The sequence below is a fragment of the Actinomadura sp. NPDC000600 genome, from assembly GCF_040492135.1.
Classification (GTDB): domain Bacteria; phylum Actinomycetota; class Actinomycetes; order Streptosporangiales; family Streptosporangiaceae; genus Spirillospora.
Window position 1 is genome coordinate 1 of record NZ_JBEUPD010000032.1, and the last position, 55,356, is coordinate 55,356.

The 55,356-nt window shown below is 73.2% G+C and carries 54 protein-coding genes and 1 pseudogene; 25 read left to right on the top strand and 30 right to left on the bottom strand.

What is annotated here, in order from left to right:
* Positions 1–1,103: glycerol kinase GlpK (glpK, locus tag ABWI07_RS33670; protein ID WP_353821033.1), on the bottom strand; the 1,103-nt coding region annotated here is incomplete at its 3' end.
* A 42-nt stretch (positions 1,104–1,145) separates the two neighbouring features.
* Positions 1,146–1,973, bottom strand: a complete 828-nt coding sequence (locus ABWI07_RS33675) for an MIP/aquaporin family protein (RefSeq protein ID WP_353821034.1) — start codon at positions 1,971–1,973, stop codon at positions 1,146–1,148.
* A gap of 246 nt (positions 1,974–2,219) precedes the next feature.
* On the opposite strand from ABWI07_RS33675, the gene ABWI07_RS33680 reads away from it, so the two are divergent.
* Entirely contained in the window at positions 2,220–2,987 is a 768-nt protein-coding gene (locus ABWI07_RS33680) for an IclR family transcriptional regulator (protein WP_149264447.1), read from the top strand.
* Positions 2,988–3,044: 57 nt separating this feature from the next.
* Complete coding sequence (gene glpK, locus ABWI07_RS33685) at positions 3,045–4,571, top strand: glycerol kinase GlpK (protein ID WP_149264448.1); 1,527 nt, start codon at positions 3,045–3,047, stop codon at positions 4,569–4,571.
* Here glpK (ABWI07_RS33685) and ABWI07_RS33690 read toward each other — a convergent pair.
* Positions 4,568–5,719 carry an acyl-CoA dehydrogenase family protein gene (locus ABWI07_RS33690; RefSeq protein WP_353821035.1) on the bottom strand — a complete coding sequence of 384 codons (1,152 nt, stop codon included), beginning with the start codon at positions 5,717–5,719 and terminating at the stop codon, positions 4,568–4,570. The genes glpK (ABWI07_RS33685) and ABWI07_RS33690 overlap by 4 nt on opposite strands.
* Before the next feature lie 118 nt (positions 5,720–5,837).
* On the opposite strand from ABWI07_RS33690, the gene ABWI07_RS33695 reads away from it, so the two are divergent.
* From ABWI07_RS33695 to ABWI07_RS33730, 8 genes are all read left to right on the top strand, one after another.
* The gene (locus tag ABWI07_RS33695; RefSeq protein ID WP_149264450.1) at positions 5,838–6,533 is read left to right on the top strand and encodes a GntR family transcriptional regulator; all 696 of its coding nucleotides are present in this window, start codon (positions 5,838–5,840) and stop codon (positions 6,531–6,533) included.
* 66 nt (positions 6,534–6,599) lie between these two features.
* Positions 6,600–7,400: an enoyl-CoA hydratase/isomerase family protein gene (locus ABWI07_RS33700; RefSeq protein WP_149264451.1), complete on the top strand. Its 801-nt coding sequence runs from the start codon at positions 6,600–6,602 to the stop codon at positions 7,398–7,400.
* 14 nt (positions 7,401–7,414) lie between these two features.
* Complete coding sequence (locus ABWI07_RS33705) at positions 7,415–8,593, top strand: acyl-CoA dehydrogenase family protein (RefSeq protein WP_353821036.1); 1,179 nt, start codon at positions 7,415–7,417, stop codon at positions 8,591–8,593.
* The gene (locus ABWI07_RS33710) at positions 8,590–9,792 is read left to right on the top strand and encodes a CaiB/BaiF CoA transferase family protein (protein WP_353821037.1); all 1,203 of its coding nucleotides are present in this window, start codon (positions 8,590–8,592) and stop codon (positions 9,790–9,792) included. The genes ABWI07_RS33705 and ABWI07_RS33710 overlap by 4 nt, the downstream gene beginning before the upstream one ends.
* 61 nt (positions 9,793–9,853) lie before the next feature.
* Positions 9,854–10,708, top strand: coding sequence for a helix-turn-helix transcriptional regulator (locus ABWI07_RS33715; protein WP_149264454.1), 855 nt, complete (start codon positions 9,854–9,856; stop codon positions 10,706–10,708).
* Between the two features lie 106 nt (positions 10,709–10,814).
* The gene (locus ABWI07_RS33720) at positions 10,815–11,825 is read left to right on the top strand and encodes an aldo/keto reductase (RefSeq protein ID WP_353821038.1); all 1,011 of its coding nucleotides are present in this window, start codon (positions 10,815–10,817) and stop codon (positions 11,823–11,825) included.
* Positions 11,825–12,805: a quinone oxidoreductase family protein gene (locus ABWI07_RS33725; RefSeq protein WP_353821039.1), complete on the top strand. Its 981-nt coding sequence runs from the start codon at positions 11,825–11,827 to the stop codon at positions 12,803–12,805. The genes ABWI07_RS33720 and ABWI07_RS33725 overlap by 1 nt, the downstream gene beginning before the upstream one ends.
* A 110-nt stretch (positions 12,806–12,915) precedes the next feature.
* Complete coding sequence (locus ABWI07_RS33730) at positions 12,916–13,350, top strand: TetR/AcrR family transcriptional regulator C-terminal domain-containing protein (RefSeq protein WP_353821040.1); 435 nt, start codon at positions 12,916–12,918, stop codon at positions 13,348–13,350.
* Between the two features lie 6 nt (positions 13,351–13,356).
* On the opposite strand, the gene ABWI07_RS33735 is transcribed toward ABWI07_RS33730, so the two are convergent.
* Genes ABWI07_RS33735 through ABWI07_RS33750 form a run of 4 tightly spaced genes read right to left on the bottom strand, consistent with a single transcriptional unit; the run spans position 13,357 to position 16,827 of the window.
* The gene (locus ABWI07_RS33735) at positions 13,357–14,496 is read right to left on the bottom strand and encodes an NAD(P)H-dependent flavin oxidoreductase (protein WP_353821041.1); all 1,140 of its coding nucleotides are present in this window, start codon (positions 14,494–14,496) and stop codon (positions 13,357–13,359) included.
* Entirely contained in the window at positions 14,493–15,224 is a 732-nt protein-coding gene (locus ABWI07_RS33740) for a CoA-transferase subunit beta (protein ID WP_353821042.1), read from the bottom strand. The genes ABWI07_RS33735 and ABWI07_RS33740 overlap by 4 nt, the downstream gene beginning before the upstream one ends.
* Positions 15,221–16,084, bottom strand: coding sequence for a CoA transferase subunit A (locus ABWI07_RS33745; RefSeq protein ID WP_353821043.1), 864 nt, complete (start codon positions 16,082–16,084; stop codon positions 15,221–15,223). The genes ABWI07_RS33740 and ABWI07_RS33745 overlap by 4 nt, the downstream gene beginning before the upstream one ends.
* Complete coding sequence (locus ABWI07_RS33750) at positions 16,084–16,827, bottom strand: enoyl-CoA hydratase family protein (protein WP_149264460.1); 744 nt, start codon at positions 16,825–16,827, stop codon at positions 16,084–16,086. Before ABWI07_RS33750 ends, ABWI07_RS33745 begins: the two co-directional genes overlap by 1 nt.
* Before the next feature lie 111 nt (positions 16,828–16,938).
* Here ABWI07_RS33750 and ABWI07_RS33755 point away from each other — a divergent pair, with 111 nt between their 5' ends.
* Both ABWI07_RS33755 and ABWI07_RS33760 read left to right on the top strand, forming a co-directional pair.
* A complete protein-coding gene (locus tag ABWI07_RS33755) occupies positions 16,939–17,712 on the top strand; it encodes an SDR family oxidoreductase (RefSeq protein WP_149264461.1) in 774 nt (257 codons plus the stop codon).
* Positions 17,709–18,617, top strand: a complete 909-nt coding sequence (locus tag ABWI07_RS33760) for an SDR family oxidoreductase (protein WP_149264462.1) — start codon at positions 17,709–17,711, stop codon at positions 18,615–18,617. Before ABWI07_RS33755 ends, ABWI07_RS33760 begins: the two co-directional genes overlap by 4 nt.
* 8 nt (positions 18,618–18,625) lie before the next feature.
* Here ABWI07_RS33760 and ABWI07_RS33765 read toward each other — a convergent pair whose 3' ends face one another.
* Positions 18,626–20,038, bottom strand: a complete 1,413-nt coding sequence (locus tag ABWI07_RS33765; RefSeq protein ID WP_353821044.1) for a protein kinase domain-containing protein — start codon at positions 20,036–20,038, stop codon at positions 18,626–18,628.
* A gap of 221 nt (positions 20,039–20,259) precedes the next feature.
* Between ABWI07_RS33765 and hrpA the strand changes: the two genes are divergently transcribed.
* Genes hrpA through ABWI07_RS33780 form a run of 3 tightly spaced genes read left to right on the top strand, consistent with a single transcriptional unit; the run spans position 20,260 to position 26,802 of the window.
* Positions 20,260–24,192: an ATP-dependent RNA helicase HrpA gene (gene hrpA, locus ABWI07_RS33770; protein WP_353821045.1), complete on the top strand. Its 3,933-nt coding sequence runs from the start codon at positions 20,260–20,262 to the stop codon at positions 24,190–24,192.
* A 48-nt stretch (positions 24,193–24,240) separates the two neighbouring features.
* The gene (pip, locus tag ABWI07_RS33775; RefSeq protein ID WP_149264532.1) at positions 24,241–25,242 is read left to right on the top strand and encodes a prolyl aminopeptidase; all 1,002 of its coding nucleotides are present in this window, start codon (positions 24,241–24,243) and stop codon (positions 25,240–25,242) included.
* Positions 25,243–25,269: 27 nt separating this feature from the next.
* Complete coding sequence (locus ABWI07_RS33780) at positions 25,270–26,802, top strand: coiled-coil domain-containing protein (protein ID WP_353821046.1); 1,533 nt, start codon at positions 25,270–25,272, stop codon at positions 26,800–26,802.
* A 33-nt stretch (positions 26,803–26,835) separates the two neighbouring features.
* Here the strand turns inward: ABWI07_RS33780 and ABWI07_RS33785 are convergent, their stop codons facing one another.
* The 3 genes from ABWI07_RS33785 to ABWI07_RS33795 form a co-directional block, all read right to left on the bottom strand.
* Entirely contained in the window at positions 26,836–27,057 is a 222-nt protein-coding gene (locus tag ABWI07_RS33785; protein ID WP_353821047.1) for a hypothetical protein, read from the bottom strand.
* A 132-nt stretch (positions 27,058–27,189) separates the two neighbouring features.
* Entirely contained in the window at positions 27,190–27,879 is a 690-nt protein-coding gene (locus ABWI07_RS33790; RefSeq protein ID WP_353821049.1) for a hypothetical protein, read from the bottom strand.
* A gap of 99 nt (positions 27,880–27,978) precedes the next feature.
* Entirely contained in the window at positions 27,979–28,494 is a 516-nt protein-coding gene (locus ABWI07_RS33795; RefSeq protein WP_149264467.1) for a hypothetical protein, read from the bottom strand.
* Between the two features lie 203 nt (positions 28,495–28,697).
* Here ABWI07_RS33795 and ABWI07_RS33800 point away from each other — a divergent pair, with 203 nt between their 5' ends.
* Complete coding sequence (locus tag ABWI07_RS33800; RefSeq protein WP_353821050.1) at positions 28,698–29,486, top strand: ABC transporter ATP-binding protein; 789 nt, start codon at positions 28,698–28,700, stop codon at positions 29,484–29,486.
* 29 nt (positions 29,487–29,515) lie between these two features.
* Here ABWI07_RS33800 and ABWI07_RS33805 read toward each other — a convergent pair whose 3' ends face one another.
* The 9 genes from ABWI07_RS33805 to ABWI07_RS33845 form a co-directional block, all read right to left on the bottom strand.
* A complete protein-coding gene (locus tag ABWI07_RS33805) occupies positions 29,516–30,880 on the bottom strand; it encodes an AAA family ATPase (RefSeq protein ID WP_353821051.1) in 1,365 nt (454 codons plus the stop codon).
* On the bottom strand, positions 30,877–32,349 hold the full coding sequence (locus ABWI07_RS33810; RefSeq protein ID WP_149264470.1) for a hypothetical protein: 1,473 nt from the start codon (positions 32,347–32,349) through the stop codon (positions 30,877–30,879). Before ABWI07_RS33810 ends, ABWI07_RS33805 begins: the two co-directional genes overlap by 4 nt.
* Before the next feature lie 7 nt (positions 32,350–32,356).
* Positions 32,357–33,451, bottom strand: coding sequence for a hypothetical protein (locus ABWI07_RS33815; RefSeq protein ID WP_353821052.1), 1,095 nt, complete (start codon positions 33,449–33,451; stop codon positions 32,357–32,359).
* Positions 33,448–34,284, bottom strand: a complete 837-nt coding sequence (locus ABWI07_RS33820) for a hypothetical protein (RefSeq protein ID WP_149264472.1) — start codon at positions 34,282–34,284, stop codon at positions 33,448–33,450. Before ABWI07_RS33820 ends, ABWI07_RS33815 begins: the two co-directional genes overlap by 4 nt.
* 66 nt (positions 34,285–34,350) lie before the next feature.
* The gene (locus ABWI07_RS33825) at positions 34,351–34,953 is read right to left on the bottom strand and encodes a class I SAM-dependent methyltransferase (RefSeq protein WP_353821093.1); all 603 of its coding nucleotides are present in this window, start codon (positions 34,951–34,953) and stop codon (positions 34,351–34,353) included.
* 30 nt (positions 34,954–34,983) lie between these two features.
* Positions 34,984–35,373 (bottom strand): VOC family protein, encoded by a 390-nt coding sequence (locus ABWI07_RS33830; RefSeq protein WP_149264473.1) that lies wholly within the window; start codon positions 35,371–35,373, stop codon positions 34,984–34,986.
* Between the two features lie 52 nt (positions 35,374–35,425).
* The gene (locus ABWI07_RS33835) at positions 35,426–36,292 is read right to left on the bottom strand and encodes an NAD(P)-dependent oxidoreductase (protein ID WP_149264474.1); all 867 of its coding nucleotides are present in this window, start codon (positions 36,290–36,292) and stop codon (positions 35,426–35,428) included.
* Positions 36,293–36,439: 147 nt separating this feature from the next.
* Positions 36,440–37,645 carry a phosphotransferase enzyme family protein gene (locus tag ABWI07_RS33840; RefSeq protein ID WP_353821053.1) on the bottom strand — a complete coding sequence of 402 codons (1,206 nt, stop codon included), beginning with the start codon at positions 37,643–37,645 and terminating at the stop codon, positions 36,440–36,442.
* A gap of 105 nt (positions 37,646–37,750) precedes the next feature.
* The gene (locus ABWI07_RS33845) at positions 37,751–38,152 is read right to left on the bottom strand and encodes a nitroreductase family deazaflavin-dependent oxidoreductase (RefSeq protein WP_149264475.1); all 402 of its coding nucleotides are present in this window, start codon (positions 38,150–38,152) and stop codon (positions 37,751–37,753) included.
* A gap of 92 nt (positions 38,153–38,244) precedes the next feature.
* Here ABWI07_RS33845 and paaI point away from each other — a divergent pair, with 92 nt between their 5' ends.
* On the top strand, positions 38,245–38,685 hold the full coding sequence (gene paaI, locus ABWI07_RS33850; protein ID WP_308800999.1) for a hydroxyphenylacetyl-CoA thioesterase PaaI: 441 nt from the start codon (positions 38,245–38,247) through the stop codon (positions 38,683–38,685).
* A gap of 9 nt (positions 38,686–38,694) precedes the next feature.
* Here the strand turns inward: paaI and ABWI07_RS33855 are convergent, their stop codons facing one another.
* Positions 38,695–39,561 carry a Sco1979 family transcriptional regulator gene (locus ABWI07_RS33855; protein ID WP_353821094.1) on the bottom strand — a complete coding sequence of 289 codons (867 nt, stop codon included), beginning with the start codon at positions 39,559–39,561 and terminating at the stop codon, positions 38,695–38,697.
* A gap of 597 nt (positions 39,562–40,158) precedes the next feature.
* Between ABWI07_RS33855 and ABWI07_RS33860 the strand changes: the two genes are divergently transcribed.
* Positions 40,159–40,467, top strand: a complete 309-nt coding sequence (locus tag ABWI07_RS33860) for a hypothetical protein (RefSeq protein ID WP_149264476.1) — start codon at positions 40,159–40,161, stop codon at positions 40,465–40,467.
* 65 nt (positions 40,468–40,532) lie between these two features.
* Here ABWI07_RS33860 and ABWI07_RS33865 read toward each other — a convergent pair whose 3' ends face one another.
* The 3 genes from ABWI07_RS33865 to ABWI07_RS33875 are packed head-to-tail and all read right to left on the bottom strand — an operon-like array spanning position 40,533 to position 42,990.
* Entirely contained in the window at positions 40,533–41,315 is a 783-nt protein-coding gene (locus ABWI07_RS33865) for an ABC transporter permease (RefSeq protein WP_149264477.1), read from the bottom strand.
* Positions 41,312–42,088, bottom strand: coding sequence for an ABC transporter permease (locus ABWI07_RS33870; protein ID WP_353821054.1), 777 nt, complete (start codon positions 42,086–42,088; stop codon positions 41,312–41,314). Before ABWI07_RS33870 ends, ABWI07_RS33865 begins: the two co-directional genes overlap by 4 nt.
* Entirely contained in the window at positions 42,085–42,990 is a 906-nt protein-coding gene (locus tag ABWI07_RS33875; protein WP_353821055.1) for an ABC transporter ATP-binding protein, read from the bottom strand. Before ABWI07_RS33875 ends, ABWI07_RS33870 begins: the two co-directional genes overlap by 4 nt.
* A gap of 158 nt (positions 42,991–43,148) precedes the next feature.
* Between ABWI07_RS33875 and ABWI07_RS33880 the strand changes: the two genes are divergently transcribed.
* Positions 43,149–44,285 carry a sensor histidine kinase gene (locus ABWI07_RS33880; protein ID WP_353821056.1) on the top strand — a complete coding sequence of 379 codons (1,137 nt, stop codon included), beginning with the start codon at positions 43,149–43,151 and terminating at the stop codon, positions 44,283–44,285.
* Between the two features lie 8 nt (positions 44,286–44,293).
* Positions 44,294–44,950 carry a response regulator transcription factor gene (locus ABWI07_RS33885; protein WP_353821057.1) on the top strand — a complete coding sequence of 219 codons (657 nt, stop codon included), beginning with the start codon at positions 44,294–44,296 and terminating at the stop codon, positions 44,948–44,950.
* A gap of 316 nt (positions 44,951–45,266) precedes the next feature.
* Here ABWI07_RS33885 and ABWI07_RS33890 read toward each other — a convergent pair whose 3' ends face one another.
* Positions 45,267–46,163: a TIGR03620 family F420-dependent LLM class oxidoreductase gene (locus ABWI07_RS33890; RefSeq protein WP_353821058.1), complete on the bottom strand. Its 897-nt coding sequence runs from the start codon at positions 46,161–46,163 to the stop codon at positions 45,267–45,269.
* 89 nt (positions 46,164–46,252) lie between these two features.
* Here ABWI07_RS33890 and ABWI07_RS33895 point away from each other — a divergent pair, with 89 nt between their 5' ends.
* The 3 genes and pseudogenes from ABWI07_RS33895 (at position 46,253) to ABWI07_RS33905 (ending at position 47,349) form a co-directional block, all read left to right on the top strand.
* Positions 46,253–46,957, top strand: a complete 705-nt coding sequence (locus ABWI07_RS33895; protein ID WP_353821059.1) for a TetR/AcrR family transcriptional regulator — start codon at positions 46,253–46,255, stop codon at positions 46,955–46,957.
* A 34-nt stretch (positions 46,958–46,991) separates the two neighbouring features.
* Positions 46,992–47,118, top strand: a pseudogene (locus ABWI07_RS33900) (DUF4291 family protein); the annotation flags it as partial.
* Between the two features lie 120 nt (positions 47,119–47,238).
* A complete protein-coding gene (locus ABWI07_RS33905; RefSeq protein ID WP_353821095.1) occupies positions 47,239–47,349 on the top strand; it encodes a hypothetical protein in 111 nt (36 codons plus the stop codon).
* Positions 47,350–47,525: 176 nt separating this feature from the next.
* Here the strand turns inward: ABWI07_RS33905 and ABWI07_RS33910 are convergent, their stop codons facing one another.
* The gene (locus tag ABWI07_RS33910; protein ID WP_353821060.1) at positions 47,526–48,209 is read right to left on the bottom strand and encodes an alpha/beta fold hydrolase; all 684 of its coding nucleotides are present in this window, start codon (positions 48,207–48,209) and stop codon (positions 47,526–47,528) included.
* 149 nt (positions 48,210–48,358) lie between these two features.
* On the opposite strand from ABWI07_RS33910, the gene ABWI07_RS33915 reads away from it, so the two are divergent.
* Together ABWI07_RS33915 and bioB are read left to right on the top strand one after the other, a co-directional pair.
* Positions 48,359–48,589: a hypothetical protein gene (locus ABWI07_RS33915; protein ID WP_149264484.1), complete on the top strand. Its 231-nt coding sequence runs from the start codon at positions 48,359–48,361 to the stop codon at positions 48,587–48,589.
* Between the two features lie 305 nt (positions 48,590–48,894).
* Entirely contained in the window at positions 48,895–50,055 is a 1,161-nt protein-coding gene (bioB, locus tag ABWI07_RS33920) for a biotin synthase BioB (protein ID WP_353821061.1), read from the top strand.
* A 564-nt stretch (positions 50,056–50,619) separates the two neighbouring features.
* Here the strand turns inward: bioB and ABWI07_RS33925 are convergent.
* The 4 genes from ABWI07_RS33925 to ABWI07_RS33940 all read right to left on the bottom strand — a co-directional run bounded on the left by ABWI07_RS33925 (position 50,620) and on the right by ABWI07_RS33940 (position 54,984).
* Positions 50,620–51,270 carry a nucleoside triphosphate pyrophosphohydrolase gene (locus tag ABWI07_RS33925; protein WP_353821062.1) on the bottom strand — a complete coding sequence of 217 codons (651 nt, stop codon included), beginning with the start codon at positions 51,268–51,270 and terminating at the stop codon, positions 50,620–50,622.
* A 10-nt stretch (positions 51,271–51,280) separates the two neighbouring features.
* Complete coding sequence (locus tag ABWI07_RS33930; RefSeq protein WP_353821063.1) at positions 51,281–52,195, bottom strand: hypothetical protein; 915 nt, start codon at positions 52,193–52,195, stop codon at positions 51,281–51,283.
* A 139-nt stretch (positions 52,196–52,334) separates the two neighbouring features.
* Complete coding sequence (locus ABWI07_RS33935) at positions 52,335–53,558, bottom strand: cytochrome P450 (protein ID WP_149264487.1); 1,224 nt, start codon at positions 53,556–53,558, stop codon at positions 52,335–52,337.
* Between the two features lie 142 nt (positions 53,559–53,700).
* Positions 53,701–54,984 carry a citrate synthase gene (locus ABWI07_RS33940; protein ID WP_149264488.1) on the bottom strand — a complete coding sequence of 428 codons (1,284 nt, stop codon included), beginning with the start codon at positions 54,982–54,984 and terminating at the stop codon, positions 53,701–53,703.
* Between the last annotated feature and the right edge of the window lie 372 nt (positions 54,985–55,356).

Below are 55,356 nucleotides of genomic sequence, written 5' to 3' on the forward strand. Positions count from 1 at the left end.
GCGCCGCGGGCGTCCGATCGCCAGTAGGGGGCGAACAGGCCGGAGAAGGCCGGGACGAAGTAGACGCCGCCGTTGTCGTCGACCTGCCGGGCCAGCGCCTCGCTTTGGGCGGCGCCGGAGATGATGCCGAGCTGGTCGCGCAGCCATTGCACCGCCGACCCCGTCACCGCGATCGACCCCTCCAGCGCGTACACCGGCTTCTCGGATCCGAACTGGTAGCAGACGGTCGTCAGCAGCCCGTTCTTCGAGCGGACGAGTTCCTCGCCGGTGTTGAGCAGGAGGAAGTTGCCGGTGCCGTAGGTGTTCTTGGCCTCGCCGGGCGAGAAGCACACCTGCCCCACCGTCGCCGCCTGCTGGTCGCCGAGCGAGGCGGTCAGGGGGACCTCGCCGCCGAGCGGACCGTTCGCGCGGGTCGTCCCGTAGCCGCCGGGCGCAGACGACGGTTTGATCTCCGGGAGCATGGAGCGCGGGATCCCGAAGAACGACAGGAGTTCGTCGTCCCAGGAGAGGGTCTCCAGGTCCATCAGCATGGTGCGGCTGGCGTTGGTGGGGTCGGTGACGTGCACGCCGCCGTCGGTCCCGCCGGTGAGGTTCCACAGCACCCACGAGTCGGTCGTGCCGAAGACGGCGTCGCCGTTCTCGGCGGCCTCGCGGACCCCGTCGACGTTCTCCAGGATCCACTGGATCTTGCCGCCGGAGAAGTACGTGGCCGGGGGGAGGCCCGCCTTGCGCCGGATGACGTCGCCCTTGCCGTCCCGCTCCAGGGCCGCGGCGATGCGGTCGGTGCGGGTGTCCTGCCAGACGATCGCGTTGTAGTAGGGGCGCCCGGTGCGCCGGTTCCACACCACGGTCGTCTCGCGCTGGTTGGTGATCCCGCACGCGGCCAGGTCGCCATGGGAGAGGTTCGCCTTGTTCAGCGTGCTCTCGATGACGGCGCGGGTGCGCTCCCAGATCTCGGTCGGGTTGTGCTCGACCCAGCCGGCCTGGGGCAGGATCTGCTCGTGTTCGAGCTGGTGGCGGGCGATCTCGTTGCCGCCGTGGTCGAAGATCATGAATCGGGTGCTGGTCGTGCCCTGGTCGAGGGCCCCGACGAAGTCAGCCATGCGTGCGGTCTCCTGGAGTCGTGGGGGACGGGACGGGACGGCTCACGCCGCCTCGTACTCGGGCTCGGGCTTCGTGAGGCCCTGCGGGTCCTCCTCGGCGGGGGGCAGGAACCGCCCGATCAGCGCCTTGTAGAGCCCGACGCCGAGCACGCCGCCGATGAGCGGGCCGATGATCGGCACCCAGAAGTAGAGATCGCCGTTCTGGTCCCGCCAGGCGCTGCCGTAGCCGGTGAGGAACGAGGCGAGCCGGGGCCCGAAGTCGCGGGCCGGGTTGATCGCGTAGCCGGCGTCGGTGCCCCACGCCATGCCGATCGCGACGACCAGGAGGCCGATCATGAACGGGGCCAGGTTGGCGAGCGGCGGGGAGTTGCGCACGTCGGTGAGCGCCTTGATCACGAAGAGCAGGATGGCGGTGCCGATCACCTGGTCGCGGAACGCGCCCCAGGTGCCGACCGGGAGCGTGCCGTTGCCCGGCAGGGTGGAGAACACGCCCTGGGTCTTGATGGTGTGGCCGGGGTCGACCTTCGCCAGCACCTCGCTGTAGTTCCAGCGGACGATCAGCGCCGCGACGAACGCCCCCGCGGTCTGCGCGGCGATGTAGGGGGCCGTCTTGCGCCAGGCGAACTCCTTGAACGTCGCCAGCGCGATGGTGACGGCGGGGTTGAGGTGGGCGCCGCTGATCCGGGCCGCGACGTACACGCCGAGCGTGACGCCTAGGCCCCAGGCCCAGGCGATGCTGTCGTGGTCGCCGATCTCGGCCCCGGCGACCTGCGCGACGACGCCGACGCCGAACAGGATGAGGATCAGGGTGCCGGCGAACTCGGCGGCGAGCTCACCGGCCAGGGTGGGGATTCTGGGGCGTTCCGCCATGGGTACTCCTCGGCAGATGGGGTGGACGCGAGCCCCGTGAGGCTGGCTGGACGGTAAGCCGGGACGAACCGTCTTACAACGGGAGCCTGCCGACAATGTCGAACACTTTCGTCGCCGCCCGGCGGCGGTTACCCTCCACCCTGTGCACCAGATCACAGAATCCGGGCAGTTCAGGGCGCATCGGACGATGATTACGGCGGCTGCCGACATTGTCGGCACCCCGCCGGGAGACCTACCATCGCTCCCATGCCCGGACCTGTGCAGTCGATCGAGCGGGCCGCCGCGATCCTGCGCCTGCTGGCGGCGAGCTCGGGCCGGCTCGGGGTCGGGGAGATCGCCAGTTCGCTGGGCCTCGCCCGGGGCACCGCGCACGGCATCCTGCGCACCCTGGAGCGCGTCGGCTTCGTCGAGCAGGACGGCGCCACGGGGAAGTACCAGCTCGGCGCCGCCCTGCTGCACCTCGGCACGAGCTACCTCGACGTCAACGAGCTTCGGTCGCGCGCGATCAACTGGGCCGACGCGCTCGCCTCGCGCAGCGGCGAGGCCGTCCGGATCGGCACGCTGCTGGAAGGCAAGGTCCTCGTCGTCCACCACGTGTTCCGCCCTGACGACACGCTCCAGGCCATGGACGTCGGCTCGCTGCTGCCGCTGCACGCCACCGCGCTCGGCAAGGCGCTGCTCGCGCACGACGCCAACGCGGCGGCGTCCATCCGCGACACCGTCCTGGAGTCCTACTGCCGGCGCACCATCACCGACCCCAGGGAACTCGCACGGGCCGCCACGCGCGTCCGGGAGAACGGCTGGGCCGCCGAGACCGAGGAGCTGTCCATCGGCGAGGCCGGCATCGCCGCGCCGATCCGCGGGCACGGAGGCCTGGTCGTCGGGGCCATCGGCATCTCCGGAGCGGTCGAGCGGATCTGCGACTCCCGCCGCGTCCCCGACCCGAGGCTCGTCGCCTACGTGCGCGACGCGGCCCGCGCCGTCTCCCGGGACCTCGGCGGATCGCGCTGGTGACGCGCCGCCCCCGGCACGGCGGGGCGGAGGGGCGCGCCTGGAAGGAGGGCGCCGGACGTGACCGAACGGTACGTGATGTCGATCGACCAGGGCACCACCTCGACCCGGTGCATCCTGTTCGACCACGGCGGCCGCCTGGTGTCGGTGGCGCAGCGCGAGCACCGGCAGCACTTCCCCAAGCCCGGCTGGGTCGAGCACGACCCGATGGAGATCTGGCGCAACCTGGAGCGCATCGCGCCGGAGGCGCTCGCCCAGGCGGGCGCGACGCCCGGCCAGGTCGCGGCGGTCGGGATCGCCAACCAGCGGGAGACGACCGTCCTGTGGGACCGGCTGACCGGCGTCCCGATCGGCCGCGCCATCGTCTGGCAGGACATGCGGACCGGCCCGCTCGTGGACGAGCTGGCCCGCGCGCCCGGCGCCGCGATGGTCACCGAGCGCAGCGGCCTGCCGCTGGCCACCTACTTCTCGGCCCCGCGCATCCGCTGGATGCTGGACCACACGCCGGGCCTGCGGGAGCGCGCCGAGCGCGGCGAGGTCCTGTTCGGCACGATGGAGAGCTGGCTGATCTGGAACCTCAGCGGCGGCGTGGACGGCGGCGTCCACGTCACCGACGTGACCAACGCCAGCCGCACGCTGCTGATGGACCTGTACACGCTGAGCTGGGACGACGGCCTGCTCGACTTCTTCGGCGTGCCGAGGGCGATGCTGCCGGAGATCCGCTCGTCCACCGAGACCTACGGGACGGCCCGCCGCGTGTTCCCCGGCGTGCGCGTCGGCGCGGCCCTCGGCGACCAGCAGGCCGCGCTGTTCGGGCAGACGTGCTTCTCCCCGGGCGATACCAAGTGCACGTACGGGACGGGCGCGTTCCTGCTGATGAACACCGGAACGAAGCCGGTGAAGTCGGACAACGGGCTGCTCACCACCGTCGGCTACAAGATCGGTGACGAGCCCGCCGTGTACGCGCTGGAGGGCTCGATCGCGATCACCGGGGCGCTCGTCCAGTGGTTCCGGGACGGCCTCGGGCTGATCTCCACGGCGCCGGAGATCGAGACCCTCGCCCGGACCGTCGACGACAACGGCGGCTGCTACATCGTCCCGGCGTTCTCCGGGCTGTTCGCCCCGCACTGGCGCAGCGAGGCCCGGGGCATCATCGTCGGCCTGACCTCCTACATCACCAAGGGGCACCTGGCGCGGGCGGTGCTGGAGGCGACGGGCTGGCAGACGCGCGAGGTCGTGGACGCGATGAACGCCGACTCCGGCCTCTCGCTGAAGGAGCTGAAGGCCGACGGCGGCATGACGTCCGACAACCTGGTCATGCAGATGGTCGCCGACGTGCTGAACGTGCCGGTGGCGCGCCCGATGGTGGTGGAGACGGTGTCGCTCGGCGCCGCCTACGCCGCCGGGCTCGCGGTCGGCTACTGGGCGGGGCTCGAAGGGCTGCGGCGCAACTGGCACCGCGCCGCCCGCTGGGTCCCGGCGATGGAGCCCGCGCGGCGGGCCGCCGAGTACGACAACTGGAAGCGCGCCGTGGAGCGCACGTTCGACTGGATCCGGGCGGGGGAGGACCCGGCCGCCGCGCCCTAGATCCGGTCGCGCTCGACGAGCTGCCGGACGATCACGTTGCGCTGGATCTCGTTGGTCCCCTCGCCGACGATCATCAGCGGGGCGTCCCGGAAGTAGCGCTCGACGTCGAACTCGGTGGAGTAGCCGGCCGCGCCGTGGATGCGGACCGCGTTCAGCGCGATCTGCATCGCCGCCTCCGAGGCGTAGAGCTTGGCCATGCCCGCCTCCATGTCGCAGCGCTCGCCCGCGTCCAGGCGCTCGGCGGCGTCGAGGGTGAGCAGCCGGGCCGCGCGGAGCTGGGTGGCCATGTCGGCGAGGTAGTTGCCGATGGACTGGTGCTGCCAGATCGGCTTGCCGAAGGCCTCGCGCTGCTGGGCGTAGCGCAGGGAGTCCTCCAGGGCGGCGCGCCCGACGCCGAGCGCGCGGGCCGCGACCTGGATCCGGCCGACCTCGAGGCCGCGCATCATCTGGGCGAAGCCGCGCCCCTCCGCGCCGCCGAGCACGGCGTCGAGCGGCGCCTCGTAGCCGTCGAAGGACAGCTCGCAGCTCTCCACGCCCTTGTAGCCGAGCTTCGGCAGGTCGCGGGAGACGGTCAGGCCCGGCCCCTTCTCCACGAGCAGGATGCTGATGCCCTTGTGCCGCGGGGACGCGGACGGGTCGGTCTTGCACATCAGCGCGATCAGGCCGGACGTGCGCGCGTTGGTGATCCACATCTTGGCGCCGTCGACGCGGTACCGGTCCCCGTCGCGGCGCGCGGTCGTGCTCATGGCCTGCAGGTCGGAGCCGCCGGACGGCTCGGTGAGCGCCATCGTGGCGCGCAGCTCGCCGGTCGCCATCCGGGGCAGGTAGCGGGCCTTCTGCTCCTCGGTGCCGTACACGGCGAGCAGGTGGGAGACGACCGTGTGGCCGCCGAACGCGCCCGCGAGCGTCATCCAGCCGCGCGCCAGCTCCTCGGTGACGAGCGCGTAGCAGGCCTTCGAGACGCTGACGTCGCCGTAGGGCTCGGGCACGGCGAGCCCGAAGACCCCGAGCTCCTTCATGCGGTCGATGAGGCGGGCGGGATAGGCGCCCGCGTGCTCGAGGTCCCGGGCGACCGGGCGGACCTCCTTGTCGACGAAGTCGGCGACGACCTCGACGATGGCGCGCTCCTCGTCGCTGAGCGTGAACACGGCCCCGCCCCCTCCGGTTCGAGTCTCATATATTTGATAGGAAAATACCGGCTGTCAACGGGCGGCGGGCCCCCGCCCGTCCATAATGTGAGCCCACCACCAGGCGCACGGGGAGACGATGAGAGTGGCCCTTTCCGGTGACCAGGCCCTCGGCAGGCGCCGCCAGCTGAGCGACGAGGTGGCCGCCTACGTCCGCGAGCTCATCATGTCCGGCCAGGTCAGGCACGGGGAGTTCCTCCGCCTGGAGCGCATCGCCGAGGATCTCGGGATCAGCGTCACCCCCGTCCGGGAGGCCCTGCTCTCGCTGCGCGGCGAGGGCTTCGTCACGCTGGAGCCGCGGCGGGGGTTCATGCCGGCGCCGCTCGCCCGGCAGGACGTCCAGGACCTGTTCGAGGCGCAGGCGTACTTCGCCGGCGAGCTGGCCGCCCGCGCCGCCGCGAAGATCACCGGGGCCGAGCTCGAGTCGCTCGACCGGACGCAGGCGCTGCTGGAGGAGGCGTCCAAGGCCCGCGACTCCGCGGCGATCGAGCGCGCCAACCACCAGTTCCACCGGACCGTCAACCTGTGCGCGGGCTCGCCCAAGACGGCCTGGCTGCTGCAACTCGTGGTGCGGTACGCCCCGCGCCGCTTCTACTCCAGTATCGACGGCTGGACGCAGGCGTCGGTCGACGACCACCATCTCGTCCTCGCCGCGCTGCGGGCGGGGGACGGAGACGCCGCGCGGCAGGCGATGCGCGCGCACATCCGGCACGCGGGGGCCCTGCTGGTGGTGCACCTGGAAGCGCAGGGCTTCTGGGACGAGCAGTCCGGCTGACGCCGGGGTCCCCTTTCGGTGGCTCGCGGGCTTCCCATATCGTATAAAAAATTTCCAGGAGGGTTGATGGACGACCGGGACCCCGAACCGGCGCGCGGCTCCGTGGTCACCACCGCCGACCACGGCGCGGCGCGGGTGGTCACGCTGAACCGGCCCGAGGCTCGCAACGCGATCGACATCCCGATGCGCGAGCGGCTCCTGGCGGAGGTGCGTCGCGCCGCGGACGACGCAGGCGTCCGCGCCGTCGTGCTGACCGGCGCGGCGGGGACCTTCTCGGCGGGCGGCGACGTCCGCTCGATGGAGGGCGCCGGCCCGGACGCCGTCCGGGCGCGGCTCGACCCGGTGCACGAGGCCGTCCGGATCATCACCACCTGCGGGACTCCGTTCATCGCGGCGGTCGAGGGCGCCGCGGCCGGGCTCGGCGTGTCCCTCGCCGCCGTGTGCGACCACGTGGTCGCCGCCGAGGACGCGCGGTTCGTCGCGGCGTTCGGCAGGGTCGGCCTCGTCGCCGACGGCGGGCTGCTCTGGACGCTCCCGCATCGCGTCGGCACGGGCCGCGCCAAGGAGATGCTGGTGTTCGGGCGGACCGTGCCCGCCCAGCGCGCCTACGAGATCGGCCTGGCCGACTCCCTCGCCCCGTCCGGCAAGGCCCTGGACGCCGCCCTGGAGCTCGCCGCCGAGGCCGCCGCCCTCGCCCCGCTGTCGGTCGCCGCGGCCAAGCGCCTCCTCGCCCGCACCGACCACGCCCTGGACCGCCTGCTGGACGCCGAGCGGGAGGAGCAGACCGCCCTGTTCGGCAGCGCCGACTTCGCCGAGGGACGGGCCGCGTTCGCCGAGCGGCGCACGCCGCGCTTCGAGGGCCGCTAGGGAGGATCCAGGACGTGAGCAGGCTGCAGCAGACCCACGGGCTGACCGACGAGCAGCGGGAGATCATCGCGACCGTCCGGACGTTCGTCGACAAGGAGATCCTGCCGGTCGCGACCGAGCTGGAGCACGCCGACGCCTACCCGCAGGCGATCGTGGACGGGATGCGGGATCTCGGCCTCTTCGGCCTGACGATCGGCGAGGAGCACGGCGGGCTGGGCCAGTCGCTGCTGACCTACGCGCTCGTGGTGGAGGAGCTCTCGCGCGGCTGGATGAGCGTGTCGGGCATCGTCAACACCCACTTCATCGTCGCGTGGATGATCGCGCAGCACGGCACGGCCGAGCAGCGGGCGCACTACCTGCCGCGGATGGCGTCCGGCGAGATCCGCGGCGCGTTCTCGATGTCGGAGCCGGGCTGCGGCTCGGACGTCTCCGCCATCACGACCCGCGCCGTCCCGGACGGAGACGACTACGTGGTCGACGGCCAGAAGATGTGGCTGACCAACGGCGGCTCGGCGAACCTGGTGGCGGTGCTGGTCAAGACCGACCCGGGCGCGGGCCACCGCGGCATGACCACGTTCCTGGTCGACAAGACCCCGGGCTTCGGCGAGGTCGCGCCGGGCCTCACCGTCCCCGGCAAGATCGACAAGATGGGGTACAAGGGCGTCGACACCACCGAGCTCGTCTTCGACTCCTACCGGATCCCGGCCGCGCAGGTCCTCGGCGGGGCGCCCGGGCGCGGCTTCTACCAGATGATGGACGGCGTCGAGGTCGGCCGCGTCAACGTGGCGGCGCGCGGCTGCGGCGTGGCCCGGCGCGCCTACGAGCTGGCCCTGGCCTACGCGCGGCAGCGCGAGACGTTCGGCAGGCCGATCGCCGAGCACCAGGCGGTCCTGTTCCGCCTGGCCGAGATGGCGACCAAGGTCGAGGCCGCGCACCAGATGATGGTGATGGCGGCGCGCCGCAAGGACTCCGGCGAGCGCAACGACCTGGAGGCCGGGATGGCGAAGTACCTGGCCAGCGAGTACTGCAAGGAGGTCGTGGAGGACGCGTTCCGCATCCACGGCGGCTATGCCTACTCCAAGGAGTACGAGATCGAGCGCCTGTACCGGGAGGCCCCGATGCTGCTGATCGGCGAGGGCACCGCCGACATCCAGAAAATGATCATCGGCCGCAGGCTCCTGGAGGACCGGTGACGGCGGCGGGCGCTCCGCTGCCGCTGGAAGGGATCACCGTCGTCGCGCTGGAGCAGGCGGTCGCGGCGCCGTTCGCCACGCGGCAGCTCGCCGACCTGGGCGCCCGCGTCGTCAAGGTGGAGCGCGTGGACGGCGGCGACTTCGCCCGCGCGTACGACACGGGCGTGCGCGGCGGCCTCGGCACGCACTTCGCCTGGCTCAACCGGTCGAAGGAGTCGGTCGCGCTCGACCTCAAGCAGGCCGAGGGCCGGGCGGTCCTCACCGAACTGGTCGCGCGCGCGGACGTCTTCCTGCAGAACCTCGCCCCCGGTGCCGCCGCCCGGCTCGGGTTCGGCGCGGAGGAGCTGCGGGCCCGCGACCCGCGCCTGATCGTGGTCGAGATGTCGGGGTACGGGTCGCGCGGGCCGTACCGGGACAAGCGCGCCTACGACATGCTCGTCCAGGCCGAGGCGGGGCTGATCTCGGTCACCGGCACGCCCGAGACGCCCGTGAAGGCGGGCTCGCCGCTGGCCGACATCGCGGCCGGCATGTACGCCTTCTCCGGGACGCTCGCCGCGCTCGTGCGGCGCGGCACCACCGGCGAGGGCGCCTCGATCGAGGTCACGATGTTCGACGCGGTCGCCGAGTGGATGGGCCAGGCGATGTACACGACGCTCTACACCGGCTCCCCGCCGCCGCGCACGCGGCTGAGCCACCCGGTGATCGCCCCGTACGACGCCTATCCGACGGCCGACGGCGTCGACGTGGTGATCGGCGTCCAGAACGACCGCGGCTGGGCCGCCCTGGCCGCCGGCGTGCTGGAGCGGCCCGACCTCGTGACCGACCCCGAGTTCGCGACGAACCGGGCGCGGGTCGGCAACCGGGAGAAGGTGGACGCGCTCGTCGCCGCCGTCACGTCCCGCATGGGACGGGACGAGCTGCTCAGGCGGCTCGACGAGGCGGGCGTGCCGAACGCGACCCTCAACGACGGGCACGGCCTGGTCGCCCACCCGCAGCTCGCCGAGCGGGACCGGTGGCGGGAGGTGGGCTCCCCGGTCGGCGGCATCCGGGCGCTGCTCCCGCCGATCACGTTCGCCGGCGCCGAGCCCCGCATGGACCCGATCCCGGTGCTCGGGGGGCACACCGACGCCGTCCTGCGCGAGCTGGGCCGCGACGACGCGGCCATCGCGGCCCTCCGCTCCGCCGGCGCCATCGCCTGACCTGAGGTCCAACGCGATCTCCGACCGCGCCGCCCCGGGGAGCGGCGGCTATCGTGGCGGCATGGCCAGCCGGACCCCCGCCCCCGACCGCCGCCGCGAAGAACTGCGCGACTTCCTGCGCACCCGCCGCGCCCGGCTCACCCCCGCCGACGTCGGCATGCCCGACGGCGGACGGCGCCGGACGCCGGGCCTGCGCCGCGAGGAGGTCGCGGTGCTCGCGGGGGTCGGGGTCTCCTGGTACACGTGGCTGGAGCAGGGCCGCGACATCAAGGTCTCCGGGGACGTCCTCGACGCGATCGCCCGCGCCCTGCGGCTGGACCGGGCCGAGCGCGAGCACCTGTACCTGCTCGCCGGGCTGAACCCGCCGCGCGCGGAGGCGGGACCGGCCGCCCCGATCACGCCCGAGCTGCGGCGGGTGCTGGACGCCTGGTCGCCGCGCCCCGCCTACGTCCGCGACCGGCACTGGAACTTCGTCGCGATCAACGACGCGGCCCGCGAGGTGTTCGGGTACGGCGACACCGACCACAACTGCCTGGTCACCTACTTCACGAACGTTCGGTACCGGTCGATGCACACCCACTGGGCCGCCGCCGCACCCGGCGTCGTGGCGCGGTTCCGCGCCGACGCCGCCCGCTACCCGGGCGACCCCGAGTTCGACCGGATCATCGCGGACCTGCTGGCGGTCAGTCCCGAGTTCGCGGAGCTGTGGCCCCGCCACGAGGTGAGCGCGGACGCGCAGGCGGTCAAGGGCATCAGGCATCCGGACGCGGGCGAACTCGTCTTCGAGGGCACGCTGCTGCCGCTCGCCGACCGCCCGGGCCACTCCCTGGTGCTGCACAACCCGCGTCCCGGAACCGGCACGCAGGAGCGCCTCGAACGGCTGATGGCGCGCCGCGGCCTCGCCGCCGCCGGCTGACCCGGCCCCCGTCCAGGGTGGTGGTGCCACACCCAGGATGAGCGGAGTCTGTCTACGTTCCGGCCCGTCCAGCACGATCGTCCTCATGAGGAACGAAGGAGACATCATGAGGACGCGCGAGTTCGCCGGGACGCGGGTGGGCGCCGTGGGGCTCGGCTGCATGGGGATGAGCTGGGCCTACACCGAGTCGGAACGCGACGACGACGCCTCGGTGGCGCTGATCCGGGAGGCGCTCGACCTCGGCGTGACGTTCCTGGACACCGCGCAGCCCTACGGCGACGGCCACAACGAGACGCTTGTCGGGCGGGCGCTGGCGGGACGCCGGGACGAGGCGGTCGTCGCCACCAAGACGGGCCTCGTCGTGGAGTCACTGGCCACCCGCGACATCGTGCGGAACGGGACGCCGGAGCACGTCAAGGCGTCCGCCGAGGACAGCCTGCGCCGTCTCGGCACGGACGTGATCGACCTGTACTACCTGCACCGGGTCGACCCGGAGGTGCCCCTCGCCGACACCTGGGGCGCCATGGCCGAACTGGTCGCCGAGGGCAAGGCGCGCAGCCTGGGCCTGTCGGAGGTCAGCGTCGCGCAGGCCGCCGAGGCGCACGCGATCCACCCGGTCGCGGCCGTCCAGTCGGAGCTGTCGCTGTGGACCCGGGACGCCATGGGCGCGCCCGGCGGGATCGCGGGCACCTTGCCGGGCGACACCGCGGGAGCGGGGGAGGGACCGGGCGACGTGGTCGGCTGGTGCGCCGCCCACGGCGCGGCCTTCGTGCCGTTCTCGCCGCTCGGCCGCGGCTTCCTCACCGGGACGGTCACCGCCGCCGACTTCGAGGACACCGACTTCCGCGGCGGCAACCCGCGCTTCCAGGAGGAGGCGCTGAAGGCCAACCTTCGCATCGTCGACGTGGTCAAGGCGGTCGCCGCGCGGCACGGCGCCACCCCGGCGCAGGTCGCCATCGCCTGGACGCTGGCGCAGGGCGAGCACGTCATCCCGATCCCCGGCACCAAGAAGCGGAAGTACCTGCGCGACAACGCCGGAGCCGCCGCCCTGGACCTCACCGAGGCCGACCTCGCCGAGCTGGACGGCGTCCCCGCGGCCGTCGGGGGGCGGTACTGATGCGGGCCGTCACGATCCCCGAGTTCGGCGGCGCGGACGTGCTGCGCCAGGCCGAGGTGGACGTCCCCGAACCGGGGCCTGGGCAGGTGTCCATCGACGTCGCGTACGCGGGCGCCAACTTCGCCGAAGTCCTGTACAGGCGGGGCGTCGTGGACGTGCCGCTGCCGTTCGTGCCCGGCATCGAGGTCTCCGGGCACATCCGTGCGGTCGGACCCGACGTGGAAGGGCTGCGCAGGGGCCAGCCCGTCGCCGCGCTGACGATCGTTGACAGCGGCGGCTACGCCGAGGTCGCGGTCACCTCCGCCGACCTCGTCGCGCCGCTCGACGGTCTCGACCTCGGCCTGGACGTCGCGGCGGGCGTCCCGTCCAACGGGGCCACCGCGTTCCTCGTCCTGGACCGCGTCGCGCGCATCGAGCCGGGCGAGACCGTGCTGGTGCACGCGGCCGCCGGGGGCGTCGGCAGCCAGCTCGGCCAGGCCGCCCGGCTGCTCGGCGCGGGCCGGGTGGCCGGCACGGTCGGCGGTCCCGCCAAGATCGAGGCGGCCCGCGGGTTCGGCTACGACGACGTCGTGCTGCGCGACGCGCTGCCGGGCGAGGTCGCCGGCCTCACCGGCGGGCGCGGGTTCGACATCGTGGTGGACATGGTGGGCGGCCCGGCCCGCCGCGCCAGCCTGGACGCCCTGGCCCCGATGGGCCGGATGGTCGTGATGGGCAACGCGTCCGGCGCGGAGGACGTGGGCGTCCCGGCGAACGAGCTGTGGTTCTCCAACAAGACCGTGTCCGGGTTCAACCTCGCGGCGTTCGCGGGCGTGGCACCGGCCGAGGCGGGGCGCGCCCTGCGCCGCGCGGTCGCCGCGGCCGCTTCGGGCGACCTGCGGGTCCAGGTGGAGGAACTGCCCCTGGAGCAGGCCGCCGAGGCGCACGAGCGCATCGAGTCCGGCTCCACGACCGGCAAGCTCGTGCTGGCGGTCAAGGGCTGACGCTCAGCCGCGGCCCGGCCGGAGGGCGGTCACCTCGCCGCCTTCCGGCCGGGGGACGGAGCCTGGGCGGCCAGGGCCAGCAGCTCGTCGACCGTCCACTGGTCGTAGGCGTGCTCGCCGTACTTGACCGCGACGATCCTGCCGTCGGCTGGGAGGAGCGGATCGAGACCATGGCGCTGCGGATGCGGGCGGCCTTCGGCGCCCACGCGTCGGTCGTCCCGCTGACCCTCACGCGCCGGCACGATTCGGCGGGGTCGCTGCGCTGGGGCGAGACGGTCGCGGGCATCCTCGCCGACGCGGGCTTCACGGGGCCGCGCGCGGCGATCGCGATGCGCGCGCTGCTCGCCCACATCGTCGGCGCGATCCAGCTGGAGCATCTGAGCGCGCTGTCGGGGGAGGGGACCGCCGCCCTCGCCGGGCTGCCCGCCGACGAGTTCCCCCTTCTGGCGCGGACCGCGCGGCACGCCCGCCTGCTCGGCCCCGACGAGGAGTTCCGCGGGGGGCTGGCGGCCGTGCTGCGCGGTCTGCGCGACGACGCGTCCTAGCCGGGGTTAGGTGGCCTGACGCACCAGGTAGGACTGCTGCGCGGCGATGGCCTCGGCCGCCTGCCGCACGATCGCGGCGATCAGGTCGGCGCAGTTCGGCAGGTCGTCGATCACGCCGACGACCTGGCCGGACGCCATCACGCCGAGGTCGGGCCTGCCGTCCACCATGGCGGCCTTCAGCAGCATGGGGGTGTTGGCGGCCATCAGGACCTGCGACCACGACAGGTCCTTGCCGTGCTTCATCGCCCTGCCGTCGGCGATCATCTCGCGCCACGACATGCCGGACAGCTTCTTGAACCGCGCGCCGTTGCGCAGCGCCCGGACCAGCCCGCCGATCCGGCCGGAGCCCTCCAGCGTGTCGACCAGCTCGCTGCGCAGCACCCGGTGCGGCATCCCGTCCACCTGCCGCGTCACCACGGTCTCGCCCGTCCTGAGGTAGACCTGCTTGACCGCGTCGGGCACCGAGCTGTCGGACGTCAGCAGGAACCGGGTGCCCATCGCGACGCCCGCCGCGCCGTAGGCGAGCGCGGCGGCGAGGCCGCGCCCGTCGAAGAAGCCTCCGGCCGCGATGACCGGGATGTCGACGGCGTCCACGACCTGGGGGAGCAGCAGCGTGGTGGCGACGGGGCCGGTGTGCCCGCCGCCCTCGCCGCCCTGCACCAGGACGGCGTCGGCGCCCCACCCCGCGACCTTCTCCGCGTGCCGCCGCGCGCCGACCGAGGGGATCACCACGAGCCCGGCGTCCTTCAGCTTGGCGATCAGCTCGCGCTTCGGCGCGAGCGCGAACGAGGCGACCTTCACGCCCTCCTTGATGAGCAGGTCGATGCGGTCGCCCGCGTCCCCGGCGTCGGCCCGCAGGTTGACGCCGAACGGGGCGTCCGTGCGGTCCTTGACCTCGTGGATCGCTTCCGCGAGCTGGTCGAGCGTCATGGTCGCCGACGCCAGGACGCCGAGCCCTCCCGCGTTCGCCACCGCCGTGACGAGCCGCGGACCGGCCACCCACCCCATGCCGGTCTGCACGACGGGGTGCCGCACTCCGGTCAGCCGGGTCAGCGGCGTGTCCAGCACCTGCCCGGTGTCCGCCCCGCTAATACCTGCTCCCTGCGGGGGGACGACCCCCCGCACCCCCCGGTTCGCTTCGCTCATGCTGGGACCTCGCGCTCCCGCAGCCCCTTCGGGTCCAGGACCTCGCGCATGATCCGCAGTTCCTCGCCGTCCGGCAGCCGCGTCTCGGGCACCTCGCCCGGGACGGCCAGCTCGAATCCGGTCGCCGCGAGCACGTCGTCGACGCGCACGCCGGGGTGCACCGAGCGCAGCCGCATCCGCTTGTCAGGGGTGTCGAAGTCGAGGACGGCCAGGTTGGTGACCACGGCGCGGATCTCGTGCGCGCCGCGGTCCCAGCCGACGCCGCTCACCATGTCGACCTTCTCGGTGAACACGCGCGCCGAGTGCTTCGGCACCCAGTAGCTCGTCGTGTTCAGCAGCGTGTTGCCCGGCCCGCCCCGCACTCCGAGGAGCTGCCGGGTGGGCTGCTTCCAGTCGCCGATGCAGGAGATGTTGGTGTTGCCGTGCGCGTCGATCTGGCTCGGCCCCATCACCACGTGCCGCCGCCCGTTCAGGACGAGCCACAGGTGGTCTCGGAAGGGCAGCCAGCCCTCGACGGTCCCGGCCGACCCGCCGAGCGGGACGGGCTCGGCGCTCAGCGACGGCCCGCCGTCGGTCGTCAGCAGGTCGGGCTCGAACGTCGCCCGCGCCAGCCGGGACCCCAGCATCGGCACGAACCCCGCCACCGCCGCGGCGACGATCTCGCCGTCGCCCCGGAACAGGTCCGCGCACGCGGCCGCGCACACCTCGGCCCTGGTCACCTCGCTCATCGCGCCTCCTCCCGCCAGACCCGGACCGCGTCCTGGTAGGCGGCCTCGTCGCCGGACAGGAACCGCTCGCCGAACGCCGCCCACTTGTCCGGATCGGCCGCCGACTGCGCGTACAGCTTCTGGAACGCCTCGTCCCGCCCGAAGTCGGGAAGGCAGTCGGTGAAGTGCGCGCCGTTCGGCGTCTCCACCACGCCCGCCACCTGGGAGCGGCTGATCAGCAGCGACTGCACCGGCCCCTCCTTGGCGAAGTCGGCCGTGTCGACGAGCCGCTCGCACGAGACGTACGTCCGGTCCGCCGCCTTGGCGAACAGGTCGTCCATGTACGGGTCGGGGCCGAGGTACTGGGCGTTGCCGCGCGCGTCGGCGCGGTTCATGTGCACCAGCGCCGCGTCCATCCGCAGGGCGGGGACGGCGACGAGCTCCTGCCCGTCCTCGTAGGGCGACCGGACCGTCCGCAGCTCCGGGTTGACCCTCATCACGTCCGAGCCGAGGCCGACCGGGGTGGGCAGGAACGGCAGCCGGTGCGCCGCCGCGTACAGCCCGAACATGAACATGCCCTCGTCGTACTCGGTCAGCTCGACGGCCCCGGACTGGCGCGCCTGCCGGAAGTGCGGCTCCAGCGGGATCGAGTCCATGGTCACGAACGCGGTGACCAGCCGGCGGACCTTGCCCGCCGCGCACAGCAGCCCCACGTCCGGCCCCCCGTAGGAGACCACGGTGAGGTCGGTGACGGGCGAGCGCAGGATCGCCCGCACCAGCGCCATCGGCTTGCGCCGCGAGCCCCAGCCGCCGATCCCGAGCGTCATGCCGCTCTCCAGCGACCCCGCGATCTCCTCGACGGACATCACCTTGGAACTCATCAAGCCCCCTTGGAGACGAAGGCGTCGCGGTGCTCGTCGCCAGCGCCGACGAGGTTCAGCTCGAACGTGAAGCCCTGCTCGTAGCGGTAGCTGCGCTTGACGTCGACCGGGTCGATGCCGTTCAGCGACTCCTTGGCGCGCCGGATCACGTACCGGTCCTTGGCGGCGATGCCCGCGGCGACCTCCATCGCCTTGGCGCGCAGCTCCTCCGCCGGGACGACCTCCAGGACCGAGCCGTGGTGGTGCAGCTCCTCGGCCGTGACGTTGCGGCACGTGTAGACCATCGCGCGCATCAGGTGCTGCGGGACGAGCCGGGCCAGGTGGGTGGCCGCGCCGAGCGCGCCCCGGTCCACCTCGGGCAGCCCGAAGTAGGCGTCCCGCGAGGCGATCACGATGTCGGCGTTGCCGGCGAGGCCGACCCCGCCGCCGAGGCAGAAGCCGTGCACCGCGGCCACGACCGGGACCTCGCAGTCGTAGACGGCGGCGAACGCCGCGAAGCAGCCCCGGTTGGCGCCGACCAGCGCGGCGTGGCCCTCGGTGCTCTGCATCTCCTTGATGTCGACGCCCGCGTTGAAGCCCCGGCCCTCGGCGCGGAGCACGACGGCGCCGACCCCGGGGTCGCGGCCCGCCGCGAGCACCGCGTCGGCCAGCTCGTACCAGCCCGCGACGGTCAGGGCGTTGACCGGCGGCGCGTCCACGACGATCTCGGCGACCCCGTCCAGGGTCGTGGTGGAGACTCCCATGCGCTACCTTTCCACCAAACATTTGTTAGAACAGAAGGTAGCAGAGGCGCACGGAGGAGGCGGAATGTCACCGGAGCCGGAGGCGGCATGTCATACGCGGCCGGAGGCGGCATGTCACTGACGCTCGACCTGGCGGGCCGGACCGTCGTGGTGACCGGGGGCGTGCGCGGGGTGGGCGCCGGCATCAGCCGCGCCTTCCTGGAGGCGGGCGCGGACGTGGTCGCGGTCGCCCGCCGCGAGCCGGAGGCGGTGCCCGAGGCGGGCGGGCGGGCCGCGCGGTTCGTCTCGCTGGACGTGCGCGACCCCGACGCCGTGCAGGCGTTCGCGGACGGCCTCGACAGCGTGGACGTGCTCGTCAACAACGCGGGCGGCGCCCCCTACCTGCCGGTGGCGGACGGCTCGCTGCGCACCCACGTCAAGATCATGGAGCTGAACCTGACGGCGCCGCTGATCATGGCCAGGGCGCTGCGGCCGCGGATCATGGAGCGGGGTGGCGGCTCGGTCATCAACATCGGCAGCGTGAGCGGGGTGCGGCCGTCGCCCGGCACCGCCGCCTACGGCGCCGCGAAGGCCGGCCTGCACAACCTCACCCAGTCGCTGGCGGTCGAGTGGGCGCCGCACATCCGGGTCAACACGCTGATCCTCGGCATGGTCCGCACCGAGTTGTCGCACCTGCACTACGGGGACGAGGACGGCGTCGCGGCGGTGGCGAGGACCGTCCCGCTCGGCCGCCTCGCCGACCCCTACGACATCGGCGCCGCGTGCGTGTTCCTGGCGTCCGACCTGGCGTCCTACGTGACCGGCTCGTCGATGCAGGTGCACGGCGGGGGAGAGCGCCCCGCGTTCCTGGACGCCGCCACCGTCAACAAGGAGGAATCGCGATGATCTGCAAGGACCGGGTGGTCGCCGTCACCGGCGCCGGACGCGGCCTCGGCCGGGCGCACGCGCTGGAGTTCGCGCGCCAGGGCGCCCTCGTCGTGGTCAACGACCTCGGCGTCGCCCGCGACGGCACCGGCGCCGCCTCCGAGGGCCCCGCCCACGACGTGGTCCGGGAGATCGAGGCCCTCGGCGGGCGGGCCGTCGCCAACACCGACGACATCGCCACCGACGAGGGCGCCGCCGCGCTGGTCGCCGCGGCGACCGGCACGTTCGGGCGGCTGGACACCCTCGTCAACAACGCCGGGTTCCTGCGCGACCGGATGCTGGTCAACCTCGGCGAGGACGAGTGGGACGCCGTCATGCGCGTCCACCTCAAGGGCCACTTCCTGCCGCTCAAGCACGCCGGGCGGTACTGGCGGGCCGAGAGCAAGGCCGGCCGCGCCGTGGACGCGCGCGTCGTCAACACCTCCTCCGGCGCCGGGCTGCTCGGCAGCGTCGGCCAGGGCAACTACTCCGCCGCGAAGGCGGGCATCGTCGGGCTCACCCTCGTGGCGTCCGCCGAGCTCGGCCGGTACGGCGTGACGGTCAACGCGATCGCCCCCGCCGCCCGCACCCGGATGACCGAGGAGGTCTTCGCGCAGACGATGGCCGCCCCGGCCGAGGGCGAGTTCGACGCCATGGCGCCCGAGAACGTCTCGCCGCTCGTCGTCTGGCTCGGCTCCGCGCAGTCGCGGGACGTCACCGGGCGGGTCTTCGAGGCGGAGGGAGGCAGGATCTGCGTGATGGACGCCTTCCGCCACGGCCCCGCGGCGGACAAGGGCGCGCGGTGGGACCCGGCCGAGGTCGGCGACGTGGTCAAGGACCTCCTGGCGAAGGCCCCCGCGCCCGAACCGGTGTACGGGGCGGGCTGACCGGCGCCTCAGCGCGGACGGTAGTCGTCCATGTACCGGCGGACCTTCTCGGTGTACGGCCGGAACCTCGCCGGGACGCCGCCCGCCTTCACGACCGTCTTCGACGAACTCCGGTAGGCGGCGGCGAGGTTCAGCGCCGGGTCGCCCGGGACGTTCTTCAGGTCCTTGCCCCAGTAGCACAGGAACCGGCCCATCGCGGGGATCGACAGCTCCGGCGTGATCTGGGCGGGCTTCGGCTCGGGGTTGTCGAGCCCGCCGGGCTGCCAGAACACCAGCACGCGCGGCGTCCACCGGGCGATGCCGTACTCGTCGTGCGCCGGGTCGGACAGGTGCGGGTCGAAGCCGCTCTCCGCCTTCAGCATCGCCGCGATCAGCGCCGGGCTCAGCCCGCGCATCTCGCACCACGTCCCGGCCTGCACGATCAGGTCCCGGTAGCGCGCGGGGATGTCGGATCCCGCGCGCAGCCACTGCCCGGTCCGGTCCTGCGGCTTCGCGCCGCCGTCTCCCCCGTGGGGGAGCCAGAACGCGACGGCGGCCGCGGCCAGCGCCGCGGCCGCCCCGGCGCCCGCGAACGCCCGCCGGCCGCGCGGGCGCCTTCGCGGCGTGCGACTTCCCGGTGCGAGGGCATCGGTGCGCGTGGTCCCGGCGGCCCGCGCCAGCGCCTCCCCGAACTCCGCCGCGGACGCCCAGCGCCTCTCCCGGTCGGGCTCCAGCGCGCGCAGCACGGCCGCGTCCACGCTGGACGGGATCGAGGCCCGGGTCTCGGCGGGCGGGCGCGGCGGCACGGCGGGCGGCTCCCCGGTCAGCAGGTGGTGGGTCAGCGCGCCGAGGCCGTAGACGTCCGCGCGGCGGTCGGGCGCCCCGTCCACCTGCGTCTGCTCGGGCGCCATGTAGCCGGGAGAGCCGGCCGGCAGCGTCAGTCTCGACAGGTGCTCCCCGGTCCGCGCGATGCCGAGGTCGGCGATCATGATGCGCTCGCCGCCGCCGGGCGTCGAGCGCAGCAGCACGTTGGACGGCTTCAGATCGCGGTGCACGATGCCGAGGTCGTGCAGCTCCTGCACGCCGCGGATGATCTCCTGGGCGGTGCGCAGCGCCTCGGCCGCGGGGAGCGGCCCGCCGGCGAGCCGCTCGGCCAGCGTGCCGCGGTCGGCGTAGGTCATGACGAAGTAGGGCCGCCCGTCGGGCAGCTCGCCGATGTCGAAGACCTGCACCAGCCGGTGCGAGTCGGCGCGGCGCAGCAGCCGCGCCTCCTGGACGAACCGTTCGCGAACGTCGGTGCGCAGCGTCCAGTGCCCGGCCAGGATCTTGATCGCGACCGGGGAGTCGAGGTCGGGATCGTGCCCCAGCCAGACCGAGGCGAAGCCGCCCGAGCCGAGGTGGCTGTCGATCCGGTAGCGGCCGGCGGCGGTCGGGGTCTCCACGCCTCCCCATCATGAACGAGGGCGGGGCCCGGTGCAGTGGCTTTGGGTGAAGGGTCAGGTGCGGGGCGTGGCCCGGGGGAGAGCGGAATGCGCGTTCCCGGCGCGGCGTTGTAACCCCCGGATAATGGATCGCCTCGTGCCGGGCGTTCCGGCTACGGTGCGAAGGTTGTGTGGGGTGAGCGGGGCCCGCGAGGCCTGGAACCCTATCCTTGTCGATGGTTATGGGGACGAGTGTGGAATCGCCGCTCGCCGGCCTGCGCGCGCGCCTGCCGCAGTTGATGCTGCGCGACCAGCACCGGTTGCGCCGCAGGATCGACGGCGTGCAGAAGATGCGCGACGCCGGGCGCCGGGCCAGGGTCGCCGAGGAGATCGCCGCCGACGTCGAGGCCGCCGAACGGCGGGTCGAGCGGCGGCGCCTCGCCATGCCCGCGATCACCTATCCGGCGCAGCTGCCGGTGTCGCAGAAGAAGGACGACATCCTCGCCGCGGTCCGCGACCACCAGGTGGTGATCGTCGCGGGCGAGACCGGCTCCGGCAAGACCACCCAGATCCCTAAGATCTGCCTCGAACTGGGCCGGGGCGTGCAGGGCTCCATCGGCCACACCCAGCCGCGCCGGCTCGCCGCGCGGACGGTCGCCGACCGCATCGCCGAGGAGCTCGGCACCGAGCTCGGCGACGCCGTCGGCTACAAGGTCCGCTTCACCGACCGGTCGAGCGACGACACCCTCGTGAAGCTGATGACCGACGGCATCCTGCTCGCCGAGATCCAGACCGACCGGCTGCTGCGCCAGTACGACACGCTCATCATCGACGAGGCGCACGAGCGCAGCCTGAACATCGACTTCCTCCTCGGCTACGTCAAGGAGATCCTGCCCCGCCGCCCCGACCTCAAGGTGATCATCACCTCGGCGACGATCGACCCGGAGCGGTTCTCCGCGCACTTCGGCGACGCGCCGATCGTGGAGGTGTCCGGGCGCACCTATCCGGTCGAGGTCAGGTACCGCCCCGTCACCGACCCCGACGACCCGTCGGCCGACCCCGACCGCGACCAGGTCCAGGCGATCGTCGACGCGGTGGACGAACTGGGCCGCGAGGCCCCCGGCGACGTGCTGGTGTTCCTCAGCGGCGAGCGGGAGATCCGCGACACCGCCGACGCGCTCACCAAGCACTTCACCCGGCGGAGGGCGGCGACCGAGGTCCTGCCGCTGTACGCGCGGCTGTCGTCGGACGAGCAGCACCGGGTGTTCAAGCCGCACCGCGGGCGGCGGGTCGTGCTCGCCACGAACGTCGCCGAGACGTCGCTGACCGTCCCCGGCATCAAGTACGTCGTCGACCCCGGCACCGCGCGCATCTCCCGCTACAGCCACCGCCTGAAGGTGCAGCGGCTCCCGATCGAGCCGGTCTCGCAGGCGTCGGCGAACCAGCGCAAGGGCCGCTGCGGCCGCGTCTCCGAGGGCGTGTGCATCCGGCTCTACTCCGAGGAGGACTTCGAGTCCCGCCCGGAGTTCACCGAACCGGAGATCCTGCGGACGAACCTCGCGTCGGTCATCCTGCAGATGACCGCGCTCGGCCTCGGCGACATCGCCGCGTTCCCGTTCGTGGAGCCGCCGGACCGCCGCAACGTCAAGGCGGGCGTCGACCTGCTGCACGAGCTCGGCGCCGTCGACCCGGCCGAGAAGGACCCCCGCAAGCGCCTCACCCCGCTCGGCCGCCGGCTCGCCCAGCTGCCCGTCGACCCCCGGCTCGGGCGGATGATCCTGGAGGCCGACCGCAACGGCTGCGTCCGCGAGGTGCTGATCATCGCGGCGGCGCTGTCCATCCAGGACCCGCGCGAGCGCCCGGCCGAGCACCAGCAGGCCGCCGACGAGCGGCACCGCAGGTTCGCCGACCCCGGCTCTGACTTCCTCGCCTTCCTGAACCTGTGGAACTACCTGCGCGAGCAGCAGAACGAGCTGTCGGGCAGCGCGTTCCGCCGCATGTGCAAGAACGAGTTCCTGCACTACCTGCGCATCCGCGAGTGGCAGGACCTCCACGGCCAGCTCAAGCAGGTCGCCAAGTCCCTCGGCGTCACGCTCAACACCGCCGATGCGCCGCCCGACCGCATCCACACCTCGCTTCTCGCCGGCCTGCTCTCGCACATCGGCCTGCTGGACGCCGAGAAGAAGGACAAGCCGCGGCGCGGGCAGGAGTACCTGGGCGCCCGGGGCGCGAAGTTCGCGGTGTTCCCCGGGTCGTCGCTGTTCAAGAAGCCGCCGCGCTGGGTCATGTCGGCGGAGCTGGTCGAGACGTCCCGGCTGTGGGGCCGGATCAACGCCAGGATCGAGCCCGAGTGGATCGAGCCCCTCGCCCAGCACCTGGTGAAGCGCAACTACAGCGAGCCGCACTGGTCGAAGAAGCAGGCGGCCGTCATGGCGCGCGAGAAGGTCACCCTCTACGGGGTGCCGATCGTCGCCGACCGCCGCGTCAACTACGGCGCCATCGACCCGGCGCTGTCGCGCGAGCTGTTCATCCGGCACGCCCTCGTCGAGGGCGACTGGGAGACCCACCACCGCTTCTTCCACGACAACCGCGCGCTCCTGGACGAGGTGGAGGAGCTGGAGCACCGCGCCCGGCGCCGCGACATCCTCGTCGACGACGAGACCCTCTTCGACTTCTACGACGCGCGGATCCCCGAGGACGTCGTCTCCGGGCGGCATTTCGACGCCTGGTGGAAGCAGGCCCGGCGCACCGATCCCGACCTGCTCGGGTTCGAGAAGTCGATGCTCATCAACGAGTCGGCGGGCGGCGTCAGCGAGTCCGACTACCCGGACGCGTGGAAGCAGGGCGCGCTGCGGCTCCGGCTCACCTACCAGTTCGAGCCCGGCGCCGACGCCGACGGCGTCACCGTGCACATCCCCGTCCAGGTCCTCAACCAGGTGCGGCCGGACGGCTTCGACTGGCAGGTGCCCGGCCTGCGCACCGAGCTGGTGACCGAGCTGATCCGGTCGCTGCCGAAGCAGCTGCGGGTCAACTTCGTCCCGGCGCCCGACTACGCCCGCAAGATCCTTGACCGGGTCGCGCCGCGCACCGAACCGCTCCTGGACGCCCTGGAGCGCGAGCTGACCGCGCTGACGAGCGTGCCCGTCGCGCGGGAGGCGTGGGACCCGTCCCGGCTGCCCGCCCACCTGCGCATCACGTTCCGGGTCGTGGACGGCGCGGGCCGCACCCTCGGCGAGGGCACCGACCTGGACGAGCTGAAACGCCGCCTCGCCGGGAAGGTGCGCGGGACGCTGTCCAAGGCGGCGTCCACGATCGAGCGGTCCGGGCTCACCGCGTGGACCATCGGCGAGCTGCCCCGCACCTACGAGCGCAACCAGGCCGGCTACGACGTCAAGGCGTATCCGGCGCTCACCGACGAGGGCGACACCGTCGCCGTCCGCATGTACGAGACCGAGGCCGAGCAGCGCCGCGCGATGTGGCTCGGCACGCGGCGGCTGATCCTGCTGAACGCGCCTTCCCCGGTGAAGCTCATCCAGGGCCGTCTGACCAACAAGGGCAAGCTCGCGCTCAGCCACAACCCGCACGGCTCCGTCGCGGCGCTCTTCGACGACTGCGTCACGGCCGCCGCCGACCGGCTCATCGCCGAGGCGGGCGGGCCCGCGTGGGACGAGGACGCCTTCCGCGCCCTGTACGACCGGGTCCGCGCCGACCTGCACGACGCCACGGCCCAGATCGTCGCCCTCGTCGAGCGGATCCTCGCCGAGGCGCACGAGCTCGACCGCCGGCTGCGCGGCACGGCGAGCCTCACCCTCGTCCCGGCGCTCACCGACATCCGCGGCCACCTCGGCGCGCTCGTCCATCCGGGGTTCGTCACCGCGACCGGGTGGGCCCGGCTGCCCGATCTGCCGCGCTACCTGCGCGCCCTGCAGGTCAGGCTCGACAAGCTCCCCGAGAACCCGGGGCGCGACCGCATGCTCGCGCACCAGGTCGACGTCCTGGCGCAGGAGTACGAGCAGGCGCTGCGCCGCCTCCACCCGTCCCGCCGCGAGGAGGAGCCGGCCCGGCAGGTCCGGTGGATGCTGGAGGAGCTGCGGGTCAGCCTCTTCGCCCAGCAGATCGGCACCCGCTTCCCCGTCTCCGACAAGCGCATCCGGAAGGCGATGGCCCAGCTCTAGCCGGCGGTGCGGGGCATGATCACATTCGGGTGATACTGGGGCATGGCGCTGCGCGAGTTCTACCCCCCGATCGAGCCGTACGACTCCGGTCTCCTCGACGTCGGTGACGGCAACCGCATCCACTGGGAGATCTGCGGCAACCCGGAGGGGGTGCCCGCGGTGGTGCTGCACGGCGGGCCCGGGGGAGGGGTGCTGCCCGACCAGCGGCGGTTCTTCGACCCGTCCCGGTACCGCATCGTGCTGTTCGACCAGCGCAACTGCGGCCGGAGCCTGCCCTTCGCCGGCGACCCGGCCGTGTCGCTGGAGCACAACACCACGCCGCATCTCGTGGCCGACATCGAGCGGCTTCGCGAGCACCTGTCGATCGAGCGCTGGCTCGTGTTCGGCGGCAGCTGGGGCAGCACCCTCGCGCTCGCGTACGCGCAGGCCCATCCGGACCGCGTCGGCGCGATGGTACTGCGCGGCATCTGGCTCGTCCGCCCCTCCGACGAGGAGTGGGGACTGGCGCCGACGGGCGCGGCACGCCTCTTCCCGGCCGAGTGGGCGGCGTTCCGGGACGCGATCCCGCCCTCCGAGCAGGACGACCTGCTGGCCGCGTACGGCCGCCGCGTCGGCGACCCCGACCCTGCCGTGCACGTCCCGGCCGCCCGCGCGTGGGGCGCCTGGGAGCTGGCGGCCAACACGCTCCTGCCCGTCCCGCCGCCGGAGCTGGACGACGGGGTCCTGGTGGCGTTCGCCCGCATCATGCACCACTACATCGCGAACGGGGGCTTCCTGCCGGCCGGGGGCCTGCTCGCGGGCGTGGACCGCATCCGGCACATCCCCGCCCTGATCGTGAACGGGCGCTACGACGTGAAGACGCCGCCGGAGCAGGCGTGGGACCTGCACCGGGCCTGGCCGGAGGCGAGGTTCCACATCGTGGAGGACGCCGGGCACGGCGGCAGCGAGCCCGGCACGCGCGACCTCATCATCGGGGCGACCGACGAATTCGCCGCTCACTTTCCGACGGGGTGGGCGCTTCCACATGTACCACCCAAGTCACTGCAGTGACGCGCGGGGGTGCGTATCGTTCATTCCATGCCTAACAGCGAAGAGCGCGACAATAGCGGCCCCGAGGGGACGGCCGCGGCTCCCCAGGGCGCGGTCTCCGAAGGCTCGGGGGACAAGGGCACCGGTCCCGGGGCGTCCGCCGAGACGGCGGTCGCGCGCATGGGCGACCCGGTCACGGTCTGGCCGTGCGCCAACTGCGGGCGGCCCGTCCCCCAGGCGGTCGGCGCCGTCCGCACCGTCCGCTACTGCCAGGACAACGACGGCGCCTGCGCCCGCGAGGCGCGCGAGCGCCGCGACCGCGGCCGGGACGCGCCGGGCCTCACCGGGCAGGTCGCGTCGGCATGGGAGATCGTCGAGCGGCTGGAGAAGGCCGCCGACGCGCTCGCCGACTCGCTGACCTCCGAGCTGAGCGTCGCCGGCGTGGAGCGCCGCGTCGCCGAGGTGCGCGCCGAGGCCGCCCGGGAGCTCGCCATCGCGCAGAGCGAGCGCGACGCCTCCCAGCGCAAGGCCGAGGAGGCGTGGCACGAGGCCACCTCCGCCCGCAAGCGCGCAGAGACCGCCGAGCAGGACGCCGGGCGCGCCCGCGAGGAGGCCAAGCTCGCCACCGCCAAGCGCGACGCCGCGCAGCAGGCGTGGGAGGAGGCCCACCAGATCGCGCAGCAGTCCATGACGGCCAAGCTCGCCGCCGAGAGCGAGCGCGACCGGGTCGCGGCCCGCGAGAGCGAGCTGCTCGCCGCGCTGGAGGCGGCGCGGGCCGAGCTCGTCGGCCTGCACGCCAAGCTCGCCGAGGCGGAGGGCACCGCCGAGGCGCAGCGCGTGGAGGCCGCGGTCGCCAAGCAGGGCGCCGAGGACCTGCGCAACGCCATGCGCGACACCGAGGCCCAGCGGCAGCGCGCGATGCAGGCCGCCAGCAAGGCCGAGGCCGAGCGCACCGCCGCCATGCGCGCCCAGTCGGAGGCCGAGGCGGAGGCCCTGCGCGCCAACGCCCGCGCCGAGGAGGCGGCCAAGGAGCGCGACGCCGCACTGGCGCAGGCCAAGGCCGCGACGAGCGAACGGGACGAGCTCAACACCAAGATCAACGAGCAGGCGGTGCAGCTGCGGCAGCTGTCGCAGTCGGTCGCCGAGCAGCAGGCCGCGCTGACCGCCCTCGCCGAGGAGCGCGACGCCGCCCGCGCCGAGGCCGACCGCGCCCGCCGGCAGATCGACCAGCTCACCCACAACACGCTGTCGTCCAACTTCCCGCCCGGCGGCCGGATGTCAGGCGGCGGCCACCCGGCGCCCCCGCCCGGCGCGCCGCCCTCCGGCGCCCCCGGCACCGCACCGGCGCCCGGCATGCCACCGGGCCCGCCCCCCATCGGCGGCCGCGTCCCGGGCGGCGTCCCAGCCCAGCCCAGCGCGCCGGCCCCCCTCGGCGCCCCCGTCCCGCATCCGGCCCCCGGCCCGAACGGGACGCCGGGCTCGACCACCGGCGGCCACCCCGCCCCGGGCGGCCCCCCGCCGCACCAGGGCCGCGCGCTCAACGGCGCCGACCGGGAGGACCCCCTGTTCACCGGCCCCTGACGGCCCGGGCCCGGGCGGCCGCGCCGTCCGGGCTCAGCCGAGGCCGACCAGCACGACCAGCGCCAGCGCCAGCCCTGCCGCGGCGGCGGAGACCAGAACCTGGCAGCGCCCCTGCGCCGAGGTCCGCCGCGGCGTGAGGACCTTCCGGTGGCCCTGCGCCATGTCGGCCGCGGCGCGGCGGGCGCCCTCCCAGTAAGCCCCCGTGTAGACGGCCAGCGCCGCCAGCCCCAGGATGAGTAACCCGTCTCCGCTCATCGATACGCCTCCCGTTTTCCGCGGAAGCTCAGATTGAACAGCGGATCCGGCATGGACGACAGTGTCGGACGACACGTTCCGCCGAAAAAAGCGCGTCCCGGCCGCTCCGCCCCCGGATCGGCGGCCGGGTGGTCAGCGCCCGAACGTCTCGGGGTCGACCTCGATCCAGATCTGCTCGGCGCGGCCCAGCAGCCGCCCGTCCGCCCCGTACAGCGCGGTCGCCGCGTGCATCTTGCGGCCCTCCCGGCTGCGGGCGAGCCCCATCACGACGCACTGCTCACCGGCCTCCGGCACGTCCATCACCTGCGCGGTCATGGTGCCGAGGACCGCGGGGCGGCCCGCCACGTCGAACGACCAGCCGCCCGGGCAGTCGAGCGCGGCCCACACCAGCTCCCGCTCGGGCACCCGCTCGGGCACCCACGGCGCCGCGACGGTGCCCTCGGCGACGGGCCCCGGCTCGAGCCGCAGCCCGTCGCCGGGCTCGCGGTCGGGCCCGCAGACGAAGCAGCCCGGGAACGGGTGGTTCTCCGCCGCCCGGTACTTCTCCGCCGCCCGCAGCGCCTCCTCGAACGGCACGGGCGCGACGGGCGGCACCACGATCGCCCCCGCGAGCGCCTCGGCGATCAGCCGCTCGCCGTCCCACAGCCGGGCGCTGTGCCCGCGCTCGTCCTCCACCGTGACGGTCAGCTCGGTGTCCAGCGGCGGCGGCTGCCGCAGCGTCACGGTCACCGTGTCGATCGGCACCCGCCCCGCCAGGCGCCCCGCCACGTATCCGCCGTTCCCGGACCCGTCCGGCCCGTGGAACCGCCTCTCGATGATCACTTGACATCCCCCGTGCTCACGTACACCACACCGAAAACGGACCGATCATAGTCAGCCCTACCGACAGCCCGCTTCCGGGGGTGGCCGGGCAGGGCCGTCCTATACCGCCCGGGAGGGCTGGGGGCGGCCCGGGCGGGTGGTGAAGAAGACCGAGAGGGAGCCGCGAAGGCGGGCCCGGACGGTCTCCTCGTCGACGGGGCCGTCCGCGGGGACGGGGGTGCGGTCGAGGGCGCGGGCGATGAGGAGGTCGACGCTGCGGTCGGCGACGAGGACGGAGCACGTGTCGCACGCGTACCAGGGATAGAGCATGTTGAGGACGGCCACGGCGGTGTCGTCGTCCGACAGGTGCGTGGTGTCGAGTTCGACCTCGAACATGTCGGTGTCGTCGGGGTCGAGCGTGGGGTAGTAGAGCCAGCTCGCCGCGGGCCCGCCGCAGAAGTCGCATCCCTGGTCGGGCGGGGCGGGCTCGCCGACCGCGAGCTCGAGCTCGTGGTCCCACGGCTCCACCCGCCGGTTGTGGCGGTAGCCGACGCCGTCGAGCGAGCCCTCGCGGTTGTGCGTCACGTCGTGCACCTCGCCGCCGCAGCGGGCGCACATGAAGCCGAGGTCCTCCATGTCCCTCCCCGATAGCTGAGGCACCGGCTCTCACAGTATCCGGCCGGGCGCCTCCCTCGAACCGGGCTGCGGGGGTACGTTGAAGATCGTCCACCGACGCCTCCGCCCCGGCGACCCCGGTCTCCGGCGTCCCGCACCGCCCATCCGCCGCGCGTGCCCCTTCGGTGCCCTCGACAGGCCGTGTCCGCGAGCGGGAGGTTTCCGTGTCCGACGTCGTGCTCAACGCCGACAAGATCGATCTGGTGCGCGAGCGGCGGACGCTGCTCGACCGCGTCACGCTGACGGTGCTGCGCGGCGAGCACTGGGCGCTGATCGGCCCGAACGGGGCCGGCAAGAGCACGCTGCTCGGCATCCTCGGCGCCTACACGCACCCGACGCGGGGCACGGCGGAGATCCTCGGGCGCCGGCTCGGCCGCGTGGACGTCCAGGAGCTGCGCCGGCTGATCGGGCAGGTCAACCCGCGCCACCCCCTGGAGTCGGCGCGGACGGTGCGGGAGATCGTCCTGACCGGGGTGACGGGCACCATCGAGCTCGTCCCGCGCTGGACGCCGTCCGAGGACGACCTGCGCCGGGCGGACGAGCTGATCGGGCTGATGGGCCTCACGCCCCGCACCGACGCCCGCTGGCCGAACCTGTCGCAGGGGGAGCGGGGACGCGCGCTGATCGCGCGGGCGCTGATGCCCGACCCGCCGCTGCTGCTGCTCGACGAGCCCGCCACGGGCCTGGACGTCGCCGCCCGGGAGCGGCTGCTCGCCGCCATCGACCAGCTGCGCGCCGAGCGCCCTGACCTGACCACCGTGCTCGTCACGCACCACCTGGAGGAGCTGCCCGTCAGCACCAGCCACGCGCTGCTGCTGCGCGACGGCCGGGTGCTCGCGTCCGGACCGGCCGGCGACGTCCTCACGACCGAACTGGTCAGCGCGTGCTTCGACCATCCGATCACGATCAGCCGGCACCACGGGCGCTGGGCCGCGACCGCCGGGCGGGTCTGACCGGGCCCCGCCGGTCCGCCGGCCGCGGCTCAGCCGCCGGCGACCCGGTGCCCGGCCAGGTGGGCGAGGACCGACTGGTTCGCCTCCCACCCGTCCGGAAACTTGACCGGCACGCCGAGGTGCACCGGCTCGGCGGACGGATGCGCGTCCAGCAGCTCGGGGATCCCCGCCCGCGCCACCACGACGCACGCGTGCCGATGCCGCGACGTCAGCACGCACAGCCGCCCCGACTCCAGGTGGAACGCGGTCGCGTCGCGGCGCCCCGACAGCGGGTGCAGCACGACCGTCACGTCGTACTCGCGGCCCTGGAGCCGGTTGGCGGTGTCGACGGTGATGCCGGCGCCGTGCGGGCCGAGCGCCGCGCGGATCGCGGTGACCTGGTCGCGATGGGCCGCGCCGATCGCCACACGCGCGGCGTCGACCGGGTTCGACCCCTGCTCGGAGTGCGCCACGGGGCCGCGCTGCAGCAGCCGGACGGCGAGCGCCGCCGTCGCGCGGACGGCCTCGGCGTCGGTGCGCAGGGTGTGCCGGGCGGGCAGCTCGTAGAGGGCCCAGCCGGTGGCCGCGGCCTCTTCGAGCGCGTGGTCGTAGGTGGTGCCCATGCCGCGCGCGGCGAACTCCAGCCTCCGGTCGCCCGGCCCCGTCCCGGCGCGGAAGCCGGTGAACGGATAGAACGCCTCCGACACCACCGGGGCCGCCGACGCGGGCAGGCGCCAGGACACCGGCAGCCGGTGGACGGGAAGGTCCGGGTTGTGCGCGAGCAGGACGGACACCGCGCTGCGCATCGGGTCCCAGGTGAGGCCGGCCCAGCGTTCGACCTCGACGCTGGAGAACGGGTCGAGCTGGCCCGGGTCGCCGACGAACAGCGCCCGCTCGAACCGCCCGGCGATGCGCAGCAGCAGGTCCGAGCGCATCTGGTACGCCTCGTCCACGATCGCCCACGGCCACGACCCGTCCGAGAGCGTCGCCCACTTCGCGCCCGTCGCGATGACGACGGTGTGCTCGGCGAGGTCGTCGGCCTTCTGCGCCACCCGCACCGACGGGTGCGCCATGACCCGCTCGGACGGCGCGTACCCCGACGCCGACAGCCGCCCCAGCGTGATCCCGGGATGCTTCGCGGCGATCCGGTCGATGAGGTCGTCGACCTGCTCGTTGGTCTGCGCCACGATCATCAGCCGCTCGCCGGCCTCGGCCAGGTGCGCGGCCGCGCGGACCACCAGCGTCGACTTGCCCGCGCCCGGCGGGGAGTCGACCACCACGCCGCGGTGCCCGCCGCCGAGGTCGGCCAGGACGCCGTCGACGACCCGGGCCGCCGCGTCGCCGGGGTCGGCCGTGGAGAGGGCGGGGTCCTGCGCCGCCACCGGTACCAGGTGGCGGCCCGCGTGTCCGGTCACGACCATTCCTCTTCGGCGTCCTCGTCGGTCGGCACGTACTCGGCGGGCGGCCCGCCGTGCGTCCACGGCGTGTCCTCCCGGTCGGGGAACTTCGCGGCGCCGAACGAGCCCTCCGTGAGCGAGGTGAAGCACACCCGGTCGCCGACCTCGGGGACGACGCCCGCCTCCGGGGTGAGCTTGCGGCCCATCCCGCCGGTCAGCTCCAGCAGCACGCCGCCGTCCTCCACGTCCACGATCCTCCCCTTGAGCGCCGGCCTGGCCGCGCTGCACACGGTCGTGCCGACGTCGAGCCGCACCGGGTCGCGCGTGCCGACCCGCAGCAGCGGACGCAGCTTCGGACGCTTGCCCGTCTCGTCGAGCCGGGCGGGGTCGCACTCGGTGACCGTCCCGCCGAACGCCTGGCCGGCCAGGCGGTGCTCGGCCATGACCAGCGGATCGTCGAACGCCCGCTGCGCGTCGTAGGCGTCCTGCGCGCGTTCGAGGTCGTGCAGCCGCCGCGCCGCGCGGACGGGCGGGTCGCGGCGCGCCTGAGGATACGCCTCGCCGAACGTCTGGTGGTAATAGGTGAAGGCGTCCCGGTCGCGCTCCCAGCGGCGCGGGACGCTCGCCCCCTCCGGCAGCGCGCGCAGCAGCTCGACGGCCCGCCACATCAGCTCCCACGTCGGGGTGAGCTGGGAGGCGAGCGCGGCGCGCAGCCGCTCCTCGGCGCGCGGGGCGCCGCCCGACCGGTCGTAGGCGGCGATCGCGGGCGCGAGGACCTCGTTGTCGAACGTCGGGTCGGTCGTCGGGCCCGCGGGCGGATGCTGGACGGGGTCCTCGGCGCGGGCCGCCGCGGCCGGCCCGTCCAGGCCGCCCGGCGGGTCGATCCACCCCATCAGCGCGGCGAGGTTGCCGTCCTCCAGCGAGCTCTGCCCGGTCGCCCAGTGCAGCCGCAGCAGCTCCGTCATCGCCCCCAGCAGGGACGACCCGGGATGGTCGTTGCGGTCGGCGAACCACGTCAGCCACCGGCCGAGCACCGGGACCGCCGGGTCCACCGCGTAGGGCCCCTCGGTGCTGCGGAACCGCGTCGAGCGGCCCATCAGGCGCAGGAACGCGACACCGCCCCGGTTCGGCACGAGCAGCTGCGGCGCGTCCCCGTACCGGATGCGCTCGTCGCCGTCCTTGCCGGGCGGCAGCTCCTCCACCGCGCCCCGGCTCGTCTCGATGTGGTTCAGGACGAGCTTGGCGAGGGTCGCCGCGAACGCGAACCGCAGATCGCGGTTGCGCGGCTGCGGGACGACGAGCAGGGAAGGATCGTCCGGCGCGCTGCCGACCATCACGGCCAGCGGCGCCGCCGCCTCCCCGGCGAGCTTCAGCGGGACGAGCACGAGCGGGGCGTCCGACACGTGGCAGTGCCGCACGGTCGCGAGGGGCTGCGCGATCCCGGCGGCCGCGGCCTGCAACCGCGCGAGCGAGGACAGCGCACTCATGGGCGGATCACGCGGCCCCGTGCAGCGCCTCGTCGCGCAGCCGCGCCGCGGCGCGCAGCTGCTCGGCCGTCTCGGCCAGGTCGTCGGAGGGGTGCAGCGACCCGTCCGCCAGCGCGAGCGCGGTGCCGATCGTGTCGAGGCCGCCGAGGTCGTCGCGCACGGACCGGCCGAGCGCGCCCGTCGCGCCGCACGCGCGCGCCTCGTCCCGGCAGAACAGCGCCATCTCGCAGCCCGCCATGCACTCGGGCGCGTACCGGGCCTCGACCGCCCGCACGGACTCGGCGAGCGCCTCCCCGGGCTCGAACGTCAGCTCGTCGGGCAGCTCCGTGAGGATGTCGTCGACGCGGGTGAGGCGCGCGAGCTGCCGCTCCAGGACGGCGAGCTGGGGCCGGACGTCCAGCGGCGTCGCGGTGGGGCGGTTCGAGAAGTTCTCCGGGCAGACGAGGAACACCTCGTGCGACACGCGCGCCGGGTCGTGCCCGAGCTCCGCCGCCAGCCGCCGCAGCGCCAGCACGTACACCGCCGACTGGCGGGCCGCCGCCGCGACCTGCTCCGGCTCGGCCTGCCCGTCCACCACGGCGAACGACTTGATCTCGATGACGTGCATCCGGCCCTCGAGCTGGAACGCGATCACGTCGGGCTCCAGGTAGGCGGGCCGCCCGGCGATCTCCAGCCGCAGCAGCGGGTGGTCGAACAGCGTGCCCTCGCCGGTCTCCAGCGCGCGGGCGACCAGCCGCCGCGTCCGCGAGTGCCGCAGCTCCCGGCCCTCGTTGCCCGCGACGACCTCCAGGTCGTCATAGGCGACCTCGGGAACGGCGAGGCCGAGCCGCTCGCGCAGCAGCGTCAGCAGCTCCGCGCAGCCGTCCGCCTTCACCTGCGCCTCGAACGCGTTCCCGCGCGTGATCGCGAACTGCGACTGGCCGAACGGCGCGGGGAACCCCAGGGCCCGCGCCACCGCGTCCTTGTCGACGCCCGCCGCGTCCATCACCCCGCGGCGGGCGCAGCCCGGATTGGAGGTGAGCGCGGCGATCGTGCGTGCGTCGTGGTTGCGCGGGGGCGCGTCGCCGCGCAGCCGGTCGAGGTCCGGCGCGGTGTCGGTCATCGGTCCGTCTCTCCGTTGATGGCGGGGCGCCGGCCGGGATCCCGCAGGGCCCGCAGCCGGGTGCCGAACAGCCGTTCGGCGTCGTCGAGCCGTTCCCGGGCGCGTGCGGCGGCCGCCTCGCGGCGCCGCCGGTCCGGGTCGCGGTGCACGTCCAGTTCGGCCCGGGCTGCCTCGGCGAGCGCGGCCGGATCGACTGTACCGACCGTACCGGTGACCGCACCGGGAATGTTGGACGCGAAACGCCACAGCAGCCGCTGCACGCTCGGCGCGGGGGTCCCGCGCCCGGCGTGCTCGGCGAGGCGCAGCGCGCAGGTGAGGAAGTCGGTGCGCGGGCTGAGCGGCCCGACGATCCGCTGCTCCAGGGGCCACGTGCTGACGGTGAGGAGTCCGCGCGCGGGCGCGAGCAGGTCGGCGGTCAGTGCGGCGCACAGGTAGTACGGGCGCGCGTACGGCGCGGTGCGGAAGGAGCGCTCCTCGTCGCGGCGCAGGCTCGTCAGGCGGCTCCCTGGGATCTCGCCGGGGAAGAACGCGGCGTACACCGACCCGATCAGCTTCGGCGCGGCGGGCGCGCCGAGCAGGGTGAGCGCCTGGTGGACCTGCTCCCGGACGGGCAGGAGGCCGCGCGGACCTCCGTCGCCGCCGCTCGCGCCGGGCCCGGCGGCGTTGCCGAGGACCGCGTCGTCCCACGCGCTCTCGGTCCTGCGCAGTTCGGCGCGCAGCTCGCGGGCGCCCGGCCGGTCGCCGGCCGCCATGGCCCGCCGGACGGCGGCGCGCAGCTCGGCGATGCGCGTCTCCAGCTCGTCGGGGGTCGGGGCGCCGGGGGACCGGGACATGCGGCAGACAGTACAGGTGCTTCCCGACACTTCCAGTGTTTTCCAGTTTTTCGGAGTCCGGGCGGCTCAGCGCGGCTTGCGCCACACGATGGAGTAGCGCCACAGCAGGTGCTGCCGGAACACCGCGCCGGGCAGCAGCCGCAGCGCCTCGTCCCGCACCTCGCCCCACGTCATGTCGGGGTCCATGACCGGGGCGCCGGGGTTGCCCGCGCGCCGCCGGTTGCGGAGCAGGTGGAAGTAGTGCACCGGGAGGCCGACGGCCGCGTACGCCCGGTCGCGCGGCCCCTTGTTGTTCGCCAGGCCGACGACGACCAGGGTTCCGCCCGGCCTGACGGCTCCGCGCATCGCCGTCAGGGCCTTGACGAAGTCCATGTGGTGGATGGCGGTGACACTGCAGACGAAGTCGTAGTGGTCCTTCGGCAGGTCGTGCGGGGGGAACCCCGCCTCGACGAAGTCGACGTTGCCGATGCCCGCGCTCGCCCGGACCGCCTCCGCGATCATCTCCGGCGACCTGTCGATCCCGGTGACGTGCGCCGCCCGCGGCGCGAGGCGGTGCACCAGCAGGCCGTCCCCGCAGCCGACGTCCAGCGCCTCCCCGCAGCCGCGCGGCACGTTGCGCAGCACGACGCCGTGGTAGTGCGTGTTGTGGTTCCAGTAGTCGTCGGTCATCGTCACCACCGGGTCATCGTCACCGCCGGGTCAGGGGCGCGGGTCGCGGCGGAGGGGGTGGGCCTCCGGGACCTCCACGACAACGATCTTGACGCCGTCGGGGTCCTCGATCCACATCTCGACCAGCCCCCACGGCTCCTCCCGGGGCTCCCGCGTGACGCGCGCGCCGGCGGCCGCGAGCCGCTCGTGCTCGGCCCGGACGTCCCGGACCTGGAGCCAGAGCATCGGCGACGAGCCCGTCTCGCCCGCGCCGTGCCCCGACACCTCCAGGAAGCCCGCACCGAGGAAGAACACCACGCCGGGGGAGTCGGCCGGGCCGAACTCCCGGTACACGGCGAGGCCCAGCACGTCGCGGTAGAAGCGCTGGGTGCGCGCCGGATCGCGGGGGCGGAGCAGGATGCGGCTGCTGAGTACGTCCATGCCACCATCCTGGCCTCGCCCCCGCCCCGTGCGCGCAGCGGCGCGCCCGGTGTCAGTCCGCGAAGCTGGCGCGGTAGGTGGCGGCCATGTCCTCGTCGCCGTGGCCCTGCTCGATGACGCGCCGGAACCGCTCGCCCACCGCGTCGTTCACGTCGACGCGGATGCCCGCTGCCTCGGCGGAGTCGTGGATGAGCCGGGTGTTCTTCTCGGCGTTGCGGACGGCGAAGCTCGGCTCGAAGTCGCCCTCGAGCATCGCCTTCATCTTGATCTGCAGATAGGGGCTGTCGAGGGGTCCGCCGGTGAGGACCTCGCCGAGCAGGGACGGATCGAGCCCGAGGCCCTTCGCCAGCGCCACCGACTCGGCGACGACCGAGGTCAGCGAGATGGCGTAGCTCACGGCGGCCAGCTTCAGCCGGGTGCCCGCGCCGCTCGCGCCGTCCTCGTCCAGCCACACCGTCCTGCTCCCGACCGCGCCGAAGACAGGGTCCAGGGCCTTCCGCGCGTCCTGCGGCCCCGCGGCGAGGATGACGAGCTTGCCCTGCTCGGCGGGCTGCTTGGTGCCCTGGACGGGAGAGTCCACGAACGTCAGCCCGTGGTCGGCGGCGAACGAGGCCAGCCGCGGCACGTCCGCGACGCCGACCGTGCCCGCCTGCGCCCAGACCTGCCCGGCGCGCAGCCCCGGCGCCGCGTCGGTCATCGCCGCGAGGGCGGTCTCCCCGTCGTTCAGCATGGTGATGACGACGTCGGCGTCCCGGACGGCCTCGGCGGGGGAGGCCGCGACGGTGGCGCCGTCGGCGGCGAGCGGCTCCGCGCGGGCGGCGGTGCGGTTCCAGACGGCGACCCCGTGCCCGTTCCTGAGCAGGTTGCGGGCCATCGCGGCCCCCATGATCCCGGTGCCGAGCACTGCGACCTGAGTCATCCTGCGGCTCCTTTTGGACTGTTCGATACAGAATTGTGCGGACCAAGGTTCGCACATCGCGGGCCGATGCGCGTTCGCAGTGTCCCCTACCCGCCGGGAGGCGGGGATGCCTCGCCGCGCCGTCCGATCGGAGCCGGGACGAGCCGATCAGCCGTAGGCGGGGCTGTCGCCGGGGGCGTCGGCGTATACGGCGGTGTAGGGCACGGCGAAGGCGTCGAGGGTGCGGTCGAGGTTGGCCGACCACCAGCTCACGAGCGTGGCGGGGCCGCGCTCGCCCGCGCCGTCCTCGCCCAGGTAGCGGTGCCGGAGCGGCGCGACGTCGCAGAGCCGCTCCCACCATTCGCGGTGCACGGCCGACTGGATCTGCCCGGCGTCCAGGGGGAAGGCGGAGCGGTGCCCGCGCACGAACGCCTCGACGCGGTCGAGATCGAGGCCGCGCTCGTCCTCGCAGGCGAACAGCCGCGCCGCCGAGCGCACGACCTCCCCGGCGACCGGACCGGTGGTGAGGCCGCCCCAGCCGAGCACGGCGGTGACGTTGCCCGACCCGCCGTAGCGCAGGTGCTCGGCGTGGAATGAGCCGTGCAGGTGCCCGACCGTGCTCACCTCGATGTCGGGCGGCTGGTGCCCGGCGAACTCGGTGAGCAGGTCGCGGCGCTCCCGCAGGCGGCGCGCGGTGAGCGCGTCGAAGTCGGTGCCGTCCTCGCCGCCCGGGACGTCGCGCAGCATCTCCTCGACGGCGGCGGCCGCGTCGGCGGCCCGCGGCGTCGGCACGAGCATGCTCTGCTGGACGGGCGGCGTGAGCTCGTCGAGCGCGGCGTGCAGTCGGCCGAGCAGCTCGCCGAGGGCCTCGCACTGGGCGAACGTCAGCTCCAGGCCGCCGCGGCCCCGGCCGCCGACCCACGGGTACAGGACGTATCCGCGGCCGGCGGCGGTGACCAGCGTGCGCCCGCCGCGCGCCGGCACGGGCGCGAGCACCGGCAGACCGGCCGCGTCGAGCGCGGCCGTGACGCCGTGCTGGAACAGCACGCGGCGCCGGTCGGGGCCGACGTGCTCCCTGAGGAAGAACGCCCCGTCCGCCGTGTCGACGCGCCAGCTCCGGTCGCCGCTCCCGGTGGCCAGCGGCGTGGTCGTGCCAGGCGCGCCGATCTCCCAGCGTTTCAGCAGCCGCGGCGGGAGCGGCTCGGGACCGGGCCCGTCGCCGGCCTTCGCCCGCTTCCCGGCGCCGCTCTGCTTCCCACCGGCGGCCCGCTTCTCGACGCCGGCCTGTTTCTCGGAGTCGGCCTGTCTCTCTGTGTCGGCCGGTTCCTCGGCGTCGGGCCGGTCTCTCGTGTCAGCGCTCTGGGACGTCGGCACCTCGGCACCTCGGCTGAGTCGGACGGACGGCGGTCGAATGGGTGTTCTACGCCGACGCTACACGTCCCGGCCGCGGCGCGAAAGCCGACCGCGCGGCCCGGCGCCTCAGACGCGTTCGAGGACGACGACCGGGATGTCGCGGCTCGTCTTCTTCTGGTACTCGTCGTAGTCCGGCCAGACGGCGGCCATCTTGCGCCAGAACGCGGGCTTCTCCTCGGACGTCGCCGTCCGGGCCCGCGCGGTGAACTTGTCGCCCTTCACCTGCACCTTCACCTCGGGGTTCTCCTGCAGGTTGCGGTACCAGGCCGGCGGCTCGTCCGCCCCGCCCTTGGACGCCACGACGAGGTAGGCGTCGCCTTCCGGCTGGTAGATGAGCGGCGTGGTCCGCTCCTTGCCGCTGCGCCGCCCGGTCGTGGTGAGCAGGAGGGTGACGGTGCCCTGCCACTCGTGCCCCTCCTCACCGTCGGTCGCCTGGTACCGCTCGACGTGCTCCTTGCCGTAAAGCATGGTTGTCTCCTCACTCGGCATCGTCATCAAAAGGCGCCCTCTTGTAACCGGCGAGCCGGGGCCGCCCTTCCCGGGATCATTACCCTGGCGTGGTGGATGATGCGGCAGAGGTGGCGCGGCGGTGCGCCGAGACGATGTACGCGCAGGACAAGGTGGCGCAGGACCTCGGCATGCGGATCACCGAGATCGCGCCGGGGCGGGCGCGGCTGCGGATGACGGTGGCCGACACCATGGTGAACGGCCATGGGATCGCCCACGGCGGCTACCTGTTCCTGCTCGCCGATTCGGCGTTCGCCTACGCGTGCAACACCTATGACTCCGTGACGGTCGCCGCGTCCGCGGACGTGGTGTTCGTCGCGAGTGCGCGCGGCGGGGACGACCTGGAGGCCACAGCGGTCGAACGCACCCGGTACGGCCGAAGCGGGATCTACGACGTCACGGTGCGCCGCGTCCCCGGCGGGGAGGTCATCGCGGAGTTCCGCGGCGGGAGCCGCAGCCGGAACCAGCGCGTCCTGGACGGCGGCGCGCCCTGAGGGGCGCGGTCACAACTCGTTCAGGACCCGGGTGAGGTAGCGCGCGGTCTCGTCGGGCCGCTCGGCGGTGATGCAGAGGTTGTTCATCGCGCGCATGTAGGTGTCGACGTCGGTCGGCTTGTCGAGGTAGAGCGCGCTGGTGAGCTGCTCCAGGTAGACGACGTCGGACAGGCCCGGCTCGGCGAAGCGCAGGATGGTGAACGGGCCGCCTGCGGCGGCGTGCCCTCCCGCGCCGAACGGCACGATCTGCAGCGTGACGTTGGGCAGCTCGGACACCTCGATCAGGTGCCGGATCTGCTCGCGCATCACCTGGCGGCCGCCGAGCGGACGGCGCACGACCGCCTCGTCCAGCACGGCCCACAGCGTCGGCGCCTCGGGGGAGGTGAACCGCTCCTGCCGGGTGGTGCGGATCTGGACGCGGCGCTCGACCTCCTCGTCGCTGGCGTCGGAGTACCCGAGCCGGACGACGGCGCGCGCGTAGTCCTCGGTCTGCAGGAGCCCGGGGACGAACTGGAGCTCGTAGGTGCGCAGCAGGGAGGCGGCCTCCTCCAGCCCGAGGTACACCTCGAACCAGCCCGGCAGGATGTCGCCGTACCGGTGCCACCAGCCGGGGGTGTTGGCCTCCTTGGCGAGCGCCAGCAGCGGGGCGCGCTCGGCGGGGTCGGAGACGCCGTAGAGGGTGAGCAGATCGGCGACGTCGCGCTCCTTGAAGCCGACCCTGCCCAGCTCCATTCGACTGATCTTGGAGTGCGATCCGCGGATCTCGTAACCCGCCTGCTCGGTGGAGATGCCGCGCGCCTCGCGCAGCCGCCGCAGTTGCGCGCCGAGGAGAATGCGCAGGACGGTCGGCCCGCCGCGGCGCGGATAATCGATCAGCCGTCCGGCCGGATCACCTTCCGGCGGGGGTGTTGGGGCAGCTGAATCCTGGGGCAAGGGGTCACCAGCCAGTCGACGGGTCTGCTCGTGGGCGGAACGGCACCGCCCTATGTTAGAGGATGCGCGGGTGTTTTTGGGATGGCGGAATACCGCCTTCCGATCCGGCGGCGCCTGACCGGCGCTGACATGGGCGAAAACGGGTGCGGAGCCCTGTGAGCAGTGCCTGTCGGTGGCGAGTCGGCTGCGGAACGTTGCACGAGCGTTGCACGGAGTCGGCCGGGTGGTCATTTTTCCCGCGCGCGGGCCGGTGTTGGTGCAGGAATTGCCGGGTGCTCTCCCGCTTTGCGGGCGGCCAATCCTGACAGGCCATTTCGCAGGCCGTTGCCGGCTCCGTGAATGTCTCTGACCACTTATTCCGCGGGCATTCCCCGTGGTGCGCGCCGGCGGCCGGCGCAACGAGTGATGAAGCTCTCGTCCCGCGCGGGCGTGATCCCGGGGGCCTGCGGCGTTCACTGTTCAGGGCGGCGGCCCACCTGGCCGCGACCGGGCCGCCGCGCGTGCCGACAGGCGACCGAACAAGCGCATCTGGGAGGACACATGAACGCGACCCGTGAGCGACCGGAGATCCGATTCCTGACCTCGGGCGACGTCTCGGCGCACGAGCGCGCGGCGGCCGAGCGGGCCGTCCGCGACGCGCTGGCCGGCGCCCGCGGCGTCACGTCCGTCCAGGTCACGCTGAGCGTGGTGGCCGACCGGTCGCTGCCGCGCCCGGCCCTGGCGCAGGCCGTCGTCGAGTTCGACGGCCGGCGCGTGCGCGCCCAGGCCGCCGCGCCCCGCATCGACGAGGCCGTCGACATGCTGCGCGAGCGCCTGGCCGTCCGGGCGACCTCCCTGCAGGCCGGCTGAGCCTGCCCGAAGACGAACGGCGGCGCCCCGCCCCGGGGACGCCGCCGTCGGTGGCTTCAGGGCCTTCAGGCGTCCCGCCTGGCGAGGACGACGGCGGCGAGGCCGAGCGGCGCGAAAGCGTACGCCAGCAGCACGGCGGTCGCCGCGGGCGGGGACAGCAGATCCCCATAGATGGAGTTGTCCGCGCCGATCCCCGCCATCTGGGCCGGCAGGCCGCCGGGCAGGACCGAGCCGACGCGCTCGCTCCACGGTCGCGGCAGGTGGAAGGCGAGCAGGGGCAGGACGTGCCACAGGAACACCACCGACACGAGGGTCCCCGCCGTGGACCGCAGCAGCACGCCGAGCGACAGGCCGAGCAGCGCGAACACCGGGACCGCCGTCCCCTCGACGAGGAATCCGGGCAGGTCGTGCGCGATGGACGCGTGCTGGTCCGGGAAGGGCCGGTCGCCGACGACGAGCCGGGTGCCGAGGAACGAGCCGACCGTCGCTGCCTCCCCGGCGACCAGCGCGACCGCCCCGGCCACCACCGCCTTGGCCGCCAGCAGTCCCGGGCGCCTCGGGAGCGCGGTGAGACTCGTCCGGATCATGCTCGTGCGGTACTCGGACGTGACGGACAGCGCGCCGAGCACCGCCAGGCACAGCGACGCCACCCACGTGCTGAGCTCCTGCACCGGGCGCAGCAGCAGGTCGTCGCGGCGGTCGGGCGCCAGCCCGTCCCAGACGTGCGCCATCTGCATCGCAAGCAGCACGGTGAACCCGGTGAACGCCGCCGTCACCGCCAGTACCCAGTAGGTCGAGCGCACCGAGCGCAGCTTGCGCCACTCGGCCGCGACCGCGAGGGCGATCACGCGTCCCGCCGCGTGAAGGAGAAGGCCCCGGCCCCCAGCGCGACGGCCGCATAGGCCACGAGCACCGCGACCGCCGCGGACGGCGACAGGACGCCGTGGTCCGTCGACGAGCCCGGCGCGCCCGCGATCTGGTCGGACAGGCTGCCGGGCAGCGCCGACCAGATCCGCTCGTCCCACGGGGACGGAAGCAGCCGGGCGAGGCCGGGCACCACGAACAGCACGGCCATGCCGACCGTGATCGTCCCGGCCGTGGAGCGGAGCACGGCGCCCAGCCCGCACGCGACCAGCGTGATCGCCGCCGTCGTCAGGCCGAGCCACAGCAGGTGGACCGCGACGTCCGCCGCCGGCCCCTGGAACGTGGCCACCGGTCGGCTCCCCACGATGGCGTCCCCTGCGGCGGCCCCGGCGGCCAGGGCCGCCAGCGCCGCCCCGAGCATCGCGGCCGCCGCCACGCCCACCTTGGAGGCGAACAGGACCGGCCGGTTCGGCAGCGCGGCCAGCGTCGTGCGGTTCATGCCGTGCGCGTACTCCGACGTGAACGTGAGCGCCCCCAGCACCACCGCGCACACCGGCAGCGCCACGGCCAGGGGCTGCTCCGCCGGGGCCGCCTTCGCCGTCGCCCTCCTCGCGGGCGACAGGCCGTCCCAGTAACGGGCGACGTACCACGACCAAAGGAGGCAGAGAAGCATGAACACCGCGACCGTCCCGAACACGGCGAAGGTCGAGCGGACGGTCCGGAGCTTGTACCACTCGGCGGCGAGCGCGTCGATCACGACGCCACCGCCCTGAACTCGGTGCCGCCCGCGGTCAGCTCCATGTAGGCCTCCTCCAGCGTGGCGCTGTGCGGCGTCACCTCGTGCAGCGGGATGCCGTGCGCGGCGGCCGTGTCGCCGATGGCGGCCACGTCCAGCCCGGTGACCGTGAGCGCCCCGCCCGGCGCGGACTCGACCGAGCCCCCGGCGGCGGCGAGCACGGCGGTCAGCTCGGCCGGGCGCGGCGAACGGACCAGCACCCCGCGGTGGAAGCGGTCCGCCAGCTCCCGCACCGACGTGTCCGCGATCAGCCGTCCGCGCCCGATGACGACCAGCCGGTCGGCCGTCAGCTCCATCTCGCTCATCAGATGGCTGGAGACCAGCACCGTCCGGCCCTCGGCGGCCAGCCCCCGCATCAGCTCGCGGATCCAGCGGACGCCGTCGGGGTCCAGCCCGTTCACCGGCTCGTCGAACATCAGCACCCCCGGATCGCCCAGCAGCGCCGCGGCGATCCCGAGCCGCTGCCGCATGCCAAGCGAGAACCCGGCGAGCCGCTTGCGCGCGACCCCCGCGAGGCCCACCTGCTCCAGGACCTCCGCCACCCGCCGCGTCCCTATCCCGTTGCTGCGCGCCAGCCAGCCGAGATGGTCGAACGCCTGGCGCCCGCCCTGCACCGCGCCCGCGTCCAGCAGCGCCCCCACCTCGCGCATCGGCCGCCGGAGCGCCCTGTACGGGCGCCCGTTGACGAGCGCCTCACCGGACGTCGGCCGGTCCAGGCCCAGCACGACGCGCATCGTCGTCGACTTTCCGGCGCCGTTCGGGCCGAGGAACCCCGTCACCGCCCCCGGCCTCACGGTGAAGGACAGGCGGTCCACCGCCGTCGTGGCGCCGTAGCGCTTGGTCAGCTCGCGTACCTCGATCATGCCGTCGAGGGTCGTCCGCGACCGCCCCGGCGCACATCGGAACGCGGGCGGGAACCGCGCGTGCGACCGTGCTCCGAGACCGTCCCGCCGCCTCAGACCCCGGTATGACGGCCGCCGGCATGAGGCGCGGGCCGCACCGCCCCGCTACCTTTCGTGACGTGGACGAATCCGAGCTGCGCTCCCCGCTCCCGCGGTTCGGCCGGCGCGGCCTCGTCGGCCTCGACGCCGGGGCCGCGCTCATCTACGCCCTCGTGCTCGTGCTGCTGCCGGACTCCACCGACGCCCCGCCGCTCCTCGCCGTCCCGCTCGCCGCCGCGACGGCCCTGCCCCTCGCGGTGCGGCGCCTGTGGCCCGTCCCGGTCTTCGCCGCCGTCCTGTCCGCCTCGACCGCCACGCTGCTCCTCGGCCTGCCCTGGGACACCTACGCCGCCGCGGGGTTCGCCCTCTACCAGGTCGCGCTCACCCGGCGCCGCCGCCGATGGGTCCCCACCCTGCTCATCGGCGCCGTCAGCGCCGTGTTCATCTTCGCCGGCGCCGTCGCCGGCCCTGTCGGGACGCAGGCCGCGATCCTCGGCAGGCTGCTGCTCGGGGTTTCCGTTCTCGGCGCGTCCTGGACGCTCGGCCGCGTCGTCCGCGAACGCCGCGCGCACGCCGCGCACGCCGCCCGCCGCCTCGCCGACCAGGCCGTCTCCGACGAGCGCCTCCGCATCGCCCGCGAGCTCCACGACGTCGTCGCGCACAGCATGAGCCTCATCGCCGTCAAGGCCGGCGTCGCCGTCCACGTCGCCGAGGCCCGCCCCGAGGAGGCTTTGGACGCCCTCCGCGTCATCGAGACCACCAGCCGAGGCACGCTCGCCGAGATGCGTCACCTCCTCGGCGTCCTGCGCACCGGCGCCGCCGACGCCGACCTCGCTCCGTCCCCAGGGCTGGCCGACTTGACCGCGCTCGCCGAACGCGCCGCCATGGCGGGCGTCCACGTTGACCTGGACGTCGACGCGGGAGACCTCCCCGACGGCGTCGCGCTCTCCGCCTACCGCATCGTCCAGGAGGCGGTCACCAACGTCGTCAAGCACGCGGCGCCCGCGCGCTGCCGCGTCCGCGTCAGGGCCGACGGGCTCCGGATGCGCATCGACGTCACCGACGACGGGCCCGGCACCCGCGTCCTGCCGGGCGGCGACGGGCACGGACTGATCGGCATGCGCGAACGCGTCATGATGTACGGCGGCGACTTCACCGCCGGCCCGCGCCCCGAAGGCGGCTTCGCCGTTTCCGCCGCCTTCCCGTACGACAGCTAGGAACCCCGTTGGATCTGAGCGTCCTCGTCGCCGACGACCAGGCCCTGCTGCGCGGCAGCTTCCGCGTCCTGATCGACACCGCGCCCGGCCTCCGCACCGTCGGCGAGGCCGGCACCGGGGCCGAGGCCGTCGAGCTGGCCGCCCGGGAGCGCCCGGACGTCGTCCTGATGGACGTCCGCATGCCCGAGATGGACGGCATCGAGGCCACCCAGCGCATCTGCGCCGAACTGCCGGGCGTCCGGGTCCTGATCCTCACGACGTTCGACCTGGACACCTACGTCTACTCGGCTTTGCGGGCGGGGGCGAGCGGGTTCCTGCTGAAGGACACCCCGCCCGCCGACCTGCTGTCCGCGATCCGCGTCGTCGCGTCGGGGGAGTCCCTGCTCGCCCCGTCGGTGACCCGCCGGCTGATCGCCGAGTTCGTCCGCCGCCCCGGCCCCGCCCAGCCGCCGCCCGCCGGACTCGACGCACTCACCGACCGCGAGCGCGAGGTCCTCACCCTCATCGCGCGCGGCCTGTCCAACACCGAGCTAGCCGAGCACCTCCACCTGAGCCCCGCCACCGTGAAGACCCACATCGGCCACCTGCTGGCCAAACTCCACGCCCGCGACCGCGCCCAACTGGTCATAACCGCCTACGAAACCGGCCTGATTCGCCCCCGCTGACCCCGTGCGAGCCGCGCCGTGCGAGCCCTGGGGTGCCGCCCGCGCGGTGTAACTCTCGCCGGGCCGCGCTGTGCAGGACCGCGCAGTGCGACCTGTGCCGTGCAGGGCTGTGGCCTCTTGAGATCCGTGCGGGACCGCGCTGGGCGGGGGCCGGGCCGTGCGGCGGGCGAGCAGGAGGTCCGGTTGAGCCCGCTCAGGCCGGACCGGTCGGTTGTCGTGGCCCATGTGCCACCGGGTAAGAAGCCGACCCGGCGGTCCGGAGGCACGGGCTTGAGGCCTTGGGCGGCGCTGGGCAGGCGCGTGGCCGGGACGGTCGTCAGAGCAGGGCGGGGGCCAGGCGTTCGAAATGGTCGGCGGCCGAGGACAGGTCCGGAGTGAAGACCGTGACGCAGACGTGGTCGGCTCCCGCGTCCAGGTGCTCCTGGACCCTCTTGGCGATGGCGGTCTCATCGCCCCAGATGAAGCAGGCGTCGATGACCTCGTCAGAGCCGCCGCCGGAGAGCGCTTCGTCGCCGTATCCGAGCGACTTGAGGGAGCGGACGTAAGGGGAGCCCGGAATCGCCAACATCTGCGTCCCTCTTGCGATACCGCGTGCTTTCGCCGGGTCAGTCTCGAGGATGGCGCTCTGCATGGCGATGAGGAGCTTGTCGTCGCCGAGCCTCTCCCGGGCCTGCCGGGTGTGCTCGACGGGCATCGCAGCGGGGAGAGCGCCGTCCGCGCGGTCGCGGGCCAGTTCCTGCATCTTCGGCCCGAGGGCCGCGAGCAGCCGCGGGAAAGGCTTCTCGGGTACGGGCGCCGCGTCGACGGCCGCGTCCATGCCGTCGAGGTATTCGCGCATCCGGGTCAGCGGGCTTGTCCACTTCTGCCCGCTCTGCTCCACGATCGCGCCCATGCTGACGCCCACACCGAGCGCGAGGCGCCCCGGGTAGGCGTCGGCCAGGACCGACGCCGCACCCTGCATGGTGGCGGGATGCCGTGCCCACAGGTTCGCGACGGCCGAGCCGAGAACGATCCGCTCGGTCGCAGCCAGCATCACGCTGAGCTGCGTGAACACCTCCCGCCCGCCGATCGCCTCGTTCACCCATATCGACCCGTAGCCCGCCCGCTCGACGCGCTGCGCCGCACGCCGCCATTCGTCCGCCGGCGCGATGGGCGTCACGAGCCCGACGCCGATCCTGCCGAGCGCGGCGCGAGCCTCGTCCACCGCCGTCATCGGTCCTCCTATAATCGGAACGCTTAACCCGCTTAGGACGGTACCGGAACGTCCGCCCCGCTTGTCAACCCCGACGAAGGAGGTGCCGGGTGAGCGAACGCGCGCTGCGCGCCGACGCGCGCCGCAACCGCGAGCGCATCCTCCAGGCCGCGTTCGAGGCCTTCGCCGCGGACGGCCGCCTCGTCCCGCTCGACGACATCGCCCGCCGGGCCGGTGTCGGAGCAGGGACCGTCTACCGCCACTTTCCGACCAAGGAGGTCCTGTTCCAGGCGGTCGTCTCGGACCGCATCGAGCGGATCGTGGACGAGGCGCAGGCGCTCGTCCACGCAGATGATCCCGGAGAGGCCTTCTACGGCTTCCTGATGTGGGTCGTGGAGCGTGCGATGTTCAACCACGCCCTGTGCGACGCCTTGGCCGCGGACCTGCGAACGCTGGACGTCCAAGGCATGGACGAGCAGTTCGCCTCGGCCCTGGGCGGTCTGCTGCGACGGGCGCAGGACGCGGGCGCGGTCCGCTCGGACGTCGACGTCCACGATGTCCGCGCCCTCATGGTCGGCGCCATGCTGATGGAACGCCAGCGGCGCCCCGATGGCCGGCCCGGACGCATGACGGCGCTGGCGTGCGATGCTCTCCGTCCCGTAACGAAAGACGACGAAACGCTGCCCGAATCGCGTAACGAAAGGTGCTGCGAGGTGTGCGGGAAGCCGCTCACCTCGGCGCCGACGGGACGCCCCGCCCGGTTCTGCGGCGCCGCCTGCCGCCAGAAGGCCCACCGCCGGAGGAAAACCGGTTGAGCCGCAGCGAGCCCCGCGCCACCCTGGCGGGATCATGCGCACACGCGAGATCCGTGCCTGCTACGACCGCGACTCGATCACCGTCTACCAGGCGTACGCCCCCGAGATCGGCGGTCCGGCGGCGAGGCAGGGCACGTTCGTCCCGCCGTTCTCCCGGCACCGCATGACCTGGATCAAGCCGTCCTTCCTGTGGCTCATGGCCCGCAGCAACTGGACCCGCAAGCCGCTACGTCGACGACTGGATCATCGGCATCGAGGACCGCACCCCGCTGGTCCGCAAGATCCACGGACTCCGCCAGGCCGGCCGGATCCCCCAGGCCAGAGCGCTCCTCCCCGAGGAACGCCCGTACCCGCTGGCGCCCGCCCTGGCCGAACGGCTGGGAGCGTCCTAGCAAGCGCGGCCTGGTCGAAACCGAACGCCCCCACCCGCCGGGCCAGCGTGACAACAGACCTCGTCACGACATGCGCCGCACCGCAGGCGTTCTCCTCGCTCATCCAGGTGACGGGGAGGGGCCTGGTAGTCCATGACCCAAACCCCCGCGGGTCTCCGGATGGCCGCGGGGGCCCGTCATCGCGTGCGGTAGGTCTCCAGGCGGTCGGCCAATTCTCGGGGACGGCTCAGTGCGACGAGGTGCCCGCCGGGCATCTCGTCAACGGTGATGCCCAGCCGTTCGCCCACCACCCGCCGCTGGAAGTCCAGTGGAAAGAAGCGGTCGTCGCGTGCTTGCAGGAAGACGGTCGGAGTACTGGGCCACTTGTGGAGCGGCCACGGCTCTGTGAACGGGGTGGCCGACTGCGGAGCCTCCTGCGACAGCGCCACCGCCTTCACTTCGTCCGGCACGTCGTGGAAGAAGTACTCTTCGGCGTCGAACTCGGCGGGCGGCGTCCGTCCATCACGGACCGCCTGGTCGGACATCGCCTTCGCCTGCCCGGTGTTCTCCCACCATTCGCCGCCCGTCTCGCCTGGCGACGGGACCATGGCGTTGAGCAGCACGAGCAGGTCGACCGGCAGCCTCTCGCAGACGAGCGGTGCCGTGAGGCCGCCCATCGACTGCGCCACCAGGATGAGGTCCCTGCGGTCGCCGATCGCCTCGAGCACGGTGTCGACGTACTCCGCCAGGCCCGCGGAGTCATCACCGGCGGGAAGGTCGACGGCCACGACGTCGTGTCCTCGCGCCCGCAGCTCTGGTACCAGCCGGTGCCAGTACCAGGCCTGGCCCCCCGCTCCGGGGATGAGTGTGTAGGTCGCCATGGTCATCGTCCTCCGTAGTCCGACGACAGCGACGGTAGCGCCCCCCACGGACAATCAGGTCCAGAGCCAGGGGCGGGACGGTGCTTCCGTCGGCCGCCACGGCGTGTCGGGTTCGCTTCGAACGTGTGTTCGGACTACCTTGTCGTCTCGTGCTGATCGACGAACCGGTCTCGGCGGAGACCACGCCCACGGGCCGCCCCTCCCAGATCACCGGCCCCCGCGGCCGCTACCGCGTGCGCCGGGTCCTTGAGGAATGGCAGGCCCCGGGCCAGGCGAGGTTCTACCGCCTCCAGGTGGCGACACCGGACGGCCTCGCAATCGCCGAGGTCATCGCCCCCCACCAGCCCGGCCCCTGGACCCTCCACCAGGTCTGGCCCTGACCCTCCCACCTGGTAAACGCCCGCCTCGGTCATGTCCGCTCGCGATGCGCAGGACGTGGCAGTCGTGCTTCGCCGCTGGGGCCGTGGATCTGTCGTCGTGGGACGTGCGGGAGGGGCTGGGGGGTGGCTGGGGTGCAGTGGCATGTCCGCTCCGATGCCCAGGGCCTCGCGACCGTCCCTTCGCCACTCCATCTCGGCTATGGGGAGGCGGGTGCCTCGCGCTGAGATGATCGACAGATCTTGATCGACCTTCTTGTACGGTGCGGGCCTTGGCGGGGCGTGCGCAGGAGGCCAGGATCGGCGCCATGGACCTGCTGGAGACTCTGGTCGGCAAGGGATTGCGCCGTGAGCCGCTGTCCCGGGCCGAGGCGCTCGCGGTGCTGGAAACCTCCGATGACGAATTGCTCGACGTGGTGGCGGCCGCCGGCAAGGTACGGCGGCACTGGTTCGGGCGCCGGGTCAAGCTGAACTACCTGGTCAACCTGAAGTCGGGGCTCTGTCCTGAGGACTGCTCGTACTGCTCTCAACGGCTGGGGTCGGAGGCGGGCGTCCTGACCTACACCTGGCTGAAGCCCGACGAGGCGGCCGCGGCGGCGGAAGCGGGCGTGGCCGGTGGCGCCAAACGCCTGTGCCTGGTGGCCAGTGGACGTGGCCCGACCGACCGGGACGTGGAACGGGTCGCCGGCATCATCGACGCGATCAAAGAACGCGACGAGGATGTGGAGATCTGCGCCTGTCTTGGGCTGCTGTCCGGCGCGCAGGCCGGGCGGCTGCGGGAGGTCGGCGTCGACGCCTACAGCCACAATCTGAACACCGCCGAAGCCGCGTACGCGGACATCTGCACCACGCACGAGTTCGGCGACCGGGTCGACACCGTCCGGCAGACCAAGGCGGCGGGCCTGTCGGCGTGCTCCGGGCTGATCGCCGGCATGGGGGAGGGCGACGCGGACCTGGTGGACGTGGTCTTCGCGCTGCGCGACCTGGACGTGGACTCGGTCCCGGTGAACTTCTTGATCCCGTTCGACGGGACGCCGATGGCCGAGAAATGGGCCCTCACCCCGCAGCGCTGCCTGCGGATCCTGGCGATGGTGCGTTTCGTCTGCCCGGACGTGGAGGTGCGTCTCGCCGGCGGGCGGGAGATCCATCTGCGAACGCTCCAGCCCCTGGCGCTGCACGTGGTCAACTCGATCTTCCTGGGCGACTACCTGACCAGCGAGGGGCAGGCCGGCAAGGCGGACCTCGACATGATCGCCGACGCGGGCTTCGAGGTGGAAGGTGCGGCTACCGCCACACTTCCCGAACACCGAAGGCGATCGAAGGCCCCCGTGTCCGATGCCGCACCCGATCGGGAGGACATCGGCGACGACGGCGACGCTCGCCCCGCGCAGCTCCCAGGGCCTGCCCGAACCGGCCTGGTCGCGGTACGCCGCCGAGGAGCAGGCACCAACCTGCCCCCCAACGCCTGACCCGCGCGACCTACCCCCGGCGCTGCCCGAACATCACCCCCGTCGATCTCACCCCAGCCCTTCCGGCCCCGCATTCACCCCGGCCGCCGTCGCACGGGTCGCCTGCACCAGAGAGCCCTCACACGCGGCGGCGCCTGCACCAGGGGGCGCTCACAAGCGGGGCACCTTCAGAAGCGGGCGGGCGCTCGCATTAGCGGGCGCCTCCGGAGGTGGGCGGCGGGGGCATGGGTGGGGGGCCTGCAGGGGTGGGCGGGCGGCCGTACGGGGCCCCCACAGGTGGGTGGCGGTTGTACGGGTGGATCACCTCACGAGGCGGGCGGGCACTCGCGTGAGCGGGCTTTTTGGAGGCGGGCGGCGGTGGCATGGGTGGGGCATCTGCAGAGGTTCGCGGGCGGTTGTACGGGCGGGGCGCCTCTGGAGGCGGGGACGTTTCGCGGGCGAGTCGTCTTCATTGGTGGGGGCGGTCGCACGGGCGCGCCTTCATCCATGTGGGGCCGGCATCCATAGGCGAGGTGTCTCCATGGGCGGGACGCATTCGAGGAGGCGCCTCCTAAGGGGGCGTGGCTAGTGGGGGAGGCGGAGGACGAGGCGTTTGGAGAAGGCTCCTCGTTCTGCGGCCTTGGCGGCGCGCTGGTCTTCCAATTGGTCGGGGGTGAGGCCGTGGAGGGAGGCGAGGGCGTGGAGTACCTCCAGAAGGTCGGCGAGCTCCGTGGGGTCGCTGGTCGCGACGTACTCGCCGGCCTCCTCGTAGAGCTTGGCGCGTAGCAGGGACGCTTGCTCGTGATGGGCCGCGATCCGTGTCTCCGGGGTCCGGCCCGCTTCCCGGATGATGTCGGGTATCCGATCACGGACGAGCTTCTCGGCCCGGACATTCTCCTTGGTCTGGTGCACCGTGCCGCCGTGGCGCCTGTCCAGGGACTGGATCCACTGGACGGCGACCGCCGCAGTCTGGACCAGTTCGTTACGGAGGCTTTCCGGGGCGGACTCGGCCAGCGCTTCGAAGAACTCCTCGGCGAGGATGTGACGCCATGTCAGCTCCCCACGCGCTCCTGCCGCAACGCATTCCTGCTTCGCCTCCTCAGCTCGTGCGGTGAAGCCCGGGCCGGTGCCGTCCGGGAACGCCTGGACGCCCCACGTCCGGTCCTGGGCTTCGCGTTCGGCCGCCACATCCGCCAGCGCTCTCGCGAGCGACCCTGGTGCCTGCTCGTTCTCCATGCCGGCGACGTTAGCCACTCGGATGGCTCGCCATGGCGTGGTCCGGCTCGCAGCTGAGCAGTTCGTGCAGGACGGGCGGGAGTTCGTCCCATAGCCACTCGTTCAATGTGCCGGGAAAGTCCGCGGGCGGACGTATGGCCAGGCGGCGGGGCGTCACCTCGATGAGGCGCACCGCGATGGGTCCGTCGTCCCACAGGGGGTCGCGGTTTCCCCAGAACGCGGAGAAGTCGGCGCTCGTCAGCAGCAGTTCCGCGGGCAGGGTGTGCTCGCCCGGGTGCCTGCCGAGGGGCAGCAGCCGCTGGGCGGTCGTGCGGAGTACGTTGAGCGCTGCCAGGTCGTGCGGGCAGGCGACGCCGGTGATCTGGAGTTCGGGCAGTCCGAACCGGCCCAACCCCCGTGTCGTGAGGTGGACGCAGGCGCAGCCGTCGATGTCCTCCTCGTCGGCGGTGCAGCGGCCGGAGTTCCGGTAGGGCGGCAGGGTGGTGCCCAGCCAGTCGTCGGCGAGAGCGAAATCTTCGAATCTCCCGAAGGGGACGACGGGCAGGACCTGGCGCGAGGCGAGGTCCACGGGCACGCCGCAGAGCGATTCGGCGATCGCCTTCGTCGCGGCGCGGGCGAGGTGCGGCCCTAACGGCAGGTCACCGGCCGGCAGGACCGAGGTGACGGCGATGTGCGTCGTCGCTCGGCGCAGCCGTTCGACGTCGTCGGCGTCCGCACCGGTGACGCCGGAGAGGTCCCACGGGGAGGCGGCGGCGGGGTGGCAGGCGAGCGCGAGGCGGGGCGAGCCGAGCCGTTCCGACACCGCCGCCGCGAAGGAGCCGGAGAACCTCCGGAGGATCGCCGCCGACAGGTCGCCGGGGTTCCTGTCGGTCGCGACGACGAAATCGGCGGTCGTCTCTTCGGGGACCGTGATGGTGACGCGCATTGCAGCCTCCTCGGGGCCGTTGGACCGGCGTGCGAGATTCAGCTTCGAGGAGGCCGCCGGACGGAACGAGGAGAACGAGATTCTGTGGATAACGCGCGCCGACGTCCGCGCGGCACGTGCGGGCTCCTCCGCTCCGAGGTCAGAACGCGCAGGGGACGGACTTGATCCCGTTGATGAAGCTCGTCCGCTGGCGGACGGGAGGCGCCGTGGCGTGCAGGGTCGGCAGCCGCGTGTACAGCTCGCGGAGCAGCACGGTGATCTCACGGCGGGCCAGGTGCGCGCCGAGGCAGAAATGCGGTCCGGGGGCGCCGAAACCGAAGTGGGGGTTGGGAGAGCGCAGGACGTCGAACGCGTACGGGTCCTTGAAGACGCCGTCGTCCCTGTTCGCCGAGTTGTAGTAGAGGATCACCCGGTCGCCGGCGCGGTAGACGTGCCCGCCCAGCTCGTGGTCGCGGGTCAGTGTGCGGCGCATCCACGTCACGGGGGTGGCGTAGCGGACGATCTCCTCGACGGCGGCCGGAAGCCGCACGTCGAGGTCCGCGAGGAGGATGTCCCGCTGCCCGGGGTTGTCGGTGAGCAGGGTCAGGGAGTGCGACAGCGCGTTCCGCGTCGTCTCGTTGCCGGCCACCACCAGCAGTGCGAAGAAGCGTCCCAGGTCGAGGTCGTCGAGGGCCTCGCCGTCCACGTTGGCGTGCGTCAGCGCCGTGACGAGGTCGTCGGCGGGCTTCTCCCGGCGCAGCCGTCCGAGGTCGGCCATGAGCGCGTGCAGGAGGGAGAACTTCTCGGCGAGGATTGCCGCGCGGTCCTTCCCCTCAGGCCCTTCGTAGTCGGGGTCGCCGAGGGCGATGATGAGGTTGGTGGCGTCGATGACGTCGTCGTACGCCGACTCCGGGATGCCCATCATGGAGCAGATGATCTGCAAGGGCATCGGCATGGCGACGTGCTCCACGAAGTCGCACTGGCCGCGTTCGGTCAGCTCGTCCACGATGCGGCGGGCGAGGACGGCGACGTCCCCGGTGACCCGCTGGACGAGGCGCGGCGTGAACGAGCGGGAGACGATCCGGCGGAGCCGCGCGTGCCGCGGGTCGTCGATGCTGATCATGGAGCCGCTGTAGCGGACGACCTGAGGGGGCGGATCGACCAGGCTGACCGCGGTGGGCTGGGAGCTGAACACCTGGGGGTTCCGGCTGGCCTCGGCGACCTCCTCGTAACGGGTGATCGCGTAGAAGCCCTGGCCGTCCGGCAGGGGGCAGAAGACCGGCCCTTCCGCGGCCCGCAGGGAGGCGAACACTTCGTCGCGTTCGCCTTGCGGTCTCGCCCAGAAGTCCAGGCTGACGAGGCTGCTCTCGGCGATGGAGGGCATGGGGGAGCGCCTTCCGCTGGGGAGTCGTCGCCCACAGGCTAACCCCGTCGCCCCCGAGAAGACGATCATGCGCGGGCGGGGTGGGACCCCGCCCGCGCGCGATCGTCCGCGCTCACCGGGCCGCCGCCCGGCAAAGCCACAGTTAGCGAGCGGAGAGCTCCACAAAGTGACGCTCGCCCGGTCCCACGTAAACCTGGCGCGGACGTCCGATCTTTGTGGACGGGTCGTTCATCATCTCGCGCCACTGGGCGATCCAGCCGGGGAGCCGGCCGAGGGCGAACAGGACCGTGAAGGCGTTCGTCGGGAACCCCATCGCCTTGTAGATGACGCCGGTGTAGAAGTCGACGTTCGGGTACAGCTTGCGCTCGACGAAGTAGTCGTCGCTCAGCGCGACCTCTTCGAGGCGCATGGCCAGGTCCAGCAGCGGGTCGGACTTGCCGAGCGCGTCCAGGACCTTGCCGGTGGCCTTCTTCACGACGGCGGCGCGGGGGTCGTAGTTGCGGTAGACCCGGTGCCCGAAGCCCATCAGCTTGACGCCGGGCTCCTTCTTCTTGACACGCTCGACGAACGAGTCGATGTCGTCGCCGTTCTCGTGGATGCGCTCCAGCATCTCCAGGACGGCTTGGTTGGCGCCGCCGTGCAGAGGCCCGAACAAGGCGTCGACGCCCGCGGACACCGAGGAGAACAGGTTCGCCTGGCTGGAGCCCACGAGCCGCACGGTCGAGGTGGAGCAGTTCTGCTCGTGGTCGGCGTGCAGGACGAACAGCATGTCCAGGACGCGCGCGATCTCCGGGTCGATCTCGTAAGGCTGCGTGGGCAGGCCGAACATCATGCGGAGGAAGTTCTCCACGTACCCGAGGGAGTTGTCCGGGTAGAGCAGCGGCTGGCCGTTGGACGTCTTGTACGCGTAGGCGGCGATCGTCGGGAGCTTGGCGATGAGCCGGATGCTGGACCGGTCGACCTGCTCGGGGTCGAACGGGTCGAGGCTGTCCTGGTAGAACGTCGACAGGGCGCTGACCGCGGACGACAGCACGGCCATCGGGTGCGCGCGGCGCGGGAAGGCGGAGAAGAACGCGCGGAACTTCTCGTCCAGCAGGGTGTGGTGGCGCACCTTGTCGGTGAACGTGCTCAACTGGTCGGCCGTCGGCAGCTCGCCGTAGATCAGCAGGTAGGCCACCTCGAGGAAGGAGGACTTCTCTGCCAGCTCCTCGATGGGGTAGCCCCGGTAGCGCAGGATCCCCGCCTCACCGTCGATGTAGGTGATGGCCGACGTGGTGGACGCCGTGTTGGTGAAACCCGGATCGAGCGTGACATGCCCCGTCTCCTTGAGGAGGCTGCTCACGACCAGCCCCGAGGGGCCCTCGGTCGCCTCGGTGACCTCCAGAGGCATGCGGCCGCCCGCGTGGTCGAGCTCGAAGTCCGACATACTCGCTCACTCCCAACTGCGTCCACACCTGCGTAGACGTTCCGTTCTTCATCGTATCCACGTGATCACGGGGGCTGATCCGGGCCGTCCCCGTCGACGGCGGACCGTTCGGCGGCACGGGTGCGCGAGCCGCTCACCTCTCGTCACGCCCCTCCCTCCGTCGCTTGCGTGGGCGGAGCCCCCGGGCCTCTCCGCCCGCGTGCCGGAACCGGACGAGTCACCCCGGAACGCTTGGTCCGGCTGGCCTGGGCGGAAAGCCGGACGGTCAGGAGCGATCGACCGGATTTCGCCCTCCCCGTCCGCGGCTCGCCGGCCGGTCGGCCGGCGAGGCGTTCTCATGATCTCGCGCGGGGGGAGAGGATGCCATGGAGG

What these genes read in the sequence shown, in the direction of transcription:
- hrpA (WP_353821045.1), top strand. Translation starts at nt 20,260, where the DNA reads ATGGGGACGAGTGTGGAATCGCCGCTCGCCGGCCTGCGCGCGCGCCTG.
- ABWI07_RS33750 (WP_149264460.1), bottom strand. Translation starts at nt 16,827, where the DNA reads ATGGGAGTCTCCACCACGACCCTGGACGGGGTCGCCGAGATCGTCGTG.
- ABWI07_RS33810 (WP_149264470.1), bottom strand. Translation starts at nt 32,349, where the DNA reads ATGAGTGCGCTGTCCTCGCTCGCGCGGTTGCAGGCCGCGGCCGCCGGG.
- ABWI07_RS33910 (WP_353821060.1), bottom strand. Translation starts at nt 48,209, where the DNA reads ATGGCGACCTACACACTCATCCCCGGAGCGGGGGGCCAGGCCTGGTAC.
- ABWI07_RS33860 (WP_149264476.1), top strand. Translation starts at nt 40,159, where the DNA reads ATGAACGCGACCCGTGAGCGACCGGAGATCCGATTCCTGACCTCGGGC.
- ABWI07_RS33935 (WP_149264487.1), bottom strand. Translation starts at nt 53,558, where the DNA reads ATGCCCTCCATCGCCGAGAGCAGCCTCGTCAGCCTGGACTTCTGGGCG.
- ABWI07_RS33680 (WP_149264447.1), top strand. Translation starts at nt 2,220, where the DNA reads ATGCCCGGACCTGTGCAGTCGATCGAGCGGGCCGCCGCGATCCTGCGC.
- ABWI07_RS33700 (WP_149264451.1), top strand. Translation starts at nt 6,600, where the DNA reads ATGGACGACCGGGACCCCGAACCGGCGCGCGGCTCCGTGGTCACCACC.
- ABWI07_RS33815 (WP_353821052.1), bottom strand. Translation starts at nt 33,451, where the DNA reads ATGACCGACACCGCGCCGGACCTCGACCGGCTGCGCGGCGACGCGCCC.
- ABWI07_RS33940 (WP_149264488.1), bottom strand. Translation starts at nt 54,984, where the DNA reads ATGTCGGACTTCGAGCTCGACCACGCGGGCGGCCGCATGCCTCTGGAG.
- ABWI07_RS33795 (WP_149264467.1), bottom strand. Translation starts at nt 28,494, where the DNA reads ATGGAGGACCTCGGCTTCATGTGCGCCCGCTGCGGCGGCGAGGTGCAC.
- ABWI07_RS33835 (WP_149264474.1), bottom strand. Translation starts at nt 36,292, where the DNA reads ATGACTCAGGTCGCAGTGCTCGGCACCGGGATCATGGGGGCCGCGATG.
- ABWI07_RS33695 (WP_149264450.1), top strand. Translation starts at nt 5,838, where the DNA reads ATGAGAGTGGCCCTTTCCGGTGACCAGGCCCTCGGCAGGCGCCGCCAG.
- ABWI07_RS33715 (WP_149264454.1), top strand. Translation starts at nt 9,854, where the DNA reads ATGGCCAGCCGGACCCCCGCCCCCGACCGCCGCCGCGAAGAACTGCGC.
- ABWI07_RS33720 (WP_353821038.1), top strand. Translation starts at nt 10,815, where the DNA reads ATGAGGACGCGCGAGTTCGCCGGGACGCGGGTGGGCGCCGTGGGGCTC.
- ABWI07_RS33825 (WP_353821093.1), bottom strand. Translation starts at nt 34,953, where the DNA reads ATGACCGACGACTACTGGAACCACAACACGCACTACCACGGCGTCGTG.
- ABWI07_RS33745 (WP_353821043.1), bottom strand. Translation starts at nt 16,084, where the DNA reads ATGAGTTCCAAGGTGATGTCCGTCGAGGAGATCGCGGGGTCGCTGGAG.
- ABWI07_RS33820 (WP_149264472.1), bottom strand. Translation starts at nt 34,284, where the DNA reads ATGTCCCGGTCCCCCGGCGCCCCGACCCCCGACGAGCTGGAGACGCGC.
- ABWI07_RS33675 (WP_353821034.1), bottom strand. Translation starts at nt 1,973, where the DNA reads ATGGCGGAACGCCCCAGAATCCCCACCCTGGCCGGTGAGCTCGCCGCC.
- ABWI07_RS33785 (WP_353821047.1), bottom strand. Translation starts at nt 27,057, where the DNA reads ATGAGCGGAGACGGGTTACTCATCCTGGGGCTGGCGGCGCTGGCCGTC.
- ABWI07_RS33760 (WP_149264462.1), top strand. Translation starts at nt 17,709, where the DNA reads ATGATCTGCAAGGACCGGGTGGTCGCCGTCACCGGCGCCGGACGCGGC.
- ABWI07_RS33830 (WP_149264473.1), bottom strand. Translation starts at nt 35,373, where the DNA reads ATGGACGTACTCAGCAGCCGCATCCTGCTCCGCCCCCGCGATCCGGCG.
- ABWI07_RS33740 (WP_353821042.1), bottom strand. Translation starts at nt 15,224, where the DNA reads ATGAGCGAGGTGACCAGGGCCGAGGTGTGCGCGGCCGCGTGCGCGGAC.
- ABWI07_RS33875 (WP_353821055.1), bottom strand. Translation starts at nt 42,990, where the DNA reads ATGATCGAGGTACGCGAGCTGACCAAGCGCTACGGCGCCACGACGGCG.
- ABWI07_RS33930 (WP_353821063.1), bottom strand. Translation starts at nt 52,195, where the DNA reads ATGCGCGTCACCATCACGGTCCCCGAAGAGACGACCGCCGATTTCGTC.
- bioB (WP_353821061.1), top strand. Translation starts at nt 48,895, where the DNA reads ATGGACCTGCTGGAGACTCTGGTCGGCAAGGGATTGCGCCGTGAGCCG.
- ABWI07_RS33780 (WP_353821046.1), top strand. Translation starts at nt 25,270, where the DNA reads ATGCCTAACAGCGAAGAGCGCGACAATAGCGGCCCCGAGGGGACGGCC.
- ABWI07_RS33735 (WP_353821041.1), bottom strand. Translation starts at nt 14,496, where the DNA reads ATGAGCGAAGCGAACCGGGGGGTGCGGGGGGTCGTCCCCCCGCAGGGA.
- ABWI07_RS33925 (WP_353821062.1), bottom strand. Translation starts at nt 51,270, where the DNA reads ATGGAGAACGAGCAGGCACCAGGGTCGCTCGCGAGAGCGCTGGCGGAT.
- ABWI07_RS33725 (WP_353821039.1), top strand. Translation starts at nt 11,825, where the DNA reads ATGCGGGCCGTCACGATCCCCGAGTTCGGCGGCGCGGACGTGCTGCGC.
- ABWI07_RS33845 (WP_149264475.1), bottom strand. Translation starts at nt 38,152, where the DNA reads ATGCTTTACGGCAAGGAGCACGTCGAGCGGTACCAGGCGACCGACGGT.
- ABWI07_RS33890 (WP_353821058.1), bottom strand. Translation starts at nt 46,163, where the DNA reads ATGACGGCGGTGGACGAGGCTCGCGCCGCGCTCGGCAGGATCGGCGTC.
- ABWI07_RS33755 (WP_149264461.1), top strand. Translation starts at nt 16,939, where the DNA reads ATGTCACTGACGCTCGACCTGGCGGGCCGGACCGTCGTGGTGACCGGG.